Annotated in this window: 51 protein-coding genes (2 of these 51 only partly in view); 26 read left to right on the forward strand and 25 right to left on the reverse strand. The window is 62.5% G+C overall.

Translation table 11 applies throughout. From position 1 onward, the window contains the following. From B9A31_RS17785 to mreB, 6 genes are all read right to left on the reverse strand, one after another. A protein-coding gene (locus B9A31_RS17785) for a YhdP family protein (protein WP_084297183.1) crosses the window boundary here: on the reverse strand, positions 1 to 987 show its beginning. 2,835 nt of this gene lie to the left of the window's left edge; the window shows 987 of its 3,822 coding nt (coding positions 1–987); the start codon lies at positions 985 to 987; its stop codon lies beyond the left edge, outside the window. Positions 988 to 1,069: 82 nt separating this feature from the next. Next, positions 1,070 to 2,527, reverse strand: a complete 1,458-nt coding sequence (gene rng / locus B9A31_RS17790; protein WP_016713152.1) for a ribonuclease G — start codon at positions 2,525 to 2,527, stop codon at positions 1,070 to 1,072. A 54-nt stretch (positions 2,528 to 2,581) separates the two neighbouring features. Further along, on the reverse strand, positions 2,582 to 3,193 hold the full coding sequence (locus B9A31_RS17795; protein WP_025753790.1) for a Maf family protein: 612 nt from the start codon (positions 3,191 to 3,193) through the stop codon (positions 2,582 to 2,584). A gap of 33 nt (positions 3,194 to 3,226) precedes the next feature. Further along, positions 3,227 to 3,715 carry a rod shape-determining protein MreD gene (gene mreD / locus B9A31_RS17800; protein WP_016713154.1) on the reverse strand — a complete coding sequence of 163 codons (489 nt, stop codon included), beginning with the start codon at positions 3,713 to 3,715 and terminating at the stop codon, positions 3,227 to 3,229. Continuing rightward, the gene (mreC, locus tag B9A31_RS17805; RefSeq protein ID WP_371851093.1) at positions 3,715 to 4,719 is read right to left on the reverse strand and encodes a rod shape-determining protein MreC; all 1,005 of its coding nucleotides are present in this window, start codon (positions 4,717 to 4,719) and stop codon (positions 3,715 to 3,717) included. The genes mreD and mreC overlap by 1 nt, the downstream gene beginning before the upstream one ends. 226 nt (positions 4,720 to 4,945) lie before the next feature. Then, complete coding sequence (gene mreB, locus B9A31_RS17810) at positions 4,946 to 5,983, reverse strand: rod shape-determining protein MreB (protein WP_003255163.1); 1,038 nt, start codon at positions 5,981 to 5,983, stop codon at positions 4,946 to 4,948. A gap of 205 nt (positions 5,984 to 6,188) precedes the next feature. On the opposite strand from mreB, the gene gatC reads away from it, so the two are divergent. The 6 genes from gatC (at position 6,189) to B9A31_RS17840 (ending at position 11,406) form a co-directional block, all read left to right on the forward strand. Next, a complete protein-coding gene (gene gatC / locus B9A31_RS17815; protein ID WP_003255165.1) occupies positions 6,189 to 6,476 on the forward strand; it encodes an Asp-tRNA(Asn)/Glu-tRNA(Gln) amidotransferase subunit GatC in 288 nt (95 codons plus the stop codon). 15 nt (positions 6,477 to 6,491) lie between these two features. Next, complete coding sequence (gatA, locus tag B9A31_RS17820) at positions 6,492 to 7,943, forward strand: Asp-tRNA(Asn)/Glu-tRNA(Gln) amidotransferase subunit GatA (RefSeq protein ID WP_084297185.1); 1,452 nt, start codon at positions 6,492 to 6,494, stop codon at positions 7,941 to 7,943. A gap of 11 nt (positions 7,944 to 7,954) precedes the next feature. Beyond that, positions 7,955 to 9,400, forward strand: coding sequence for an Asp-tRNA(Asn)/Glu-tRNA(Gln) amidotransferase subunit GatB (gatB, locus tag B9A31_RS17825; protein WP_016713158.1), 1,446 nt, complete (start codon positions 7,955 to 7,957; stop codon positions 9,398 to 9,400). A gap of 145 nt (positions 9,401 to 9,545) precedes the next feature. Then, on the forward strand, positions 9,546 to 9,920 hold the full coding sequence (locus B9A31_RS17830) for a septal ring lytic transglycosylase RlpA family protein (protein WP_019098690.1): 375 nt from the start codon (positions 9,546 to 9,548) through the stop codon (positions 9,918 to 9,920). A gap of 60 nt (positions 9,921 to 9,980) precedes the next feature. Beyond that, positions 9,981 to 11,024 (forward strand): calcium/sodium antiporter, encoded by a 1,044-nt coding sequence (locus B9A31_RS17835; protein WP_025753793.1) that lies wholly within the window; start codon positions 9,981 to 9,983, stop codon positions 11,022 to 11,024. A 10-nt stretch (positions 11,025 to 11,034) separates the two neighbouring features. Continuing rightward, the gene (locus tag B9A31_RS17840) at positions 11,035 to 11,406 is read left to right on the forward strand and encodes a carboxymuconolactone decarboxylase family protein (RefSeq protein WP_025753794.1); all 372 of its coding nucleotides are present in this window, start codon (positions 11,035 to 11,037) and stop codon (positions 11,404 to 11,406) included. A gap of 52 nt (positions 11,407 to 11,458) precedes the next feature. Here the strand turns inward: B9A31_RS17840 and B9A31_RS17845 are convergent, their stop codons facing one another. The 4 genes from B9A31_RS17845 to B9A31_RS17860 all read right to left on the reverse strand — a co-directional run bounded on the left by B9A31_RS17845 (position 11,459) and on the right by B9A31_RS17860 (position 15,802). Next, positions 11,459 to 12,817 carry an amino acid permease gene (locus tag B9A31_RS17845; protein WP_084297186.1) on the reverse strand — a complete coding sequence of 453 codons (1,359 nt, stop codon included), beginning with the start codon at positions 12,815 to 12,817 and terminating at the stop codon, positions 11,459 to 11,461. Between the two features lie 55 nt (positions 12,818 to 12,872). After that, positions 12,873 to 13,814 carry an AEC family transporter gene (locus tag B9A31_RS17850; protein WP_025753795.1) on the reverse strand — a complete coding sequence of 314 codons (942 nt, stop codon included), beginning with the start codon at positions 13,812 to 13,814 and terminating at the stop codon, positions 12,873 to 12,875. Between the two features lie 171 nt (positions 13,815 to 13,985). Then, complete coding sequence (locus tag B9A31_RS17855) at positions 13,986 to 14,546, reverse strand: response regulator transcription factor (protein WP_003255244.1); 561 nt, start codon at positions 14,544 to 14,546, stop codon at positions 13,986 to 13,988. Continuing rightward, positions 14,546 to 15,802: an ATP-binding protein gene (locus B9A31_RS17860; protein WP_019098686.1), complete on the reverse strand. Its 1,257-nt coding sequence runs from the start codon at positions 15,800 to 15,802 to the stop codon at positions 14,546 to 14,548. The genes B9A31_RS17855 and B9A31_RS17860 overlap by 1 nt, the downstream gene beginning before the upstream one ends. Positions 15,803 to 16,004: 202 nt before the next feature. On the opposite strand from B9A31_RS17860, the gene B9A31_RS17865 reads away from it, so the two are divergent. The 9 genes from B9A31_RS17865 to B9A31_RS17905 all read left to right on the forward strand — a co-directional run bounded on the left by B9A31_RS17865 (position 16,005) and on the right by B9A31_RS17905 (position 27,607). Next, the gene (locus B9A31_RS17865) at positions 16,005 to 16,721 is read left to right on the forward strand and encodes an SIMPL domain-containing protein (RefSeq protein ID WP_016713165.1); all 717 of its coding nucleotides are present in this window, start codon (positions 16,005 to 16,007) and stop codon (positions 16,719 to 16,721) included. A gap of 338 nt (positions 16,722 to 17,059) precedes the next feature. Further along, the gene (locus tag B9A31_RS17870; protein ID WP_084297187.1) at positions 17,060 to 18,685 is read left to right on the forward strand and encodes an ABC transporter substrate-binding protein; all 1,626 of its coding nucleotides are present in this window, start codon (positions 17,060 to 17,062) and stop codon (positions 18,683 to 18,685) included. A gap of 143 nt (positions 18,686 to 18,828) precedes the next feature. Continuing rightward, positions 18,829 to 20,421, forward strand: a complete 1,593-nt coding sequence (locus B9A31_RS17875; RefSeq protein ID WP_019098684.1) for an ABC transporter substrate-binding protein — start codon at positions 18,829 to 18,831, stop codon at positions 20,419 to 20,421. Between the two features lie 131 nt (positions 20,422 to 20,552). After that, a complete protein-coding gene (locus B9A31_RS17880) occupies positions 20,553 to 21,932 on the forward strand; it encodes an OprD family porin (protein ID WP_025753798.1) in 1,380 nt (459 codons plus the stop codon). A gap of 78 nt (positions 21,933 to 22,010) precedes the next feature. Further along, on the forward strand, positions 22,011 to 23,621 hold the full coding sequence (locus B9A31_RS17885) for an ABC transporter substrate-binding protein (RefSeq protein ID WP_019098682.1): 1,611 nt from the start codon (positions 22,011 to 22,013) through the stop codon (positions 23,619 to 23,621). Between the two features lie 91 nt (positions 23,622 to 23,712). Next, complete coding sequence (locus tag B9A31_RS17890; protein ID WP_012316108.1) at positions 23,713 to 24,723, forward strand: ABC transporter permease subunit; 1,011 nt, start codon at positions 23,713 to 23,715, stop codon at positions 24,721 to 24,723. A gap of 10 nt (positions 24,724 to 24,733) precedes the next feature. After that, positions 24,734 to 25,660 carry an ABC transporter permease subunit gene (locus tag B9A31_RS17895; RefSeq protein WP_019098681.1) on the forward strand — a complete coding sequence of 309 codons (927 nt, stop codon included), beginning with the start codon at positions 24,734 to 24,736 and terminating at the stop codon, positions 25,658 to 25,660. Positions 25,661 to 25,670: 10 nt separating this feature from the next. Then, positions 25,671 to 26,639 carry an ABC transporter ATP-binding protein gene (locus B9A31_RS17900; protein WP_016713171.1) on the forward strand — a complete coding sequence of 323 codons (969 nt, stop codon included), beginning with the start codon at positions 25,671 to 25,673 and terminating at the stop codon, positions 26,637 to 26,639. Then, on the forward strand, positions 26,639 to 27,607 hold the full coding sequence (locus B9A31_RS17905; protein WP_084297188.1) for a peptide ABC transporter ATP-binding protein: 969 nt from the start codon (positions 26,639 to 26,641) through the stop codon (positions 27,605 to 27,607). The genes B9A31_RS17900 and B9A31_RS17905 overlap by 1 nt, the downstream gene beginning before the upstream one ends. 160 nt (positions 27,608 to 27,767) lie before the next feature. Here the strand turns inward: B9A31_RS17905 and B9A31_RS17910 are convergent, their stop codons facing one another. Continuing rightward, positions 27,768 to 28,667, reverse strand: a complete 900-nt coding sequence (locus tag B9A31_RS17910; protein WP_025753800.1) for a hypothetical protein — start codon at positions 28,665 to 28,667, stop codon at positions 27,768 to 27,770. A 214-nt stretch (positions 28,668 to 28,881) separates the two neighbouring features. On the opposite strand from B9A31_RS17910, the gene B9A31_RS17915 reads away from it, so the two are divergent. The 4 genes from B9A31_RS17915 (at position 28,882) to B9A31_RS17930 (ending at position 32,659) form a co-directional block, all read left to right on the forward strand. Further along, the gene (locus B9A31_RS17915; protein WP_084297189.1) at positions 28,882 to 29,682 is read left to right on the forward strand and encodes an AraC family transcriptional regulator; all 801 of its coding nucleotides are present in this window, start codon (positions 28,882 to 28,884) and stop codon (positions 29,680 to 29,682) included. Positions 29,683 to 29,746: 64 nt separating this feature from the next. Continuing rightward, entirely contained in the window at positions 29,747 to 31,153 is a 1,407-nt protein-coding gene (locus B9A31_RS17920) for an NAD(P)/FAD-dependent oxidoreductase (protein WP_084297190.1), read from the forward strand. 32 nt (positions 31,154 to 31,185) lie between these two features. Next, complete coding sequence (locus B9A31_RS17925; protein ID WP_016713177.1) at positions 31,186 to 31,527, forward strand: cupin domain-containing protein; 342 nt, start codon at positions 31,186 to 31,188, stop codon at positions 31,525 to 31,527. Positions 31,528 to 31,579: 52 nt separating this feature from the next. Further along, the gene (locus tag B9A31_RS17930) at positions 31,580 to 32,659 is read left to right on the forward strand and encodes a polyamine ABC transporter substrate-binding protein (protein ID WP_084297191.1); all 1,080 of its coding nucleotides are present in this window, start codon (positions 31,580 to 31,582) and stop codon (positions 32,657 to 32,659) included. A gap of 33 nt (positions 32,660 to 32,692) precedes the next feature. On the opposite strand, the gene B9A31_RS17935 is transcribed toward B9A31_RS17930, so the two are convergent. The 3 genes from B9A31_RS17935 to B9A31_RS17945 form a co-directional block, all read right to left on the reverse strand. Next, the gene (locus tag B9A31_RS17935; protein WP_016713179.1) at positions 32,693 to 34,276 is read right to left on the reverse strand and encodes a peptide chain release factor 3; all 1,584 of its coding nucleotides are present in this window, start codon (positions 34,274 to 34,276) and stop codon (positions 32,693 to 32,695) included. A gap of 90 nt (positions 34,277 to 34,366) precedes the next feature. After that, positions 34,367 to 34,693, reverse strand: coding sequence for an XRE family transcriptional regulator (locus tag B9A31_RS17940; RefSeq protein WP_019098676.1), 327 nt, complete (start codon positions 34,691 to 34,693; stop codon positions 34,367 to 34,369). Positions 34,694 to 34,696: 3 nt separating this feature from the next. After that, entirely contained in the window at positions 34,697 to 35,026 is a 330-nt protein-coding gene (locus B9A31_RS17945; protein WP_084297192.1) for a type II toxin-antitoxin system RelE/ParE family toxin, read from the reverse strand. 418 nt (positions 35,027 to 35,444) lie between these two features. Here B9A31_RS17945 and B9A31_RS17950 point away from each other — a divergent pair, with 418 nt between their 5' ends. From B9A31_RS17950 to B9A31_RS17965, 4 genes are read left to right on the forward strand one after another with little or no spacing between them, the layout of a single operon-like run. Beyond that, positions 35,445 to 36,158: an ABC transporter permease gene (locus B9A31_RS17950; protein WP_016713180.1), complete on the forward strand. Its 714-nt coding sequence runs from the start codon at positions 35,445 to 35,447 to the stop codon at positions 36,156 to 36,158. 13 nt (positions 36,159 to 36,171) lie between these two features. After that, the gene (locus B9A31_RS17955; protein ID WP_016713181.1) at positions 36,172 to 37,086 is read left to right on the forward strand and encodes a glycine betaine ABC transporter substrate-binding protein; all 915 of its coding nucleotides are present in this window, start codon (positions 36,172 to 36,174) and stop codon (positions 37,084 to 37,086) included. After that, positions 37,083 to 37,736, forward strand: a complete 654-nt coding sequence (locus tag B9A31_RS17960) for an ABC transporter permease (protein WP_016713182.1) — start codon at positions 37,083 to 37,085, stop codon at positions 37,734 to 37,736. The genes B9A31_RS17955 and B9A31_RS17960 overlap by 4 nt, the downstream gene beginning before the upstream one ends. Continuing rightward, positions 37,733 to 38,890: an osmoprotectant ABC transporter ATP-binding protein OsmV gene (locus B9A31_RS17965; protein ID WP_019098675.1), complete on the forward strand. Its 1,158-nt coding sequence runs from the start codon at positions 37,733 to 37,735 to the stop codon at positions 38,888 to 38,890. Before B9A31_RS17960 ends, B9A31_RS17965 begins: the two co-directional genes overlap by 4 nt. 35 nt (positions 38,891 to 38,925) lie before the next feature. Here B9A31_RS17965 and B9A31_RS17970 read toward each other — a convergent pair whose 3' ends face one another. The 3 genes from B9A31_RS17970 to B9A31_RS17980 form a co-directional block, all read right to left on the reverse strand. Next, the gene (locus tag B9A31_RS17970) at positions 38,926 to 41,355 is read right to left on the reverse strand and encodes a TonB-dependent siderophore receptor (RefSeq protein WP_084297193.1); all 2,430 of its coding nucleotides are present in this window, start codon (positions 41,353 to 41,355) and stop codon (positions 38,926 to 38,928) included. A 107-nt stretch (positions 41,356 to 41,462) separates the two neighbouring features. Next, positions 41,463 to 42,425 carry a FecR family protein gene (locus B9A31_RS17975; protein ID WP_084297194.1) on the reverse strand — a complete coding sequence of 321 codons (963 nt, stop codon included), beginning with the start codon at positions 42,423 to 42,425 and terminating at the stop codon, positions 41,463 to 41,465. A gap of 20 nt (positions 42,426 to 42,445) precedes the next feature. Next, entirely contained in the window at positions 42,446 to 42,931 is a 486-nt protein-coding gene (locus B9A31_RS17980; protein WP_019098673.1) for a sigma-70 family RNA polymerase sigma factor, read from the reverse strand. A gap of 507 nt (positions 42,932 to 43,438) precedes the next feature. On the opposite strand from B9A31_RS17980, the gene B9A31_RS17985 reads away from it, so the two are divergent. Further along, the gene (locus tag B9A31_RS17985; protein WP_016713187.1) at positions 43,439 to 44,602 is read left to right on the forward strand and encodes a type III PLP-dependent enzyme; all 1,164 of its coding nucleotides are present in this window, start codon (positions 43,439 to 43,441) and stop codon (positions 44,600 to 44,602) included. Positions 44,603 to 44,671: 69 nt separating this feature from the next. Here B9A31_RS17985 and B9A31_RS17990 read toward each other — a convergent pair whose 3' ends face one another. Both B9A31_RS17990 and B9A31_RS17995 read right to left on the reverse strand, forming a co-directional pair. After that, the gene (locus B9A31_RS17990) at positions 44,672 to 45,439 is read right to left on the reverse strand and encodes a tetratricopeptide repeat protein (RefSeq protein WP_016713188.1); all 768 of its coding nucleotides are present in this window, start codon (positions 45,437 to 45,439) and stop codon (positions 44,672 to 44,674) included. Between the two features lie 3 nt (positions 45,440 to 45,442). Further along, the gene (locus tag B9A31_RS17995; RefSeq protein ID WP_025753806.1) at positions 45,443 to 46,123 is read right to left on the reverse strand and encodes a Fe2+-dependent dioxygenase; all 681 of its coding nucleotides are present in this window, start codon (positions 46,121 to 46,123) and stop codon (positions 45,443 to 45,445) included. A gap of 222 nt (positions 46,124 to 46,345) precedes the next feature. Here B9A31_RS17995 and B9A31_RS18000 point away from each other — a divergent pair, with 222 nt between their 5' ends. Together B9A31_RS18000 and B9A31_RS18005 are read left to right on the forward strand one after the other, a co-directional pair. Continuing rightward, entirely contained in the window at positions 46,346 to 48,637 is a 2,292-nt protein-coding gene (locus B9A31_RS18000) for a TonB-dependent receptor (protein ID WP_019098671.1), read from the forward strand. 102 nt (positions 48,638 to 48,739) lie between these two features. Further along, complete coding sequence (locus tag B9A31_RS18005) at positions 48,740 to 51,295, forward strand: PepSY domain-containing protein (protein ID WP_084297195.1); 2,556 nt, start codon at positions 48,740 to 48,742, stop codon at positions 51,293 to 51,295. A 129-nt stretch (positions 51,296 to 51,424) separates the two neighbouring features. Here the strand turns inward: B9A31_RS18005 and B9A31_RS18010 are convergent, their stop codons facing one another. The 6 genes from B9A31_RS18010 to hisS form a co-directional block, all read right to left on the reverse strand. After that, entirely contained in the window at positions 51,425 to 52,216 is a 792-nt protein-coding gene (locus tag B9A31_RS18010; protein ID WP_019098669.1) for an amidohydrolase, read from the reverse strand. Continuing rightward, positions 52,204 to 53,352, reverse strand: a complete 1,149-nt coding sequence (locus B9A31_RS18015; protein WP_084297196.1) for a pyridoxal phosphate-dependent aminotransferase — start codon at positions 53,350 to 53,352, stop codon at positions 52,204 to 52,206. Before B9A31_RS18015 ends, B9A31_RS18010 begins: the two co-directional genes overlap by 13 nt. Positions 53,353 to 53,501: 149 nt before the next feature. Beyond that, positions 53,502 to 54,965: a ribosome biogenesis GTPase Der gene (der, locus tag B9A31_RS18020; RefSeq protein ID WP_016713195.1), complete on the reverse strand. Its 1,464-nt coding sequence runs from the start codon at positions 54,963 to 54,965 to the stop codon at positions 53,502 to 53,504. Between the two features lie 116 nt (positions 54,966 to 55,081). Then, entirely contained in the window at positions 55,082 to 56,224 is a 1,143-nt protein-coding gene (gene bamB, locus B9A31_RS18025; protein WP_016713196.1) for an outer membrane protein assembly factor BamB, read from the reverse strand. Beyond that, positions 56,225 to 56,866, reverse strand: a complete 642-nt coding sequence (locus B9A31_RS18030) for a tetratricopeptide repeat protein (protein ID WP_016713197.1) — start codon at positions 56,864 to 56,866, stop codon at positions 56,225 to 56,227. It lies immediately after the preceding gene. A gap of 38 nt (positions 56,867 to 56,904) precedes the next feature. Next, positions 56,905 to 57,671, reverse strand: partial view of a histidine--tRNA ligase gene (hisS, locus tag B9A31_RS18035; protein ID WP_016713198.1) — the 3' portion only. The gene runs 523 nt beyond the window's last position; 767 of the gene's 1,290 nt are visible here — the last part of the coding sequence; the start codon falls outside the window, past its right edge; the stop codon is at positions 56,905 to 56,907.

Consider the following 57,671-nt stretch of genomic DNA (forward strand, 5'->3'; position numbering starts at 1 on the left):
CAAGTGCGACTCCCAGCGGGCCTTGTCGATGTCCATGGCCAGGGAGTCGACCACCACATCGAAGCCTTGATCCCGGCGCTGGAACCAGGCGCCCAGGGCCAGGTTGCTCAGCGTGGCAGCTTTGCGCCCGGTATAGGCACCCCGCAGTTCAGGCGCATTAAGCCGCACCACAGCCTGCTGCAACTGCCCTTTTCGCCAATCGACCCAGAACTCCCCACCCGCCCGCAACACGTCAGCTTGCCACTCACCGAGCAGGCGTGGTGGCAACCAGCGCGCCCAGTCACTTTGCGGCAGGCTCAGGTAGGCCTCCACCTGGCCATCACGCCAGGCCTTGGCTGACACACGGCTTTGCAGGTTCAGCGACAGAGGCTGGCCATCAGGCAAGGTGGCGCGCAACTCCAGCACTTGCCGCGAAGCACCCGCCTGCAGGCCGGCGCTGACATAGGTAAGGGTGAGCGGGTCACGCTGCCAGGGGTGCAAGGTGACTTGGCTGTCGAACACATCGACGCGGCCCAATTGACGCAGGCGCTGCAGCAGGTCGGCGGGGTCGAGTGGTGCATCGTCTTTTTTCGGCAGGCCTTCGAGGTTCCAGGCGCCCTGCTCGTTCTCGCGCAAGATCAGTTGCAGGCCGCCCAGCTGAATACGCGCCAGGCGCACTTCACGGGCGGTAAGGCTGGCCCAGACATCAGGCACCACCTTCACGTCATCCAGGCGCAACGCCGTAGCGCCTTCGCCCAGTTGCAGGTCGCGCACCCGCAGCACCGGAGCCAGCCCGCTCCAGCGGCCCTCGAGGGCACCGACATGCACCGGCAGGCCCAGCGCCTGCTCGGCCTTGCTTTCCACATCGGCGCGGTACTCGGCCACCAGCGGCACCAGTTCGCGCCCGAGGCTGACATACAGCGCCACCAACACCGCCAACAGGGCGCATAAGCCCAGCCCCCAGCGGGTCAAGGCGACAAGAACGCGGGTCAGACGTCCCATGGCCATGGCCCTCCAAGTCGTTTATCCATGATGGCTGGTAGCGGCAGTTTTGCCAGCCCGACCATCCTGCGGCGTGTTCTGGAAAGCCTCAGAGCAGCACCACGTCGTATTGTTCCTGCGAATACATCGACTCAACCTGGAAGCGAATGGTTCGACCGATGAAAGCCTCCAGCTCAGCGACGTTGCCAGACTCTTCATCCAGCAGGCGGTCGACCACCTTCTGGTTGGCCAGTACACGGTAGCCCTCAGCCTGATAGGCTCGGGCCTCACGCAGGATCTCTCGGAAGATCTCGTAACAAATGGTCTCGGGGGTTTTCAGCTTGCCGCGCCCCTGGCAGGCCAGGCACGGCTCACACAGCACCTGCTCCAGGCTTTCACGGGTGCGCTTGCGGGTCATCTGCACCAGGCCCAGCTCGGTAATACCGATGATGTTGGTCTTGGCGTGATCGCGCTCCAGCTGTTTTTCCAGGGTGCGCAGCACCTGGCGCTGGTGCTCTTCATCTTCCATGTCGATGAAGTCGATGATGATAATGCCGCCTATATTGCGCAGGCGCAGTTGCCGGGCAATGGCAGTGGCGGCTTCCAGGTTGGTCTTGAAGATGGTCTCTTCCAGGTTGCGATGGCCGACGAACGCGCCGGTGTTCACATCGATGGTGGTCATCGCTTCGGCCGGGTCGACCACCAGGTAGCCACCCGACTTGAGCGGCACCTTGCGCTCCAGCGCACGCTGGATCTCGTCTTCAACGCCGTACAGGTCGAAGATGGGGCGCTCGCCCGGATAGTGCTCGAGGCGGTCGGCGATTTCCGGCATCAGCTCGCCAACGAACTGCGTGGTTTTCTGGAAGGTTTCCCGCGAGTCGATACGGATCTTCTCGATCTTCGGGTTGACCAGGTCGCGCAGCGTGCGCAGGGCCAGGCCCAGGTCTTCGTAGATAACCGTGGGCGCGCCGCAGGTCTTGATCTGGGTGCCAATCTGCTCCCACAGGCGACGCAGGTAGCGGATGTCCTGCAGAATTTCTTCAGCGCGTGCGCCTTCAGCGGCGGTGCGCAGGATAAAGCCACCGGCATCTTTGATGTTTTCGCTTTCCATGCAGCCGCTGACCACCTGCTTGAGGCGATCACGCTCGGCTTCGTCTTCGATCTTCAGCGATATGCCAACATGGCTGCTGCGGGGCATGTACACCAGGTAGCGCGAAGGGATCGACAACTGGGTGGTCAGGCGCGCACCCTTGGTGCCGATCGGGTCCTTGGTCACCTGCACTACCAAGGCCTGGCCTTCGTGGACCAGGGCGGTGATGTTCTCTACCGCCGAGCCTTCGCGCTGGGAAATTTCCGAGGCATGGATGAACGCTGCGCGCTCCAGGCCGATGTCGACGAAGGCCGCCTGCATGCCTGGCAGCACGCGCACCACCTTGCCCTTGTAGATATTGCCAACAATGCCACGGCGCTGGGTGCGCTCGACGTGCACCTCCTGCAGTACCCCGTTTTCCACCACCGCCACGCGTGACTCCATCGGGGTGATGTTGATCAGGATCTCTTCACTCATGGCCGGCTCTCGTCAAAGGTCTTTTGTAATGATGGATGGCGTATGCATTGCTGGCTACCGCAGGTTTGTTACCTCTGGCGTATGCGCCGGCGATTGCCAGCAGGCAACGCCGAACTGGCCAAGCAAATCGGCCGTTTCGCTGAGGGGCAGGCCGACCACCGCCGAGTAGCTGCCGGACAGGCCAGTGACGAACACCGCGCCCAGGCCCTGGATGGCGTAGCCACCCGCCTTGTCCGCCGGTTCGCCGCTGGCCCAGTAGCGCTGCGCTTCATCGTCGCTGATCGCACGGAAGCGCACCTGGCTGGTGACGCACAGGCTTTGAACGCGCTGGCCATCGGTGAGGGCGACGGCGGTCAGTACCTGATGCTCGCGGCCTGACAGGTCGGCCAGCATGGCCAAGGCATCTTCGCGGCTTTCCGGCTTGCCGAGAATACGACCATCGAGCACCACGGCGGTGTCTGCGCCCAGGACGACAGCCGTTCCCTCGACACTGGCCAGGCCGGCGGCAGCCTTGGCCCGGGCCAGGCGTTCGACGTAGGCCGGGGCGCTTTCGTCGGGCAGCGGGGTTTCATCGATGGGGGCACTGACGACGCTGAACGGCACACCGATCTGGGTCAGCAGTTCACGACGACGGGGCGAGCCGGAGGCCAGGTATAGCGGGTTCATGCAGACATCTCCCTGTCAGTGTCGACGTCGCCGTCAGTTGATATGCAAGCGTCGGCGCAGGTCGCGCAGGGCAAAGCTGATCCAAGGCCAGAGCAAGGCACTGATGACCGCCGACCAGACCAGCGCCAGGGTAGGCAGGCGATTACCGGTCAGTGCGCTGAGCCACAGTTGGATCAACTGGGCGATGCCGAAGATCACCAGGATGACCAGGCTCTGCTGCCACATGGGGAACATGCGCAAGCGCTGTTGCAGCGACAGCACCAGGAAGGTGATGAGGGTCAGGATAAGTGCGTTCTGCCCCAGCAAGGTGCCATACAGCACATCTTCGGCCAAGCCCAGCACGAACGCCGTGGTCATGCCAACCTTGTTCGGCACGGCCAGGGTCCAGAACGACACCAGCAAGGCCAGCCACATGGGCCGGAACACTTCCATGAACTGCGGCATGGGCGAGACGCTGAGCAGCAGGCCGATAGCAAAAGTCAGCCAGATGACCCAGCCGTTGTTGCGGCGCGATGCAGGCATCATTGCCTCCGGGTGTGAGCGGGTGCGGCAGGCGCGGCAGCCGGCGTGGCAGGGGCAGCAGCCGGAGCTGTTGGCTGAGCGGCCGGCGCAGCGGGTACGGCCGTCGTGGCCGGTACAACGGGCGCGGTGCTGGCTGGCACGCCCTGCTCGCCCGGGCTTACCGGCTGGCCAGGGGCCGAGGCGCCCTTACGGTCAGCTTCTTCCTGGGCGATAGCTGCATCGGTAGCACGCTGTTCCGGGGTACGCCGGTCACTGAACACCAGCAGCATGTAGCGGCTGCGATTGAGCGCGGCGGTGGGGATGGCGCGCACGATGGCGAACGGCTGGCCGGAATCGTGAATCACTTCGTTGACCGTGGCCACCGGGTAACCTGCCGGGAAACGCTGACCCATGCCGGAGCTGACCAGCAGGTCGCCTTCCTTGATGTCGGCGGTATCGGCCACATGGCGCAGTTCCAGGCGCTCCGGGTTGCCCGTGCCGCTGGCAATGGCGCGCAGGCCGTTACGGTTGACCTGCACCGGAATGCTGTGGGTAGTGTCGGTCAGCAGCAGCACCCGCGAGGTGTAAGGCATCAGTTCGACCACCTGGCCCATCAGGCCCCGGGCATCAAGCACCGGCTGGCCGAGGAACACGCCGTCACGCTCGCCCTTGTTGATCAGGATGCGGTGGGTGAACGGGTTGGGGTCGACACCGATCAGCTCGGCCACTTCGACCTTTTCGTTGACCAGCGCCGAAGAGTTCAGCAACTCGCGCAGGCGCACGTTCTGCTCGGTCAGGGCCGCCAGCTTCTGCAGGCGCCCCTGCAGCAGCAGGGCCTCGGTCTTGAGCTTTTCGTTTTCGGCGATCAGTTCGTTGCGGCTGCCGAACTGGCCGGCCACACCTTGCCACGCACGCTGCGGCAGGTCGGTGATCCAGTACGACTCCATCAGTACCACGCCCATCTGGCTGCGCACGGGTTTGAGCACGTCAAAACGCGCGTCGACAACCATCAACGCGACCGACATCACCACCAGAACGAGCAGGCGAACGCCCAGCGAAGGGCCCTTGGAGAAAAGCGGTTTAATGGGCCGTTCCTCGTGGACGACTCAGGAGGTCATTGGACATGGGACAACGCACCAGCCTGGTTGCGGGTTGACGGATACGGCGCCCTGAACGGGCGCCAGCCCAGCACATACAGGTAGCACTGTGCGTACTACCTGTAAACCGGGCGCTCGCGAACAGCAAGTGGGATCACTCGCTGGAGAGCAGGTCCATCGCGTGCTTGTCCATCATCTCCAGAGCGCGACCGCCACCACGGGCGACACAGGTCAGCGGGTCTTCGGCGACGATCACCGGCAGGCCGGTTTCCTGGGCCAGCAGCTTGTCGAGGTCACGCAGCAGCGCGCCACCACCGGTCAGCACCAGGCCACGCTCGGCGATGTCCGAAGCCAGCTCGGGCGGCGACTGCTCCAGGGCGCTCTTGACCGCCTGGACGATGGTCGCCAGCGATTCCTGCAGCGCTTCGAGCACTTCGTTGGAGTTCAGGGTGAAGGCACGCGGTACGCCCTCGGCCAGGTTACGGCCACGCACGTCGACTTCGCGCACTTCGCCGCCCGGATAGGCAGTACCGATTTCCTGCTTGATGCGCTCCGCGGTGGACTCACCGATCAGGCTGCCGTAGTTGCGGCGCACGTAGGTGACGATGGCTTCATCGAAGCGGTCGCCGCCAACGCGGACGGATTCGGCATAAACCACGCCGTTCAGCGAGATGAGGGCGATTTCAGTGGTACCACCACCGATATCGACGACCATCGAACCGCGGGCTTCCTCAACCGGCAGGCCGGCACCGATGGCGGCAGCCATGGGTTCTTCGATCAGGAACACTTCACGGGCACCGGCCCCCAGGGCCGACTCGCGAATGGCGCGGCGCTCTACCTGGGTCGACTTGCACGGCACGCAGATCAGCACACGCGGGCTTGGCTGCAGGAAGCTGTTCTCGTGAACCTTGTTGATAAAATATTGCAACATTTTTTCGCACACGCTGAAGTCGGCGATGACGCCGTCCTTCATCGGACGAATGGCAGCAATATTGCCAGGCGTACGGCCCAGCATGCGTTTGGCTTCGGTACCGACGGCGACAACGCTTTTCTGGTTGCCATGGGTACGGATGGCAACAACCGAGGGCTCATTCAGGACGATACCGCGCTCACGCACGTAAATAAGGGTGTTGGCAGTACCCAGGTCGATGGAAAGATCGCTGGAAAACATGCCACGCAGTTTCTTGAACATGGGAAAGTGACCCTGGGGAAAGCGTGGGTAAAAAAGTGCGGCAAACTCTAACAATGGCAGGGATTTTGGGCAAGGAGCCAATATGTTAAATTGACTGTTTTTCCGAGCACGCCAGCAGAAATTCGCGGCCGTTAGACCGTCAGAAAGCTGACATGTTCCTCACTGCGGACCCAAATTCCGTTCTTTGTTTCCCCTGGAGATCCCCATGGCGCTTGAACGCTGCGACGTGGAAAAGATCGCCCATTTGGCCCGCCTGGGCCTGAATGATGGCGAACTGCCACGCATTACTGACGCCCTGAACAGCATTCTCGGGCTGGTTGACCAGATGCAAGCGGTCGATACCACTGGCATCGAACCCCTGGCCCACCCCCTGGAGGCCAGCCAGCGCCTGCGCCCCGACCAGGTCACCGAAAGCAACCAGCGTGATGCCTACCAGGCAATCGCGCCATCGACCGAAAGCGGTCTGTACCTGGTTCCCAAAGTCATCGAGTAAGGGATAGAGCCTGCCATGCATCAATTGACCCTGGCCGAGATCGCCCGCGGACTCGCCGACAAGTCGTTTTCTTCCGAAGAGCTGACCGGCGCCCTGCTGGCGCGCATCAAGCAGCTCGACCCTCAGATCAACAGCTTCATCAGCGTCACCGAAGACCTGGCCCTGGGCCAGGCGCGTGCCGCCGACGCCCGTCGCGCCGCTGGCGAAACCGGCGCGCTGCTGGGTGCCCCCATCGCCCACAAGGACCTGTTCTGCACCAACGGCGTGCGCACCAGCTGCGGCTCGAAGATGCTCGACAACTTCAAGGCGCCGTATGACGCCACCGTGGTCGCCAAGCTGGCCGAAGCCGGTATGGTCACCCTGGGCAAGACCAACATGGACGAATTCGCCATGGGGTCGGCCAACGAATCCAGCCACTACGGCGCGGTGAAGAACCCGTGGAACCTCGAACACGTTCCGGGCGGCTCGTCGGGTGGTTCGGCCGCTGCCGTGGCTGCACGCCTGCTGCCGGCCACCACCGGCACCGACACCGGCGGCTCGATCCGCCAGCCGGCAGCACTGACCAACCTCACCGGTCTCAAGCCGACGTACGGTCGCGTTTCGCGCTGGGGCATGATCGCCTACGCCTCCAGCCTCGACCAGGGTGGCCCGCTGGCCCGCACTGCCGAGGACTGCGCCCTGCTGCTGCAAGGCATGGCCGGTTTCGACGCCAAGGACTCCACCAGCATCGAAGAGCCGGTGCCGGACTACAGCGCCAACCTCAACGGCTCGCTGCAGGGCCTGCGCATCGGCCTGCCGAAGGAATACTTCGGCGCCGGCCTCGACCCGCGCATCGCCGACCTGGTCCAGGCCAGCGTCAAGGAGCTGGAAAAGCTCGGCGCCGTGGTCAAGGAAATCAGCCTGCCGAACATGCAGCACGCCATCCCGGCCTACTACGTGATCGCTCCGGCTGAAGCCTCCTCCAACCTGTCGCGCTTCGACGGCGTGCGCTTCGGCTACCGCTGCGAAGCACCGAAGGACCTCACCGACCTGTACAAGCGCTCCCGTGGCGAAGGCTTCGGCGTTGAAGTACAGCGCCGTATCATGGTTGGTACCTACGCCCTGTCGGCCGGCTACTACGACGCCTACTACGTGAAGGCGCAGCAAATCCGCCGCCTGATCAAGAACGACTTCATGGCCGCCTTCAACGACGTCGACCTGATCCTCGGCCCGACCACGCCAAACCCGGCCTGGAAGCTTGGCGCCAAGAGCAGCGACCCGGTAGCCGCCTACCTGGAAGACGTCTACACCATCACCGCCAACCTGGCGGGCCTGCCGGGCCTGTCGATGCCGGCCGGCTTCGTCGACGGCCTGCCGGTCGGCGTGCAGTTGCTGGCGCCGTACTTCCAGGAAGGTCGCCTGCTCAACGTCGCGCACCGCTACCAGCAAGTGACCGACTGGCACACCCGCGCCCCCAACGGCTTCTGAGGAATTCACACATGCAATGGGAAGTTGTGATCGGGCTGGAAATCCACACTCAGCTCGCCACCCAGTCGAAGATCTTCTCCGGCAGCGCCACCACCTTTGGCTCCGAGCCGAACACCCAGGCCAGCCTGGTTGACTTAGGGATGCCTGGCGTACTGCCGGTGCTGAACCAGGAAGCCGTGCGCATGGCGTGCATGTTCGGCCTGGCCATCGATGCCGAAATCGGCAAGCGCAACGTGTTCGCGCGCAAGAACTACTTTTACCCGGACCTGCCCAAGGGTTACCAGATCAGCCAGATGGACCTGCCGATCGTCGGCAAGGGCCACCTGGACATCGCCTTGGAGGACGGCACCATCAAGCGCATCGGGGTCACCCGCGCGCACCTTGAGGAAGACGCCGGCAAGAGCCTGCACGAAGACTTCAGCGGCTCCACCGGCATTGACCTGAACCGTGCCGGCACACCACTGTTGGAAATCGTCTCCGAGCCGGACATGCGCAGCGCCAAGGAAGCCGTGGCCTACGTCAAGGCCATCCACGCACTGGTGCGCTACCTGGGCATCTGCGACGGCAACATGGCCGAAGGCTCGCTGCGTTGCGACTGCAACGTGTCGATCCGCCCGAAAGGCCAGGCCGAATTCGGCACCCGCTGCGAGATCAAGAACGTCAACTCGTTCCGCTTCATCGAGCGCGCGATCAACAGCGAAATCCAGCGCCAGATCGACCTGATCGAAGACGGCGGCAAGGTGGTGCAAGAAACCCGCCTGTACGACCCGAACAAGGACGAAACCCGCTCCATGCGCAGCAAGGAGGAAGCCAACGACTACCGTTACTTCCCCGACCCGGACCTGCTGCCGGTGGTCATCGAGGACAGCTTCCTCGAAACCGTCCGCGCCGGCCTGCCGGAACTGCCCCCGCAGAAGGTCGAGCGCTTCCAGAGCCAGTACGGCCTGTCGGCCTACGACGCCAACGTGCTGGCGTCCAGCCGCGAACAGGCCGACTACTTCGAAGAAGTGGTCAAGATCGGTGGCGATGCCAAGCTGGCCGCCAACTGGGTCATGGTCGAACTGGGCAGCCTGCTGAACAAGCTGGGTGTCGAAATCGACCAGGCGCCCGTCAGCGCCGCACAACTGGGTGGCATGCTGCTGCGCATCCGCGACAACACCATCAGCGGCAAAATTGCCAAGACCGTGTTCGAGGCCATGGCTGCCGGTGAAGGCGACGCCGACAGCATCATCGAGAGCAAAGGCCTGAAGCAGGTCACCGACACCGGTGCGATCGACAAGATGCTCGACGAGATGCTGGCAGCCAATGCCGAGCAGGTCGAACAGTACCGCGCGGCCGATGAAGCCAAGCGTGGCAAGATGTTCGGCTTCTTCGTTGGCCAGGCAATGAAAGCGTCCAAAGGCAAAGCCAACCCGGGGCAGGTGAACCAATTGCTCAAGGCCAAGCTCGAAGGGTGATTGTTTTACCCCTTTAATGCTGCGAGGGCTTCGCCCTCGTTCGCGGCTAAAGCCGCTCCTACAGGTACGGCGCCGCTCTCAAGGGCTGCGCCGTACCTGTAGGAGCGGCTTTAGCCGCGAATGGCCGCACTGGAGAGCACCTGACTTGCTAAAACGATCCCTCGGCACCCTGGCCCTCTTCGCTTTCCTGGCCGGCTGCGCCAGCCACGACATCGACCCACGCGGTTATGACAAAACCGGAACCGCCTCCTATTACGGTTCACGCCACCACGGCAAACGCACCGCCAGCGGCGAACCCTTCAACCAGCATGGCCTTACCGCCGCCCACCGCAGCCTGCCTTTCGGCACCCGCGTGCTGGTGACCAACCTGGCCAACCAGCGCAGTGTGGTGGTACGCATCAACGACCGTGGCCCACATACCCGCGGCCGGCTGATCGACCTGTCACGCGCCGCCGCAGAAAAAATCGGCATGCTCCGTAGCGGAACAGCGCGCGTGCGAGTACAAGGGCTTAGCGACTGACGCGACAGGAGTCCGACCATTTTCGACCTGGCTACCCTACCCACCTTCAGCCTCCTGCAACTGGGCATCGCCCTGGTGTTGCTGGTGGGCGGCGCCGAGTTGCTGGTGCGCGCCGCGCTGCGCCTGGCCCAGCGTCTTCACGTACGCCCGCTGATCATCGGCCTGAGCCTGGTGGCCTTCGGCAGTACCGCGCCACAACTTACCGTAAGCTTGCAGGCTGCCTACCAGGGCGCGCCGGATGTGGCGGTGGGCAGCGTAATCGGCAGTAATATCTTCAACGTGCTGGTCATTCTTGGCCTGGCCGCGCTGATCATTCCCCTGCGCGTGTCGCGCCAACTGGTGCGCCTGGACATTCCGCTGATGATCATCGCCAGCGGCCTGGTCTATGCGCTGTCTGCCAACGGCCACTTGGGCCGGGTTGAAGGAGGGCTGTTGCTGCTGGGTCTGGGCGGCTACCTGGCGATGCTCTGGCACCAGTCACGCCACTATGCCCGTACCTACCCTGCCCCGGACAGCGCAAAAACCGGTGCCGGGCGTTTCTGGTCCGGCACGCTGCTGCAGGTGCTGGCCGGCCTTGGCTTGCTGAGCCTGGCGGGCCACCTGCTGCTGGAGGCCGCTGTGGAGGTTGCCACCGACCTGGGCCTGTCCGAGCGCATCATTGGCCTTACCGTTGTCGCCATCTGCACCTCCCTGCCTGAACTGGCCGCCGCACTGATTGCCGCCCTGCGCGGCGAACGGGAAATTGCCGTGGGTACAGTGATCGGCAGCAACCTGTTGAACCTGCTGGCTGTATTGGGCCTGACCGCACTCGTCACGCCCGAGCCCCTGTCGATCTCACCCAACGCGCTGTCTTTCGACCTGCCGGTGATGCTTGGCGTTGCGGCACTGAGCCTGCCGGTGTTTTATTCCGGCTATCGCGTCACCCGTGCCGAAGGCCTGGTATTCCTTTGCCTGTACCTGGCTTATGGCCTGCACGTAGCGGCCTTTACCATGGGCATGCCGCTGGCTGGTCGTCTTGAGCATTTGATGCTGTTCTATGTACTGCCGGTACTCGCCATGGTGTTGCTGTTCACCACCGTGCGCGCCTGGCGCCGCCAACACTAAGGAAAACAACATGGCTGATAGCAACAAGACCGGCGAACAGATTCGCCGCCAGGTAATGGGCGATGCATTCGTCGACCGCGCACTGGGCAATGCCACCGACTTTACCCAGCCGCTACAGGACTTTGTCAATGAACATGCCTGGGGCAGCGTATGGGCCCGCGCGGGGCTACCACTGAAGACCCGCAGCCTGATTACCCTGGCCACGCTGACGGCACTCAAGTGCCCGCAAGAGCTCAAGGGGCATGTGCGCGGGGCATTGAACAATGGCTGTACGGTGGAGGAGATTCGCGAGGCATTGCTGCATTGCGCAGTGTATGCGGGAGTGCCGGCGGCAATTGATGCCTTCAGGGCGGCACAGGAAGTGATCGACAGCTATCAGTAGTTGCCTGTACCGGCCTCTTCGCGGGCAAACCCGCCAAGAGGCCGGCACTGTCTTACCTGGCTTGGCGAGCCTTCTTCATCTTGAAGGCCACCCACAGCACCAGGATCCACCCCGGGATCAGCATCACCGAGATGCGGATCGGCGGCGTCAGGTACATCACCACCAGAATCAGCACGATGAACGCCAGGCACAGGTAGTTGGTCAACGGGTGCCCCCAGCTCTTGTAGAATGGGGTAATGCCGGCGGACAGCTTGGCCTTTCGGAATTTCAGGTGGGTAATACTGATGCTCGCCCAGTTGATGACCAATGCCGACACCGCCAGGGCCATCAGCAAGCCAAAGGCCTCACCCGGCATCAGGTAGTTGATCACCACGCACAGGCCGGTCGCAAAGGCCGAAACACCCAATGCAGTCAGCGGCACACCGCTGCGGCTCACTTTCAGCAATTGACGCGGCGCGTCACCCTGGCTGGCCAGGCCGAACAGCATGCGGCTGTTGGCATACACACAGCTGTTGTAGACCGACAGCGCGGCCGTCAGCACCACGATGTTGAGGATGGTCGCTACCAGGTCGCTGTCCAGCTCGTGGAAGATCATCACGAACGGGCTGCCGCCCTGCACCACCTTCTGCCACGGGTACAGCGACAGCAGCACCGCCAGGGCACCGATGTAGAAGATCAGGATGCGGTAAACCACCTGGTTGGTGGCCTTGGGAATGCTCTGGCGAGGGTTGTCAGCCTCGGCAGCGGTGATACCCACCAGCTCCAGGCCACCGAACGAGAACATGATCACCGCCAGCGCCATCACCAGGCCAGTGACACCGTTAGGAAAGAAGCCGCCGTATTGCCACAGGTTGGCCACGCTGGCATCCGGGCCGCCATGGCCGCTGCTCAACAGCCAGGCGCCAAAGCCGATCATGCTGACGATGGCGACCACCTTGACCAGGGCGAACCAGAACTCCATCTCGCCGTAGACTTTTACCTGGGTCAGGTTGATGAGGTTGATCACCACGAAGAAGATCGCTGCCGTGGCCCAGGTCGGGAACTCTGGCCACCAGTACTGCACGTAGATGCCCACCGCAGTCAGCTCGGCCATGCCGACCAGCACGTACACCACCCAGTAGTTCCAGCCCGACACGAAGCCGGCGAACTCGCTCCAGTACTGGTGGGCGAAGTGACTGAAGCTGCCGGCGACCGGCTCTTCCACCACCATTTCGCCCAACTGGCGCATGATCAGGAAAGCCATCAGGCCGGCGATGGCATAGCCCAGCAGGACGGAAGGGCCTGCCAGCTGGATGGTCTGGGCGATGCCCAGGAACAAACCGGTGCCGATGGCCCCGCCCAGCGCGATCAGCTGGATATGGCGATTCTTCAGCCCGCGCTGTAACCGCTCGGGCGTGCTCTGGTCTTGCATGAAGTGTCCTTTAGCTCAGTGAGGCTGTGTTTTTGTGTTGTTTGCAGTCAAGGATCTAGATCCATCCGCCCCACTGCAAGATGAAAATGCCGATATTGGTGGTGATCGCCGCCATTAGCGTGGTAATCACGATGATCGACGCTGCCAGCTCATGGTTACCATTGGCCGCTCGCGCCATCACATAGCTGGCGGCTGCGGTCGGGCTGCCGATGTACAGGAACAGGATACCCAGCTCCGCCCCCCGGAAACCGCACAACCATGCACCGAGGGTACCGAGCAGTGGCAGCCAGACCATCTTCACCAGGCTGGCATCGATGGCCAGCCTGCCACTGTCGCGCAACGCCGCCAGCGACAGTGTGCCGCCAATGCAGATGAGCGCCAGCGGCAGGGTCATCTGCGCCAGGTAATCGCCCGAGGTCAGCAGCCAGTTGGGCAGCGGCACCTGGCCGTAGGCCATGGGCGTGGCGACCAAAACGCTGATGATCAACGGGTTGCTGAAAATGCTCTTGCAGATGCTCCACGGGTCGGACTTGAGGTCCGGGCTGTACACCGCCAGTACCACTGCCGACAGCGAGTTGTACATGAGGATGACCAGGCCGGCGAGCACCGCCCCCAAGGAGATACCATAGTCACCGTACAGGCTGGCGGCCAAGGCCAAGCCGATCACGCCGTTGTTGCCGCGAAACGCGCCCTGGGTATAGATGCCTCGCTCTGCCAGCGGGCTGCGCCAGATGGCCAGGCCCCAGGCGATGGCGAAACCGACCAGAGTGGCGACGATGAAGTAGAGGATGACACCCGGTTTTACCGCTGAGGCCAGGTCGGCGTGGTAGATGCCGAGGAACAGCAGCGCCGGCATGCAGACGTTGAACACCAGTTGCGAGGCGACGCGGTTGAAGTTGTCATCGATCAGATGGATGCGTTTGAGCAGTACGCCCATGAACAGCATGGCGAAGACCGGTGCCGTGATGTTCAGCGTCTGGATAAGAAGGGCGAGCATGCGCAAGCGATCCTGGAGGGGGGTTGCCGTTAGGGGGCTAATGATACGCCAACGGCTGGGATTTGCGGGGATCGAGCGCGATAAAAGGAATTGTCTTTGAGATTATCCAATGCCTGTACCGGCGTCTTCGCGGGCGTGCCCGCCAAGAGGCCGGTACAGGCCCTGCAAGAATCAGCGCCGAACCGGCCGCTTCTGCAATTTGCGCTGCAAGGTACGCCGGTGCATGCCCAGCGCCCGTGCAGTGGCCGAGATGTTGCCCTCGTGCTCATTCAATACGCGCTGGATATGCTCCCACTGCAGGCGGTCGACCGACATCGGGTTTTCTGGCACCAGGGTATCCAGGTCGGTGTGCTCCGACAACAGCGCCGCCAACACGTCATCGGCGTCGGCCGGTTTGCACAGGTAGTTGCAGGCGCCCCGCTTCACCGCCTCCACCGCCGTGGCAATACTCGAGTAACCGGTCAGGATCACCACGCGCATTTCCGGGTCCAGCTCCAGCAGCTTGGGCAGCAGCACCAGGCCCGAGTCGCCGTCCATCTTCAGGTCCAGCGTGGCGTAGTCCGGCAGGTCCTGCTGGGCCAGGATCAAGCCCTCCTCGGCAGAACTGGCAGTGCTCACGCGGAAACCGCGGCGGCTCATGGCTCGGGCCATGACCCGGGTGAAGGTGGCATCGTCGTCCACCAGCAGCAGGTGCGGCAGCTCTTCGCTTTCGACCTGGTTTTCTTCGCTCATCATTCATCTCCTCGCTTGCCATAGGGCAGGCGCAGTTCGGTCAGGGTGCCACCCTGTTCATGACTATAGAGTTTCACCGAACCGCCCGCACGGGTCACGCTGGCCTTGCTCAAGAACAGGCCAAGGCCGAAGCCTTTGCCCTTGGTGGTAATGAAGGGTTTGCCGATGGCTTCGGCAATGGCCGGCGGCACGCCCGGGCCGTGGTCGCGGATGCTGATGACGATGTCGTGGGCATCCCAGTCCAGGCGCACTTCCAGGTCATCGGGGCAGGCATCGGCGGCATTGTTCAACAGGTTCAGCAACGCCTGGGTCAGGTCCGGTGGCGGCGTCAGGCGCGGCACTTTGCCGTCGCGCAGGCGCTGGAAGCGGTAACTGGCTTCCGGGCGCATCAGGTGCCAGCGGTTCAGCGCCTCGTCCAGCCAGGCAGTCACGTCCTGCTCCACGATCGCCAGGCGGCGGTTGGCTTCGGCGGCGCGCACCAGCTGCTGCAAAGTCTCTTTACACAGTTTTACCTGGTCCTGAAGGATCTGCAGGTCTTCTTGCAGCAACGGGTCAGCGTGGTCTTGGCGCATTTCATTCAGTAGCACGCTCATGGTCGCCAACGGCGTGCCCAGTTCATGGGCGGCGCCAGCGGCCTGGGTGGCCACGGCCAGTAGCTGCTCGTCTCGCAGGCTTTCTTCCCTGCGCTCGGAACGCAGTTGCTCCTGGCGGCGCAGCTCTTCGGCCATGCGCGCAGCAAAGAAGGTGATCACCGCCGCGGCCAGGGCAATACTGAGCCACATGCCGTACACCTGCATCTTGTCCCGCGCCATCGGCAGGCCTTCGAGCGGGTAGAACTGTACCAGCAGCAGGCTGTAGGCCGTCAGGGCAATGCCCGAAAGAATCAGCGAATACAGCCACGGCAAAGTCACCGCAGCAATCGCCAGCGGTACCAGGTAATACGACACGAACGGGTTGGTCGAGCCACCGGAGTAATACAGCAAGGCACTGTGGATCAGCAGGTCGCAGGCCAGCTGCAGGGCATATTCCATTTCGGTGACCGGCAGCGACAGGCGCAGGCGCAGGGCCGTGAAGGCGCACAGCAGCGAGGACAAGGCCAAGGTGCCAGCCAGCGACAGCCAAGGTAAAGGCAGCAGTTCGGTCCAGTAGGCAACGCCCACGGAGCCTGCCTGGGCAGCCAGGACCAGGACCCGAATGACGGTCAGGCGCCAGAGGTTCTGGCGGGTAGCAGACAGCGGTTGTTCGGCGGCGAGCATGAGCTCTCCTGATGAGTGCTCCAGAAAAATCGGCTGGAGTATACCGAAGCCGGGCGCCTCGCTGCAGCGATGCGGCAAAGCGCCACACTTTGTCACAGGTTCATGATGGCACTTTTGAACCCACTACACTGTTGCCGGTCACATGGGCCATGCGTGGAATGGATGACCAGACCCCACGCCTTTTATTGCCAAGGAGTACCACATGCAAATCCCTCGTCGCGGCGCCGCCCTTGTCCTGTCTTGCGGCCTGCTCGCCAGCCTGCCGGTGCTGGCTGCCGATGAACCGCGTTACAACCAGGTATCGCTGCGTGCCGAAGTCAGCAAGGAAGTGGCGCGTGACCTGATGGTCGTGACCCTGTACAGCGAAGCGCAGAACACCGACCCGGGCAAGCTCGCCAAGCAGATCACCGAAACCATGAACAAGGCCGTGCAGCAGTCGCGCCAGGTCAAGGACGTGAAGATCAGCCAGGGCAGCCGCAACAGCTACCCGGTCTATGACAGCAAGGGCCAGAAGATCACCGGCTGGCGCGAGCGCGCCGAGCTGCGCCTTGAAAGCGCCAACTTCCCGGCCCTGTCCCAGCTTACCGCCGACCTGCTGCAAGAACTGAAAATGGGCGGCATGGACTTCTCCATTGCCCCGGCCACACGCAAGGCCAGCGAGGATGCACTGCTCAAGGACGCAGTCGATGCCTTCAAGGCGCGTGCGCAACTGGCCACCGAGGCGCTGGGCGGCAAGGGCTACAAAGTGGTCAGCCTGAACCTCAACAGCAGCGGCTACCCGCGCCCGTACCTGCGTAGCGCACCGATGGCAATGAAGGCCATGGGGGCTGACGAGGCGGCGCCAGCGCCGGATATCGAGGCGGGTACCAGCGAAGTGAGCATGAATGCCGATGGCTTGATCGAAGTGCAGATGCCGTAAAAGCTACGAACTCGCTGTGGGAGCGGCCTTGCCGGGGCGCTCCCACAAAGACCGCGCCCACCTTCAATTTTGCGATTTCAGACATTTCCTACGCACCACTAAGGTGCTTCCTACATTTAATCCCGCCTCGAAACATCCTGCAAAATGCCATCATTTTGCCTGCGCAAACGTTTAACTTCGTCGAAAGTTATACCGATGCGACATCCATGTACGAACGTACCACCTTTCTGGCGCCAACTATCCTTCTACCTGTTGCATTGGGAACATCCCCTGCATAAGTATCCGCAGGTCGGCTCACGAGGCCACCTCATCCGAAAAATGACAACAATGAGGCCACCATGCTCAAACACGCAGTCATTCCGTTCCTGCTGGGTGCAGGCTTGCTCACCGTCGCACCGTCGGCGCTTGCCGCGTCCAACCTGGTGTTCTGCTCCGAAGGCAGCCCGGCCGGTTTCGACCCGGGGCAATACACCACCGGGACCGACTTCGACGCCTCGGCCGAGACCGTGTTCAACCGCCTGACCCAGTTCGAACGCGGCGGTACAGCAGTCATCCCGGGCCTGGCGACCAAATGGGAAGTGTCCGACGACGGCAAGACCTACACCTTCCACCTGCGTGAAGGCGTCAAGTTCCACACCACCGACTACTTCAAGCCCTCCCGCCCCTTCAACGCCGACGACGTGCTGTTCACCTTCAACCGCATGCTCGACAAGGACCACCCGTTCCGCAAGGCCTACCCCACCGAGTTCCCGTACTTCACCGACATGGGCATGGACAAGAACATCGCCAAGGTTGAGAAACTCGACGAGCACACGGTGAAGTTCACCCTCAACGAAGTCGACGCCGCGTTCATCCAGAACCTGGCCATGAGTTTCGCCTCCATCCAGTCCGCCGAATACGCTGACCAGTTGCTGAACAACGGCAAGGCGGCCGACATCAACCAGAAGCCGATCGGCACCGGCCCGTTCGTGTTCAGCAAGTATCAGAAAGACGCGCAGATCCGCTTCAAGGGCAACAAGGACTACTGGCAACCCGATGACGTGAAGATCGACAACCTGATCTTCGCCATCACCACCGACGCCTCGGTGCGCATGCAGAAGCTGAAGAAGAACGAGTGCCAGGTCACCCTGTTCCCCCGCCCGGCCGACATCGAGCCGCTAAAGGCCGACAAGAACCTGCAAATGCCACAGCAGGCCGGCTTCAACCTCGGCTACATCGCCTACAACGTGATGGACAAGATCAAGGGCAGCAATGAGGCCAACCCGATGGCGCAGCTGAAAGTGCGCCAGGCGCTGGACATGGCGGTGGACAAGAAGAAGATCATCGAGTCGGTCTATCAGGGCGCCGGCCAGTTGGCCGTCAACGCCATGCCGCCGACCCAGTGGTCGTATGACGACAGCATCAAGGATGCGCCATACGACCCCGAAAAGGCCAAGCAACTGCTCAAGGAAGCCGGCATCAAGGAAGGTACTGAAATCACCCTGTGGGCCATGCCCGTGCAACGCCCTTACAACCCCAATGCCAAGCTGATGGCCGAGATGTTGCAATCGGACTGGGCCAAGATCGGCATCAAGGCAAAAATCGTCAGCTACGAATGGGGCGAGTACATCAAACGCTCCAAAGGCGGCGAACAGGGCGCGATGCTGATTGGCTGGAGCGGCGACAACGGCGACCCGGACAACTGGCTGGGCACCCTTTACGGCTGCGATGCGGTCGATGGCAACAACTTCTCCAAATGGTGCTTCAAGCCCTACGACGACCTGATCAAGCAGGCCAAGGCCACCTCCGACCAGGCCAAGCGCACCGAGCTGTACCAGAAAGCACAGCACATACTCAAGGAGCAGGTACCGATCACCCCGATCGCCCACTCCACCGTGTACCAGCCAATGAGCGCCAAGGTGAAGGACTTCAAGATCAGCCCGTTTGCGCTGAACTCCTTCTATGGCGTCAGCGTGGAAAAATAGGGTAACTGCGGCACCCGCACAATAGCGGGTGCCTTCCCCCATCACCTCTTCATGTCGTCCTGCGGCTACCCGCCGCGGGGTAGGCGAACTGTTGCCGTCATTCGTACCCCGAGGCGGTGCAAACAGATGAAAAAGGACTCGCCATGCGCCACGCTACTTGCCTATCGACCCTGCTAGCCCTCGGACTGCTCAGCCAATCCCCGGCCCTGCTGGCCAACAACCTGGTGTTCTGCTCCGAAGGCAGCCCTGCCGGCTTCGACACCGCCCAGTACACAACCGCCACCGACAACGACGCCGCCGAACCGATCTACAACCGCCTGGTGGAGTTCGAGCGCGGCGGCACCGCCGTACACCCTGCCCTGGCGACGCACTGGGAGGTATCGGACGATGGCCTGCAGTACACCTTCCACCTGCGCGAAGGGGTGAAGTTCCACAGCAACAAGGCCTTTAGCCCGAGCCGTGACTTCAACGCCGACGACGTGCTGTTCACGTTCAATCGCATGCTCGACAAGGGCCATCCGTTCCGCAAGGCCTACCCCACCGAATTTCCCTATTTCATCAGCATGGGCCTGGACAAGAACATCGCCAAGGTGGAGAAACTCGACGAGCACACGGTGAAGTTCACCCTCAACGAAGTCGACGCCGCGTTCATCCAGAACCTGGCCATGAGTTTCGCCTCCATCCTCTCTGCCGAATACGCCAACCAACTGATGGCCAGCGGTCGCCCCAGCGACATCAACCAGCAGCCCATCGGCACCGGGCCGTTCGTGTTCCAGCGTTACCAGAAGGATTCGCAGATCCGCTACAAGGGCAACAAGGATTACTGGGCACCGAATGAAGTGAAGATCGACAACCTGGTGTTCTCGATCAACATCGACCCCTCAGTGCGTATCCAGAAGCTGCGCCGCAACGAATGCCAGGTCACCCTGCACCCACGCCCGGCCGACCTGCCGGCACTCAAGGCCGACAACAAGCTGCAGGTGCTGCAGCAGCCGGGCTTCAACCTCGGCTACATCGCCTACAACACCCAGCACCCGCCATTCGACCGCCTGGAAGTACGCCAGGCGATGGACATGGCGGTGAATAAGACAGCCATCATCCAGGCGGTGTATCAGGACTCCGGCCAACAGGCGGTCAACGCCATGCCGCCCACCCAGTGGTCCTATGACGAAAGCCTCAAGGACGCACCCTACGACCCGGAAAAGGCCAAACAGCTGCTCCAGCAGGCAGGGGTCAAGCCTGGCACCGAGGTAACCCTGTGGGCCATGCCCGTACAGCGCCCGTACAACCCTAACGCCAAGCTGATGGCTGAAATGCTCCAGGCCGACTGGAGCAAGCTCGGCTTCAAGGTGCGCATCGTCAGCTATGAATGGGGCGAGTACATCAAGCGCATGAAAAGCGGCGAGCACGACATCGCCCTGATCGGCTGGACCGGTGACAACGGCGACCCGGACAACTGGCTGGGCACCCTCTACAGCTGCGATGCCATCGGCAGCAACAACTACTCGCTGTGGTGCGACCCGCAGTACGACAGCCTGGTCAAGCAAGCCAAGCAGGTTACCGACCGCACCCAGCGCACCGCCCTGTACCAGCAGGCCCAGCAGCGGTTGAAGCAACAGGTGCCGATTACCCCGGTTGCGCATTCCACGATTAACCAACCGCTCAGCGTCAAGGTTTCCCAGTTCAAGGTCAGCCCGTTTGGGCGCAATGATTTTTCCGGTGTGAGTGTTGATTAAGCGTTAGCCAGTACCGGCCAACACAACGCCCCCGATTTAGCCCGGTGATCCCGCGGCAACCCTGGCAACACCGCAACAACCATCCGGCCCACAAGGCCGGCAATAACTAGAAAAGAATGGGAGCTTCAACCTTGAGAGTATTCACCTTGACCGCACTGGCTTTATCCATCAGTGCCTTATCCACCGTGGCGCAGGCCGACCCGCAAAGCCAGGAATACATTCCACTCACCCTCAAAGCCAGCAGCGAGCAGGCACAAGCCAGCGGCTTCATCGACGGCCAGAGCCTGTCCGGCACCACGCGCAACTGGTACGCCCGCGAGCGCGCCGCCCGCGCCCCGCTGTGGCGCTACTACAAAAGCGACGGCACCCGCCACGCCACCCACAGCCGCGAAAACTGGCTGCAGGGCACCATCCTCAACTACAGCTCCGGCTTCACCCAAGGCACCGTAGGCTTTGCCGTCGAGGCCGCCGGCTATAACGCCATCGCCCTGCAACAGAGCCGCCAGGCCGTCGCCGGCCCCAACAACCGCACGCTCACCCACAGCGATGGCGACCCCATCGGCCAGTGGAGCAAGCTGGGCTTGGGCAATATCAAGGCGCGCGTGTCCAACACCACCCTTACCCTCGGCCGTCAGTCGGTGGACACGCCGATGATCGCCTACATCGGCAACCGCGCCCTGCCGTCGAGTTTCCAGGGTGCGTTCCTGCACAGCGCCGAGTTCGAAAATCTCAGCTTCGACGCGGGCACCTTCGACCGCGTCTCGCCGCGTACCGAGCAAAGCCTCAGCAAATTCCGCAGCGAATACAGCGCCACCGGCGTAGAAACCGACCGCGCCAGTACCGCCGGCATCAACTACCAGCCGTTCAAGAGCCTGAGCACCAGCCTGTACGCCACCAAGGTCGACGACTTCTGGAACCAGTACTACTTCGGCGCCAACCACATGCTGGGCGACAGCGCGGTACTCAGCCTGAGCACCGGCCTGAACTACTACAAGACCGTAGACGCCGGCAGCCAGAAAATGGGCAAGATCGACAACGACGTCTACAGCCTGTCGCTCGACCTGACCCATCAGGCCCACACCCTCGGTGCCTCCTGGCAGCAGGTCAACGGCAACGAGTACTTCGACTACCTGCACGAGACCAACGGCATCTACCTGGCCAACTCGCTGCTGTCGGACTTCAACGGCCCCAACGAAAAATCGCTGAAGATCTCCTACGTACTGAACATGGCGCCCTATGGCGTGCCGGGCCTGAAGTTCAACCTGTACAACGCCCGTGGCTGGGGTATCGACGGCACCCATTACCGTGGCACGGCCTACGACGTGAATGGCCTGGACGGCGAAAACCACTACGAGTGGGGCATCGGCACCAGCTATGCGGTGCAAAGCGGGCCGCTGAAAGACACCAGCATCCGCGCCACCTATACCGCGCACCGCGCCAGCAAGGCACAAGGTGACGGCAGCCTCGACGAGTTCCGGGTGGTGACCACCATTCCATTCAACATTCTCTGACCGCTGGCGCCACGGCCCGTTTCGCTGCGGGCCGTGGCAGCTACGCTGGAATCAATGCAAGCCGGGAGTCCGTGACCCATGCAGAGCGCTTTCATCAAATCGATACCGTTACGCCTTGCCCTGGCCGCGCTGGTGCTGAGCAGCGCCACGCAGCTAGCGGCCAAACCGCTGGTGGTGTGTACCGAGGCCAGCCCGGAAGGGTTCGACGTTGTGCAGTACACCACCGGCGTCACGTTCGATGCCACCGCCGAAACGCTGTTCAATCGCCTGGTGGACTTCAAGCCAGGTACAACCGACATCGAGCCAGCGCTGGCCGAACGCTGGGACATTTCCCCAGACGGCCTGACCTACACCTTCCATTTGCGTCAGGGCGTCAAATTCCACAGCACCGACTACTTCACCCCCACGCGCACGTTCAACGCCGACGATGTGCTATGGAGCCTGCGCCGTCAGCTCGACCCTGCGCACCCTTGGCATGACAAGACCAGTGTCGGTTACCCGTATTTCGAAAGCATGGCCTTCAAGAGCCTGCTCAAGTCGGTGGACAAGACTGACGACCACACCGTGGTGATCACCCTCACCCGGGCCGAAGCACCGTTCCTGCGCGACATGGCCATGGGCTTCACGTCGATCTATTCCGCCGAATACGGCGACCAGTTGCTCAAGGCCGGTAAAACCGCCGAGCTGAACAGCAAGCCGATCGGCACCGGCCCGTTCATCTTCCAGCGCTACAACAAGGACGCCCAGGTCCGCTTCAAGCCCAACCCGGACTACTTCCGGGGCAAACCGCCGGCCGATGCCCTGGTGTTCGCCATCGCGACCGACAGCAACGTGCGCCTGCAGAAGTTGCGCGCCAACGAGTGCCAGATCGCGCTGTACCCCAAGCCGGAAGACGTACCGGCGATCAAGGCCGCCCCCAGGCTCAAGGTGGCCGAGACCGAAGCGCTGGTCACCGGCTACATCGCCATGAATACCGAGCACAAATACCTCAGCGATGTGCGCGTGCGCAAAGCCATCGACATGGCCTTCGACCGCCAGGCCCACGTTGACCAGCTTTTTGGCAAAGGCAATGCGCTGGTCGGCGTGAACCCTTATCCACCGACCATGATCGGTTACAACACCCGTAACCAGAACCCGCCACGCGACCTCGACAAGGCGCGCGCGCTGCTCAAGGAAGCTGGCGTGCCGCAGGGCACGGTGATCACGCTGTTCACCCGCAACGGCGGCGGCATGACCAATCCTAACCCGCGGCTCTCCGCCGAAATGCTGCAGGCTGACCTGAAGCAGATCGGCCTGAAGCTGGATATCCGCGTGATGGAGTGGGCCGAAATGCTGCGCCGCGCCAAAAAGGGCGAAGCCGACCTGGTGTCTACCGGCTGGGCCGGCGACAACGGCGACCCCGATAACTTCCTCACCCCGCTGCTGAGCTGCGAAGCGGCGAAGAACGGCGAAAACTACGCCCGCTGGTGCAACCCGAAATTCCAGGAGCTGATCACCCGCGCCCGCGAAGTGATCAACGACGACGAACGTGCAAGGCTCTATAGCGAGGCATTGAAGGTGTACGATGACGACCAACCCTGGATCAGCATGGCCCACCCCAAGGTGTTCGTGGCCATGCGTGACAACGTGGAGGGCTACGTGATCAGCCCTCTGACCAAAAATAACTTCGCCACCACCAAGGTGAAGTAGAACAACTACGACCGCCGGCACCCCACACGGGGACCGGCGGCACTGCCGTGGCGTGCTACTGGCCGCACGGTCTGAAGAGGTAACCCCGACAATGTTGAGCTTTATTGCCCGGCGCCTGGGCCTGCTGATACCGACCTTTTTCGGCATCACCTTGCTGACCTTCGCGCTCATACGCCTGATCCCCGGCGACCCGGTGGAAGTCATGATGGGCGAGCGCAGGGTCGACCCCGAAATGCATGCCCAGGCCATGGAACGCCTGGGCCTGAACAAACCACTGCCGGTCCAGTACCTGGACTACGTGGGCAAGCTCGCCCAAGGTGACCTGGGTGAATCGCTGCGTACCCGCGAAAGCGTGTGGAGCGAGTTTCTCACCTTATTCCCGGCCACCCTGGAACTGGCCTTCGCCGCCCTGCTGTTCGCCGGCATCGTCGGCCTGCTGGCCGGGGTGATCGCCGCGCTCAAGCGCGGTTCGCTGTTCGACCATGGGGTGATGGGTATTTCCCTGGCCGGCTACTCGATGCCGATCTTCTGGTGGGGCCTGATCCTGATCATGTTCTTCTCGGTGAGCCTGGGCTGGACCCCGGTGTCCGGGCGCATCGACCTGCTCTACGACATCGAGCCCAAAACCGGCTTCATGCTGATCGACACGCTGCTCAGTGATGAGGAAGGCGCGTTCAAGGACGCGGTGATGCACCTGATATTGCCGGCCATCGTGCTCGGCACCATCCCGTTGGCGGTCATCGCCCGTATGACCCGCTCGTCGATGCTCGAAGTATTGCGCGAAGACTACATCCGCACCGCCCGCGCCAAAGGCCTGTCGCCAGCGCGCGTGGTGTTCGTGCATGGCCTGCGCAATGCCTTGATCCCGGTGCTGACCGTGTTCGGCCTGCAGGTTGGCACATTGCTGGCCGGTGCGGTGCTGACCGAAACAATCTTTTCCTGGCCGGGCATCGGCAAATGGCTGATCGAAGCCATCGGCGCCCGTGACTACCCCGTGGTCCAGAACGGCATCCTGTTGATCGCCTGCCTGGTGATCCTGGTCAACTTCGTCGTGGACATTCTCTACGGCCTGGCCAACCCACGCATCCGTCATCAGCGCTGAGGCCCTTGCCATGACTAGCCCGATTCCCAAACCCGTGTCGCCGGCCAGCCCGGTGGACCAGAGCCTGCTCTACCCCTCGCCCTACAAAGAGTTCTGGCAAGCCTTCGCGCGCAACAAAGGCGCTGTAATGGGCCTGGCCTTCATGTGCCTGGTGGTGTTCTGTGCGCTGTTTGCACCGTGGGTCGCCCCGCATGACCCCAGCGAGCAGTACCGCGACTTCCTGCTGACACCGCCCGTGTGGCTGGAGGGCGGCACCTGGCAATTCATCCTCGGCACTGACGAGCTGGGCCGCGACCTGCTTTCACGCTTGATCCAGGGCGCGCGGCTGTCGCTGCTGATCGGCCTGTCGTCAGTGGTGATATCGCTGATCCCGGGCATCCTGCTGGGCCTGCTGGCCGGCTTTTTCCCGCAATTGCTCGGCCCATCGATCATGCGTCTGATGGACGTGATGCTGGCCCTGCCCTCGCTGCTGCTGGCGGTGGCCATCGTTGCCATCCTCGGCCCAGGCCTGATCAACACCGTCATTGCCATTGCCATCGTTTCCCTGCCCTCCTACGTGCGCCTGACCCGTGCCGCCGTGATGGGCGAGCTGAACCGCGACTACGTGACCGCAGCACGCCTGGCCGGTGCCGGGCTACCACGGCTGATGTTCGTCACCGTGCTGCCCAACTGCATGGCACCGCTGATCGTGCAGGCAACCCTCAGCTTCTCCTCGGCGATCCTCGACGCCGCTGCCCTGGGTTTCCTCGGCCTCGGTGTACAGCCGCCAACCCCGGAGTGGGGCACCATGCTGGCTTCGGCCCGTGACTACATTGAGCGCGCCTGGTGGGTGGTGAGCCTGCCTGGCCTGACCATTCTGCTCAGTGTGCTGGCAATCAACCTGATGGGCGACGGCCTGCGCGATGCGCTGGACCCGAAACTCAAGAATGCCGCCTGAGGAGAACGCCATGTCACTGTTGCAGATCAACAACCTGAACGTGCGCTTCGGCGACGCCACGGCGGTACCGGTGGTCGACGGCCTGGACCTGACGGTAGAAGCGGGCGAAATCCTGGCCATCGTCGGCGAATCCGGCTCGGGCAAATCGGTCACCATGATGGCCTTGATGGGCCTGATCGACGCCCCCGGGCGCATCACCGCCGACGCCCTCACCTTCGATGGCACCGACATGCTCAAGCTCAGCGGCCGCCAGCGGCGCAAGGTGGTGGGCAAGGACATCGCCATGGTCTTCCAGGACCCGATGACCGCGCTCAACCCCAGCTACACCGTGGGTTACCAGATCGAGGAAGTGCTGCGCCAGCACCTGGGCCTGAAGGGCAAGGCCGCGCGCCAGCGTGCCCTGGAGCTGCTGAAAAAAGTCGAGATCCCGGCAGCGGAAAGCCGCCTGGATGCCTACCCGCACCAGCTGTCCGGCGGCATGAGCCAGCGTGTGGCGATTGCCATGGCCATTGCCGGCGAGCCCAAGCTGCTGATCGCCGACGAACCGACCACGGCACTGGACGTGACCATCCAGGCGCAGATCATGGAGCTGCTGGTCAACCTGCAGAAGGAGCGCAACATGGCGCTCATTCTGATCACCCACGACCTCGCCGTGGTCGCCGAAACCGCCAGGCGCGTGTGCGTGATGTACGCCGGCCAGGCGGTGGAAGTAGGCCAGGTGCCTGAGTTGTTCGACGTGCCTGCCCACCCCTACAGCGAAGCCTTGCTGGCAGCGATCCCCGAGCACAGCATCGGCGCCGAACGCCTGGCCACCCTGCCCGGCATCGTCCCCGGCCGTTACGACCGCCCTGTCGGCTGCCTGTTGTCGCCGCGCTGCCCCTATGTGCAGGACAACTGCCGCCACCAACGGCCGCCCCTTGATCCCCAGGCGTACAGCCTGGTGCGCTGCTTCTACCCGCTGAACCAGGAGGTGGCGTAATGACCGTCGTTCTATCCGCCCGGGAGCTGACCCGGCATTACGAAGTCTCCCGCGGGCTGTTCAAAGGCCATGCGTTGGTCCGTGCGCTGAATGGTGTGTCGTTCGAACTGGAAGCCGGCAAGACCCTGGCCGTGGTTGGCGAGTCCGGCTGTGGCAAATCGACCCTGGCCCGCGCACTGACCCTGATCGAAGAGCCGTCCTCCGGCTCGCTGCAAATCGCCGGCACCGAGGTGAAAGGCGCCAGCAAGGCTGAGCGCAAGCAACTGCGCCGCGACGTGCAGATGGTGTTCCAGAGCCCCTACGCCTCGCTCAATCCCCGACAGAAGATTGGTGACCAATTGGCCGAGCCACTGCTGATAAACACCTCGCTGAGCAAGGCCGAGCGGCGTGAAAAAGTGCAGAAGATGATGGAACAGGTCGGCCTGCGCCCCGAGCACTATCAGCGTTACCCACACATGTTCTCCGGGGGCCAGCGCCAACGTATCGCCTTGGCCCGAGCGATGATGCTGCAACCGAAGGTGCTGGTAGCGGACGAGCCGACCTCGGCGCTGGACGTGTCGATCCAGGCGCAGGTACTGAACCTGTTCATGGACTTGCAGAAGGAATTCAACACCTCCTACGTGTTCATCTCGCACAACCTGGCGGTGGTGCGACATGTGGCCGATCAGGTGCTGGTGATGTACCTCGGGCGACCGGCGGAAATGGGGCCGAAAGAGGATATCTACGAGAGGCCGTTGCACCCGTATACCCAGGCGTTGCTGTCGGCAACTCCCACTATTCACCCGGACCCGCTGAAGCCGAAGATCCGCATTGCCGGGGAATTGCCCAACCCGCTCAACCCGCCGGATGGGTGTGCGTTTCACAAGCGGTGCCCGTATGCGACCGAGCGCTGTGCCAAGGAGGTGCCGGCGTTGCGGCAGGTGAGTACGCGGCAGGTGGCTTGCCATTATGCGGAGCAGTTTCTGTAGATGACCGGGGGCGCTTTGCGCCCCATTCGCCGCCTTATGCTGCGAGAGGGCCGCAAAGCGGCTCTTTCGGTCAATGCATGAAAATGGCGATCAGGATGATGACCGGAATCGGTACCCCAAGCATCCAGAGCAGTATCGAGCGCATGTCGGTTCTCCTTGCTTAACGTTGAATGGTGCGATGGGCGACGTATTCGCCTTCCAGCCACTGCACCTGGTCACGACGGCGACCACCATAAAGCGCTGCAAGGCTGGCGAAGAAGGCGCCACACAGCAGTGCTACAAAGGTCCACAGCGCGGTCCATGCAGCAGCCTTCGCGGCAGCCTCAGCCGCTTGCTTGGCCTGCAGCTTGAGCTGTTGCACCTGGGCCATCACCTGGTCGACGCGGGCCTCTGCTTCGGGTTGGGTCAAGCGGGTGCGTTGCGCCACCAACTGCGCCAGGTAAGCGCGGTCTTCAGGCGCAAGTGCACCGTCACCTGCCAGGCCCTTGGCCAGAATGCGCGCCGCTACCCCATTGGCGGCGTCCTCGCTCACCGGCGCAGGGCCGTCACCACGGAACAGGCTGTCGACGAAATACCCCATCGAATCCTTATCGGCATTGGCAGCCGCCGCGCCACCGGCAGCAGCACTCATGCCAACCACTTGCGTCGCCGCGCTGGCTCCAGCACCTACCAGGTTGCCCGCCGTACCCAGGACCAGCATCGCAGCTACCAAGGTGGCGACTGCCCAGGACAGGAACCCATGGGCGGTGTCGCGGAAGTACACTTCATCGCCATGCAAGTTGGCCCACTTCACACGCAGCCTGCCGGCGATATACCCGCCCAGGCCAGAAGCGATGATCTGCGTCAGCAACAGCCAGATGATGGTGGAAACCGCCAGCGTTTTCGCGCTCGCGCCCTCGTTGGCCCAAGGTGAAGTGGCGGCAAAGCCCAAGCCCGCACCCAGCACCACCAATATCAGGGATAAAGCGGCCGCCGCAGCAGCACCCGCGAAGATGGCCGCCCAGGAAACACCTGAGCGGCCTTGAGTATCGAAAACGGAGGAGTCGGCAGAGGGGATCATGATATGTGCGCCTATGTATGTTGTTAGCGAGAAGTCCATTCGCGCAGTAACCGTTGCAGAGGCTGTGCCATTCATTACAAAAAATTACTTACATAAAAATCAGATAGTTAGTGAATTCTTCGATTTAAGAATCGTGCAAAAAGCGCGAGTGGCGCTCCGGCATCAGGTGTTCTGCAATATTGTGGCCTTTACGCCGGCGAGGCATGATCTGGCAATGACGCTCCCTGACGACTCCGCCCAGACCCCGCTCACCGCTGACACCGTGCTGCGCTACCACCTGTGCTGGAAGCATCGAGACCTGGACGGGGTCATAGCGCTGTACCACCCCGACATCCAGTACCACGACTTTTTCCAGAACCGGGTGCTTGGCTACGTTGAGATGCGCGACTACGTACGCGCCTGCCTGCCCCATGAAGCCGGCGAAGACATCATTCACAGTGACCGCATCCGCGTCGATGGCTGCACCGCGTTCATCCAGTACCAGGTCACGGTCCAGGGTGGCGATGGCCTGGTGGCGTTCCAGTCCAGCGAGGCGATCACCGTCAAGGACGGCCTGATCTGGCGGGTCAACGAATACGCCACGCTGGTTCGCCAGAACAGCAGCGGGCGCACCAGTACCGGCCCGCGCCCTGCCACCAGCCGCCTGGGGTTGTCACCACGGCAACTGTCGACCATGGCCCAGGACCTGGAACACTACTTCCAGCGCCAGCGCCCCTACCTGGACCCGGAGCTGGACCTGCAGCAGGTCGCCGACGCCAGTGGTTACAGCCGCAACCAGATTTCCTACCTGCTCAACCAGGTGCTTGGGCAAAGCTTCTACCGCTACGTCAACCAGGCTCGCTTGCAACACCTGATGGCCAGCCTGGACGACGACAGCGTCGAGGCAACGATTGACGAGTTGGCGTTCAGCGCCGGCTTCAACTCACTGTCAGCGTTCTACAAGTGCTTCCGGGAACACACCGGCCTCACGCCCAAGGCGTACCTGAAGCAAATTTCCCTGCGTGCACGCACGTAAGACAGCCGCCCGCACAGCCCACTAGGATCGCCCACAAACCTTGACGGATGTGGAGCCCAACCCGATGCAACCCCTGCGCACGCTCAGCCTGTGGATGGACCAGCTCGACGAGCCACTGTGCGCTCGCCCGGCCCTGCGTGAAGACCTGGTTGCGGACGTGTGCATCATCGGTGCCGGCTACACCGGCCTGTGGACTGCCTACTACCTCAAGCGCCAGACCCCGCAGCTGAACGTCGCGGTGATCGACGCCAACATCGCCGGTTTCGGCGCCTCCGGGCGCAACGGCGGCTGGCTGATGGGCAACCTGCTGGGCGAAGACCGCCTGCTGGCCACCCTGTCGCCACAACAGCGCCGCGCCAGCATCGACCTGCTGCACGGCATTCCCGATGAAGTACAGCGTGTGCTGCAACGCGAAGGTATCGACTGCGACTACCGCAAAGGCGGCGTGCTGTACTGCGCCGCACGCTACCCGGAGCAGGAACGCAGCCTGCGCGCCTACCTGGACGATCTGTATCGCCAAGGCATGACCGAAGACGACTACCGCTGGCTGCGCCCCGAGCAACTGGACGCCCAACTGCGGGTCAGCAATGCCTTTGGCGCCATCTACAGCCCGCACACCGCGACCATCCAGCCGGCCAGACTCGTGCGCGGCTTGGCTCGGACAGTGGAGGCGATGGGCGTACCGATCTATGAAAACACGCCGGCCATCGATTGGCAGCCCGGCGAGGTGCGCACGCCGCTGGCACGGATTCGCTGCCAGTGGGTAGTGCCCGCCGTGGAAGGTTACGCTGCCAGCCTGCCGCCACTGGGCAAACATCAGTTGCCCGTACAGAGCCTGCTGGTCGCTACCGAACCACTGCCGGACTCGACCTGGGAGCAGATCGGCCTGAGCCAAGGCCAGGCCTTCAGCGAAAGCAGCCGCCAGGTCACCTATGGCCAGCGCACCGCCGACAACCGCCTGGTATTCGGTGCCCGCGGAGGCTATCGCTTCGGCGGCCGACTGCGCGAAAACTTCAACCTCGACGCGCAAGAAATCGAACTGCGTCGTTACCTGTTCAGCGAGCTTTTCCCGCAACTGAAACACGTACGCATCACCCACTCATGGGGGGGCAACCTGGGCATGGCCCGACGCTTCCGCCCGCACATGCTGTGCGACCGCCAGCGCGGCATCGCCCTGGCTGGCGGCTACGGCGGCGAAGGTGTCGGCGCCACCAACCTGGGCGGGCGCACACTTGCAGCGCTGATCCTCAACCAGCACAACGAACTGACCGCGCAGCCCTGGGTGCTCGACAACCGCCCGGTTTCCAGCCTGGCCAGCTGGCCACCCGAACCCTGCCGCTGGCTGGGCTACAACGCCATCATCCAAAGCTTCGTCCACGAGGACCGGACCCTCGCCAACCCCACCAGCGCGCCCTGGAGGCGGCGCCTTGCCAGCTCGCTTGCGGACTTCATGGAAGGCTTCATGCACTGACTTCCCTTTCCCATACACAGGATCCACCGGTCATGAGCATCACCCAGTTCAAGAACACTGACAGCGCCGTGCTCGACAGCAGCAACCCGGTCGCGGTACCGCTCGGCGAACCCGTAGCCGTGACGTCGGTCACCTGCGTGGAGCGCAGCGACGGCGTGGAAACCGGCATCTGGGAATGCACCCCCGGGCGCTGGCGCCGGCAGATCGTGCAACAGGAGTTCTGCCACTTCATCAAGGGCCGCTGTACCTTCACCCCCGACGGTGGCGAGCCCCTGGTCATAGAAGCCGGAGACGCATTGATGCTACCGGCCAACAGCACTGGCACCTGGGACATCCAGGATACCGTGCGCAAGACCTACGTCCTTATCTTCTGATCGGCTGATCGCCTGCCTTCGATAACAACAGACAAAGCAAGGTAACCCCGACATGCGCACGCTCCTTCTCGCTCCCCTGATGCTGGCCGCCAGCGTGGCCGGCGCCGCCGGAACGGTAAAGATCTACAACTGGTCCAGCTACGTCGCCCCCGACACGCTGAAAAACTTCCAGCAGGCCAGTGGCATCGTGCCCACCTACGACGTGTACGACAGCAACGAAACCCTCGACGGCAAGCTGATGACCGGCAACTCCGGCTACGACGTGGTGTTCCCCTCCAACCATTTCATGGCCCGGCAAATCCAGGGCAAGGCCCTGAAGCGCCTGGACAAGTCGCAGTTGCCCAACTGGCAAAACCTCAACCCGGTGCTGCTCAAGGCACTGGAGGTAAACGATCCGGGCAACCAGTACGGCTTCCCTTACCTGTGGGGCAGTACCGGCATCGGCTACAACATCGACAAGGTCAAGGCGGTGCTCGGCGACAATGCACCGGTTGATTCGTGGGACCTCATCTTCAAGCCCGAGTACATGAGCAAGCTGAAAAGCTGTGGCGTTGCCGTGCTGGACAACGGTCCTGAACTGCTGCCAATTGCCTTGCACTACCTGGGCCTGCCACACCATAGCCAGAACCCGGCAGACTACGACAAGGCCAAGGCGCTGCTGATGCAGGTACGCCCGTACATCAGCTACTTCCACTCATCGAAGTACACCGGCGACCTGGCCAACGGCGACATTTGCGTGGTGGTAGGTTTCTCGGGGGATGTGCTGCAGGCGAAGAACCGTGCCGAAGAGGCGAAGAACGGGGTGAAGGTGGGCTACTCGATCCCCAAGGAAGGCGCGCCCATGTGGTTCGACATGGTGGCCATGCCGGCGGATGCTCCGGATGAAAAAGCCGGGTATGCCTACATGAACTACCTGCTGCAGCCGGACGTGATGGCCAACATCAGCAACCATGTGCAGTACGCCAACGGCAACCTGAAGGCGGACGGGCTGGTGGATCCCGCGATGAAGGGTAATACGATGATTTACCCAAGCGAGGATGTGATGGGCAAGCTGTATGCGCTGGAGGCGATGCCGGCGAAGATCGACCGCATTCGCACGCGGATCTGGACCAGTATCAAAGCCGGGAATTGAAAAGGGGCCGCTTGGCGGCCCCATTCTCAATTATCAGTGATGCTCGCGGGTAGCGCGGAATTTGATGTCCGGCCAGCGCTCTTCCATCAGCGACAGGTTGACCCGGGTAGGCGCCAGGTAGGTCAGGTGACCACCACCGTCGATGGCCAGGTTTTCCATGGCCTTGGTCTGGAATTCCTCAAGCTTCTTCTTGTCGTCGCAGCTGATCCAGCGGGCCGACCACACGGTGATCGGCTCGTAGGCGCACTCGACCTTGTACTCTTCCTTCAGGCGGCTGGCGACCACGTCGAACTGCAGCACACCGACCGCGCCGAGGATGATGTCGTTGCTACGCTCCGGGAAGAACACCTGGGTAGCACCTTCTTCAGCCAGCTGCTGCAAGCCCTGGCGCAGCTGCTTGGACTTCAGCGGGTCCTTGAGGCGCACGCGACGGAACAGCTCCGGGGCGAAGTGCGGGATACCGGTGAAGCCCAGCGCTTCGCCTTCGGTGAAGGTGTCACCGATCTGGATGGTGCCATGGTTGTGCAGGCCAATGATGTCACCGGCAAAGGCCTCTTCCAGCTGTTCACGCTCGGAGGAGAAGAAGGTCAGCGCATCGCCGATACGCAGGTCCTTGTTCAGGCGCACGTGGCGCATCTTCATGCCCTTCTCGTACTTGCCCGAGCAGATGCGCATGAAGGCGATACGGTCGCGGTGTTTCGGGTCCATGTTCGCCTGGATCTTGAACACGAAGCCGGTGAACTTCTCTTCCACAGGCTCGACGGTACGCTCGTGGGCAACGCGGCCCAGCGGGCGCGGCGCCCAGTCGACCACGGCGTCGAGCACGTGATCCACACCGAAGTTGCCCAGTGCAGTACCGAAGAACACCGGGGTCAGCTGCCCGTTGATGAACTCTTCCTGGTTGAACTCATGGCAGGCGCCCTGCACCAGCTCCAGCTGCTCGACAAACGAGTCGTACTGGTCACCCAGGTGTGCGCGGGCTTCGTCCGAGTCCAGCTTCTGGATGATCTTGGCTTCGGTGCGCTCATGGCCGTGGCCAGGGGTGTACACCACGATGTAGTCGCCGGTGAGGTGGTACACGCCTTTGAAGTCGCGGTAGCAACCAATCGGCCAGGTGATCGGCGCGGCCTTGATCTTCAGTACGGCTTCGATCTCGTCCAGCAGTTCGATCGGGTCGCGGATGTCACGGTCGAGTTTGTTGATGAAGCTGACGATCGGCGTATCGCGCAGGCGGCACACGTCCATCAGGGCGATGGTACGCGGCTCAACCCCTTTACCGCCGTCGAGCACCATCAGCGCCGAGTCCACTGCGGTCAGGGTGCGGTAGGTGTCTTCCGAGAAGTCTTCGTGGCCGGGGGTGTCGAGCAGGTTGATCATGTGCTCGCGGTACGGGAACTGCATCACCGAGGTGGTGATGGAGATGCCGCGCTGCTTCTCCATTTCCATCCAGTCGGAGGTGGCGTGGCGGTCGGACTTGCGCGACTTCACGGTACCGGCGACGGCAATGGCCTTGCCCATCAGCAGCAGCTTCTCGGTGATGGTGGTCTTACCGGCGTCGGGGTGGGAAATGATTGCGAAAGTGCGGCGCTTCGCGACTTCGGCGGCCTGGTTGGTCATGGGAAATCGCCTGACTGGGGGATTTAAAAGGGGCGATATCATACCTGAAGTTGGGCGGGGACGAAAATCTGATCCCCGCCCGCTGGTCAATCACGCGCGTTTTGCCTGATCCTCACAAAAACCGTCAAGCGTGACAGGAGGCCGGCCGGGCATATGTACAACGAGTTCCAATGTCCCACCCAAGGCCTCCACATAGCTGCGCAGGGTGGATATCAACATGTCACTCCTCTTCTCCACTTTCGAAACATTGCCCTGACGAATATCGAGACGCTCCGCCAACTCTTCCTGCGTGATATCCAACTGCCTGCGCAATGCTTGCATGGTCATTTCTTCACGGATCAGTTCCCGACCGCGTGCTTCCACCCTCGCCCTGCGCTCAGGTGAAAGTTCGTTCATGACGTCATCGAGTGTTTTCATCGTTCAACCTCTGGACAGGTGCCGCTCGAAACGTGCGTCGGCACGGTCGATCAGGCTCCGGTAAAACCTACGCTCATTGATGCCTGCCTTGTCTCCCGCGACCAACAGCAACGCGCATCGAGATGGGTCAAAAGCGAACGCTACGCGCCACACACCATCGCCGACGCTGAACCGCAACTCTTTCATGTTCGCGTGCCTTGAACCCTTCAGGGTATCCACACGAGGTCGCCCTAAAGCCGGGCCGCGGCATGCAAGCAGGTGGAGGTGAGCCAACAGTTCATCCTGAACCTCCATTGCCAACCTCCCGAACTCGACTGTGAATTCTGGGCACATCCCTATAGACCACACAACAAAAATACCTCCGAGAGAATATTCCCTCAAGGAAATTATCGAGAAACTTCAAAGGGAATATTGCTTGGCGAGACAAGTGGCTTGATAGCAGGTAATTCAACGCCTTGATGTAAGAATTGCGCTTATTTTTCGCGTGAATTTTCTATTGCTCCAGTGATTAACGCTGGCCAAATGCCGCCTCAGATGGGAACCTTTACACCCACGGAGACGTCCACTCCCCTGCAACCCGCTTCGGTTGGGGATCGGTTTCATCAGCATTTTCGGGCCCGACGGGGTTCGGCTCATGGCCTGATCGCAGCCTTCGGCGTGTATCAAGCTGCTACTCGCGAACACACCATCCGCCGCCAGGCCTGGCCGGCAAAAAAGAAGTGTGCTCGCCGACTACACAAGGAGTCCGCCTGTGGCAAAACGCTACGGAAAAGGGCTGTTGGGATGCGCCATCGTGCTCGTCATCCTGGCCCTGCTGATCCACTGGATCGGCATCGACACGATCACGCGTTATCGCGACGATCTTGGGTTCTACCTGCAAGCGCACCTGGTACTGGTGCTGGCTTCGATGGCGGCGGCGTTGGCCGTGGGCATCCCCGCTGGCATTGCGCTCAGTCGACCGCACCGGGTCGACAAAGCCGAGCGCTTCATGCAGTTCTTCAACGTTGGCAACACCATCCCTCCCCTGGCCGTTCTGGCCATCGCCCTGAGTATTCTGGGCATCGGCGCCGGGCCTGCGATCTTCGCACTGTTCCTCGCCTCTCTCTTGCCCATCGTGCGCAACACCTACGAGGGCCTGAAAAACGTCCCCGCCTCGCTCAAGGAAGCCGCCACCGGCATCGGCATGACCCCGCGCCAGCAACTCTGGCAGGTGGAATTGCCCAACGCCGTGCCGATCATTGTCGGCGGTGTTCGCGTGGCCCTGGCGTTGAACGTGGGCACCGCGCCCCTGGCTTTCCTGATCGGTGCCAACAGCCTGGGCAGCCTGATCTTCCCCGGCATCGCCCTGAACAACCAGCCACAGCTGCTGCTGGGCGCCGCGTGCACCGCGCTGCTGGCCCTGGTGCTGGACGCAGCGGTGAGTTTCTCCAGCAAGCGCTGGCTGGAACGTGGCCTGGCCCAATAAGGATAGGGAACGTATGAAGAAAAGAATCGCCTTGCTGCTGGGCGCGGCCCTGCTGTTCGCAGGATTTGCCCAAGCAGCTGAAAAACCGCTGGTGCGCATCGGCGCGCGGGTATTCACCGAACAGACCGTGCTCGCCGAAATCACCGCGCAATACCTGCGTGCCAATGGCTTCGACGTGCGTGTCACCACCGGCCTTGGCAGCAACATCGCACGCCAGGCCCAGGAGACCGGCCAGCTCGACCTGATGTGGGAATACACGGGCGTGTCGCTGGTGTCGTATAACCACATCGACGAGCGCATGCCCAACGCCGAAGCCACTTTCGCCAGGGTAAAGGCACTGGATGCCAAGAAGGACCTGATCTGGCTGACCCCGTCGAAGTTCAGCAACACCTACGCACTGGGCCTGCCCCGCCAAGTGGCCGAAGCCTACCCGCAGGTGAACACCATCAGCGACCTCAGCCAGGTGCTGCATGACGAAAGCCAGCGCACCCACCTGGTGGCGCTGGACACCGAGTTCGCCAACCGCCCCGACGGCCTGGTCGGCCTGCGCGAGATGTACGGCCTGCCGCTGGACCGTCGCAACATCCGCCAGATGGACGGCGGCCTCGTCTACACGGCCATGCGCAACAACCAGGTGTTCGCTGGCTTGGTGTATACCACCGATGGCCGCCTGAACGCCTTCGACCTCAAGCTGCTGAAAGACGACAAACACTACTTCCCGGACTACACCGCCGCCCCGGTGGTGCGCAAGGCGGTGCTCGACGCCAACCCGCAACTGGCCGGCCTGCTCAAGCCGCTGGCCGAGCAGCTGGATGACGAAACCATGCGCCAGCTCAACGCCAAGGTCGACGTCGAGCACCAGAACCCGACCGCCGTCGCCGCCGCCTTCCTGCGTGAACACCCACTGAACAGCGAGGGCCAGCCATGAACCTGATCGATACCTTCAGCCACCTGGACTGGGCCCAGGTGCTGCAACTGACCTGGCAGCACATCATGCTGGTGGGCATAGCAGTAGGCCTGGCGATCCTCGTCGGGGTGCCGCTGGGCATTCTGATGACGCGCTTCCCGGCCCTCGCTGGCCCATTGCAGGCCAGCGCCACGGTGCTGCTCACCATCCCCTCCATTGCCCTGTTCGGCCTTCTGCTGCCGTTCTACTCCAAATTTGGCCAAGGCCTTGGACCACTCCCGGCGATCACTGCCGTGTTCCTCTATTCGCTGCTGCCAATCATGCGCAACACCTACCTGGCCCTGACCAACGTCGAGCCCGGCATCCGTGAAGCCGCACGCGGCATCGGCATGACCTTCGGCCAGCGCCTGCGCATGGTCGAGCTGCCCATCGCAGTGCCGGTGATCCTCGCCGGTGTGCGCACCGCCGTGGTCATGAACATCGGCGTCATGACCATCGCCGCCACCATCGGCGCCGGCGGCCTGGGTGTGCTCATCCTCACCTCCATCAGCCGCAGCGACATGTCGATGCTGCTGGTCGGCGCCGTGCTGGTCAGCCTGCTGGCGATCATTGCCGACCTGCTCCTGCAAACCCTGCAACGTGCCCTGACTCCAGAAGGACTGCGCTCATGATCGAACTGAAGAACCTCAGCAAAACCTTCAACGTCAACGGCAAGGACGTGAAAGCCGTCGACGCGGTAAACCTCACCGTCAACGAAGGGGAAATCTGCGTGTTCCTCGGCCCCTCGGGCTGCGGCAAAAGCACCACGCTGAAAATGATCAACCGCCTGATCACCCCCACCTCCGGCCAGGTGTTCATCAACGGCGAAGACACCAGCGGCCTGGACGAAGTGACCCTGCGTCGCCGCATCGGCTACGTGATCCAGCAGATCGGCCTGTTCCCCAACATGACCATCGAGGAGAACATCACCGTGGTCCCGCGCCTGCTCGGCTGGGACAAGCAAAAATGCCACGAGCGTGCGCGCGAGCTGATGCACATGATCAAGCTGGAGCCCAAGCAGTACCTGCAGCGCTACCCGCGTGAACTGTCCGGTGGCCAGCAACAGCGCATCGGCGTGATCCGCGCGCTGGCAGCCGAGGCCCCGGTGCTGCTTATGGACGAACCCTTCGGCGCGGTCGACCCGATCAACCGCGAGATGATCCAGAACGAGTTCTTCGAGATGCAGCGGGCGCTGAACAAGACGGTGATCATGGTCAGCCACGACATCGACGAAGCCATCAAGCTGGGCGACAAGATCGCCATTTTCCGCGCCGGCAAGCTGCTGCAGCTGGACCACCCGGACACCCTGCTGGCGCATCCGGTGGATGACTTCGTGAGCAACTTCGTAGGCCAGGACAGCACGCTGAAACGCTTGCTGCTGGTGCGTGCCGAGGATGCCGCAGACAACGCGCCGTCGGTGAGCCCGGAGACGCCGGTGAGCGATGCGCTGGAGCTGCTGGACGAGCACGACCGCCGCTACGTAGTGGTGACCGATGCACAGAACAAGGCGCTGGGTTATGTGCGCCGACGCGACATGCACCGCCAGCAAGGCACGTGCGGGGACTTCCTGCGCCAGTTCAATGCCACGGCTTCGCATGATGAGCATTTGCGCATCCTGCTGTCGCGGATGTACGAATTTAATAGGGCGTGGTTGCCGGTGCTGGATGCCGAGCAGGTGTTCTTGGGCGAGGTGACGCAGGAGTCGATTGCGGCTTATCTGAGTTCGGGTAGGTCGCGGGGGGCGAAGACCAGTATCGTTTCGCCGGCTGAGGCGGTGGCTTCGTAATCGCCGGGGGCGCGTTGCGCCCCGGCAATTTCAGATCAGAACCCTACACTGGCCTGCACATAGAAGGTGCGCGGCTCACCCACATAAATGCCGGCATTGTTGTCGCTGGAACGGGTGAAGTACTGCTTGTCGAACAGGTTCTTCACCCCCGCCGCCAACTTCAGATTGGACATCTCTGGCCCGAACTCATACCCGCCACGGGCATGCCAGGTCACATAACCCGGAATATCGCCATACTGCCCATCGGCACTCGGCTCGGTGATGTAGTCACCATTGAAGCTGCCGTCGGCGTTGATCCCGGTGCCCGGCGCACGCTGCTTGGATTGGGCGTAGGCATCCAGGTTCCAGGTCCAGCGGTTGACCTCGTAACGCACGCCGGCAGTGGCCACCTGGCGTGAGTAGAACGGCAGGTCACGGCCCTTGAAGCCGGGAATCTCGCCTTCATAGGTGGCGCGGGTGTAGGTGTAGCCGCCGTTCACCGACAGGCCTTCGAAGCGCGGGTCCAGCCCGGCCAGGTCATAACGAACCGACGCTTCGATACCCTGGTGCTTGGTGGCGCCCAGGTTGGTCCAACCCACATCGTTGCTGATGTACTGCAACTCGTCATCGAAGTCGATGTAGAACGCCGTCAGCTCACCGGCGAAACCACCATTGTCATACCGCGTACCGATCTCGTAGGTCTTGGCCTTTTCCGGCTCCAGGCCATTGGCCGTGCTGTTGCCGGTGCCGCCCTGGCCCAGCTGGAAGTACTGCAGGCTGCCGAACGAGGTCTCGTAGTTGGCGAACACCTTCCAGGCATCGGAGATGTGGTACATCACGCTCAACGCTGGCAGCGGCTCGTTGCTGGTAATGCTGCGCTTCTTCTCGGCCACCGGGCGGTTGTTGGCGCCCAGCACCGGGCGGTCGCGCCAGTCGGTGTTGATGTGCTCGAAGCGGATGCCTGGGGTGATGGTCCAGTTGCCGACATCGATCTTGTCGTCGATGTAGTAGGCGCTGGCCTCGGTGCCGCCACTGCGGTCCTGGAACACGTGGCCGTCCGAAGTCGGGGTCTGGGTCGGCACATTGTCGATCAGCGCCAGACGGGTCGACTGCTCGCGCATGGCTTCTTTCAGGTAGCGGTAGCCGACGCTGACTTCCTGGGTGGTCGGGCCGGCGAAGAAGATCCGCGACACACGTGGCTCGATGGCGAAGGTGTGGTAGTTGCGCGGGTACGATGACAGGGTCTTCATGTCACGCGAGGCGATGGCGCTGCCGCGGTAGCTGTCGGTGTAGTAGGTCAGCACTTCGAACTGGGTGGCATCGTCAAGCTGGCGCTGCCACTTGAACGACACGTCCTTGCGGCGACCGGCGAAGTAGTCGTAATCGCGCAGCGACTGGTACGGGTTGCTGTCGTACTGGGCCTGGGTCAGGCCACCGGGCATGTCGGCGCGGCCATCGTAGTAGTGGAAGTTGAGCCAGAACTCGTCGACATCGGTCGGCGCCCAGTGGGTCTTGAGGATAACGTCGTCGATGTCGTTGCCGTTGTTGCTTTCACGGTAACCGTTGCCGTTGACGCCGGTATACAGCAGTGCCACCCCCATGCCGTTGTCTGCCGTGCCGCCGACGAAGGCCGACTCGGTGTGCTTCCAGCCGCCGTGCTGGGAGGTTTCCAGGGTGGTGGACAGCTCTGCCGAGGCCTTTTCCGGAATTGCCCGGGTGACGAAGTTGATCACCCCTCCCACGTTCTGCGGGCCATAACGCACCGAGCCTGCGCCACGTACCACGTCGATGCTGTCGAGGTTGCCCGAGGAAATCGGCGCCATCGACAGCTGAGGCTGGCCATACGGCGCGAACGCGGCCGGGATGCCGTCGATCAACACGGTGGAGCGCGGCGACAGGCGCGAGGTCAGGCCGCGCACGCCCACGTTCAGCGACAGATCGCTGCCGCCAGTGCCGTTGGAATCCTGCACCTGCACACCCGGGATGCCACGCAGCACATCGCGAACGTTCATGGCGCCCTTTTCCACCATCGCCTCGCGGCGCACCACGGTGCGGGCGCCGGGGTGGTTCTGCACCACGCTCTGCTGCGCATCGCCCAGCCAGTCACCGACTACCTTGATGTCGGTGGGCGCCAGCTCCAGGCTGCCACTGCCCAGGTCAAGGGTAGTCGGCAGCGGCTTTACCACAACGGTGTCCTGGGACACCTCGAAGGTCAGCCCGCTGCCTTGCAGCAACTCTTTCAGCGCTTGCACCGGCGCCAGGTTGCCAGACACCGCCGGGGCCTGCTTGCCAGCCACCAACTCGGGGCTGAAGAACAGTTGCAGGTTGGTCTGCTGGCCAAGCTGGCTCAGCGCCGATCCCAGTGGCTGGGCCTGGATCTGGATGGTGTTGCCGGCCTGTGCAGCCTGGCTGTTGACGGCCACGGCACTGACCGCCAGGGCCAGCGCCAGGGCGGGCAAACGTGGGAAAGGTTTGTTGTTGTTCACGTCGTCGAAACATCCTGAATGCGGAATAAACGCCAACTGCGTGCAAATGGAAATGCTTGGCAGTTGCAGCTGGCGAGGAAGACGAACGAGTGGAAAAAAACCTGAATCTATTTCGCAATTATTTCGCGGGAGCCGTCTTCATGGGCCTTGATGGCCACCGGCAGGATGCTCGGCAAGGCCCGCAGCAGCGCGTCGGTGTCGTCGGTGCTGAAAGTGCTGGAAAGACGCATCTGGGCGACTTTGCCCGGGGCAACCCGCAACGGTTGGCTGCGGTAGCGCGAGGCTTCAGCCACTACCTCGGCCAAGGTCGCGTTATCGAACACCAGCTTGCCCTGGCGCCAGGCGGTCACAGCGGCAGCATTGACTGCGTAAGGTGCGGTGACCGCGCCTTGAGCGTCTATTTGCGAACCCTGCCCGGCCGTAAGCTGCGCAAGTGACGCTCCCTTGCCCTGCACACGCACCGAACCCTGCTCCACCGCTACCCGCGTGCTGGCCGGGTCCAGGCGAACGTCAAAGCGGGTACCGGTTACCGTCACACGGCCCTGGGCGGTGTCGACCACGAACGGCCTGGCGCTGTCGTGGGCGACGCTGAACATCACCTCCCCGGCGCTCAGGCGGATATGCCGCTGTCCGGCGCTGAAATCGACCTGCACCTGTGTGTTGCCATTAAGTTCCAGGTGCGTGCCATCCGGCAACTCAACCTGGCGGCGCTCGTTAAAGGCAGTCTGCAGGCTGTCCTGATGGTTCAGTTGCTGGTAGTGCCAGCCGGCCCAGCCCAGCCCCAACGCCAACACCGCAACACTGGCGGCCAAGGCCTGACGCACAAAGCGCCGACGAGGCAGCTGCTGCACCGGTTCCGGCTGGCACAGCGCTTCAAGGCGCTGGCGTGGAATGACGCTGGCGGCCTGCCAAACGCGACTGAGGTGTTCGTACTCTTCCCGGTGGCGCTCGTCGCTCGCCAACCAGGCACGCAACTGTTTCTGCAGCCCGGCATCCCGAGGCGCATCCTGCTCGCGGGCGAACCATGCGGCCGCCTGCTCGCGGACGGTATCGGTACCGTGCTGTTTCATCGAAAAGGTCTCCTGACGCTTCATGCCGACACATCCACATGTTCACGCAAGTGCCGGAGCGTGCGGATCATATACTTTTCGACCATGTTCTTGCTCAACCCCATGCGCTCGGCGATTTCGGCTTGGGTAAGGCCTTCGAGCTTCTGCCAGATGAACACCTGCCGGCAGTTGAGCGGCAGCTCGGCCAGTGCCCGCTCGACGCTGTCGGCCAGCTCCAGGGCTTGCACGTAGGCCTCCGGGTCGCCACTGCCGCTACCGCCATCGTCGAAAGCTTCCAGTTCCAGGGCCTGGCGGCGGTCTTCGCGGCGCAAGCCATCCACGACAATGTTGCGTGCGGTCTGGTGCAAGTAGGCACGCGGCTGCTCAACCTGTTCGCGCGGGTTCTCCAGTACCCGGACAAAGGCATCGTGGGTGAGGTCCTCGGCCTGCTGACGACTGCGCAGTTTGCGCGTCCAGGTGCCGATCAGCTCATGGTAATGGTCGAGGAAGCCTTTGTGTCCGGACACGGTCGGGGGTCATCAGGAAGGCAGACAAGGGTGCGAATAGTAATGTTTCTCATCAAAACCAGCAAATCCGCCAGTCGGTAACAAAAAATTTATCAGCCATTTCCTGTACGTGGGTACCAGGAAAATGTGGCCATAAATATGAACACCCCTGGCCCTTTCGCGGGTAAACCCGCTCCCACAGGAATGGCGAAAACCCTGTAGGAGCGGGTTTACCGGCGAAGGCCCCAATGCGGTCTATTCCACAATTTTTTACGCTTGAAACATCGTGGGGAACATCAGCCGGTCACATGGGTCGTCTATTCAAATGGCTGGTCGTCGATCCACGCCGATCACGCCCGGATTACCTGTTGATTCTGCATTCTTCACGCCCTAAAGTGCGCGCCGAACGTCCATGCTGGAAACGATCCATCCGGCTCAAGTACTGAGTAGGCGAACCAAAGTGGGGATACGGAGGACGTTCAGTTTGCAGCCACTTATTCTTTCAGTTTGCCCATGGAGTCCCTGAGCATGTCGATCCAGGTCGAAGACTATTTCGCGCGTGACACCTTCCAGAAAATGAAGGCGTTCGCCGACAAGCAGGAAACCCCGTTCGTACTCATCGATACCCAGATGATCAGCCAGGCCTATGACGACCTGCGCGCCGGTTTCGAATTCGCCAAGGTGTACTACGCGGTCAAGGCCAACCCGGCCGTCGAAATCATCGACCTTCTCAAAGAGAAAGGTTCGAGCTTCGACATCGCCTCGATCTACGAGCTGGACAAAGTGCTGGGCCGTGGCGTCAGCGCCGACCGTATCAGCTACGGCAACACCATCAAGAAGTCCAAGGACATCCGCTACTTCTACGAGAAGGGCGTGCGCCTGTACGCCACCGACTCGGAAGCCGACCTGCGCAACATCGCCAAGGCCGCACCGGGCTCGAAAGTGTACGTGCGTATCCTGACTGAAGGCTCGACCACGGCTGACTGGCCGCTGTCCCGCAAGTTCGGCTGCCAGACCGACATGGCCATGGACCTGCTGATCCTCGCCCGCGACCTGGGCCTGGTGCCTTACGGCATCTCCTTCCACGTGGGCTCGCAGCAGCGCGACATCAGCGTGTGGGATGCTGCCATTGCCAAGGTCAAGGTGATCTTCGAGCGCCTGAAGGAAGAAGATGGCATCGAGCTCAAGCTGATCAACATGGGTGGCGGCTTCCCGGCCAACTACATCACCCGTACCAACAGCCTGGAAACCTACGCTGAAGAAATCATCCGCTTCCTGAAGGAAGACTTCGGTGACGAGCTGCCGGAAATCATCCTGGAGCCAGGCCGCTCGCTGATTGCCAACGCCGGTATCCTGGTCAGCGAAGTGGTGCTGGTGGCGCGCAAGTCGCGTACCGCAGTCGAGCGCTGGATCTACACCGATGTGGGCAAGTTCTCCGGCCTGATCGAAACCATGGACGAAGCCATCAAGTTCCCGATCTGGACCGAGAAGAAAGGCGAAGCCGAAGAAGTGGTCATCGCCGGCCCGACCTGCGACAGCGCCGACATCATGTACGAAAACTACAAGTACGGCCTGCCGCTGAACCTGGCCATCGGTGACCGCCTGTACTGGCTGTCGACCGGCGCCTACACCACCAGCTACAGCGCGGTGGAATTCAACGGCTTCCCGCCGCTGAAGGCTTACTACCTGTAATGCAGAACGGGGCCGCAAGGCCCCGTTTTTGTTTGCGTGCCCCCAAGGCCGCTCCTACACCTGACCGCGTCAACCGGTCGGATTGGAACGGTCTTCGCGCCGTTCGATCTCCTCGGCATACCGCCCCGCAAAGGCCATCAACACCGGCCCAGCGCCCTGCAAGGTCACCAACGCAGCGCGCAGGAAATTCATGTTCCCCTCAACCCGCGCCCGCTCCAACCACTGCCCGGCCTCCGCCATCTGCCCGCGCTCTACCAGTACCAGCGCCAGGCTGAACATCCCTCGAAAATCCCCAGCCTCAGCCGAACGCCGATACCAGCGCACCGCTCGCGCCGGGCTTGGCGCCGTTGCAATGCCCTGCTCCAGGTAACGCCCGTACAGGTTCATCGACTTGGCATGCCCCATCTGCGCAGCCTTCTCGTAGCACATCAGTGCCTGCGCCTGATTGGCCGGCACCCCGCGACCAGTGGCCAGCAGGTTGCCCAGATTGTAAAGGCCCCAATCCAAACCGGCATCAGCCGCGCGCGCATAGTGGATGGCCGCCTGCGTCAGGCTCGGCTCGCCGCCCCAACCATGCTCCAGGCAACGCCCGAGCATGTTGTGCGCCATGGCACTGCCGCCCTGTGCGGCGATGCCAAACCAACGCCGGGCCACGGTGGCATCCTCCTGGATTCCACGGCCATCCAGCAGGATCTGCCCCAACAGCAACTGCGCCTCGACCGCGCCCTGCCCCGCTGCCGCCAGAATCGCCTGAGCGGCCTTGCCGGGGCTTTCCTCCAGCATGGCCTGCAAACCGGCCACATCCACCACTTCCTCACGTCGCAACTGGTAGGACACGGCTCATACCTCAGCCCAGCGGCGCAGCAGGTTGTGGTACGTGCCGGTCAGTTGCAGCAGCGACGGATGGTCCGGCACATCGGCAGTCAATTGCTGGATAGCGTTATCCATCTCGAACAACAGCGTCCGCTGGCTGTCCTCACGCACCAGGCTCTGGGTCCAGAAAAATGCGGCGTAACGCTGGCCACGGGTTACCGGGTTTACCTTGTGCAGGCTGGTGCCGGGGTACAGCACCAGGTCACCGGCGGCCAACTTGACCTGCTGCACGCCGTAAGTGTCCTGAATCACCAACTCGCCACCGTCGTAGCTGTCAGGGTCGCTGAGGAACAGCGTGGAAGACAGGTCGGTACGCACCCGCTCCGGGCTGCCCTTGGGCTGGCGCAGGGCGTTGTCGATGTGAAAACCGAAGTTGCCGCCTTCGCGGTAGCAGTTGATCAGCGGCGGGAACACCTTGTGTGGCAAGGCCGCCGACATGAAGCGCGGGGTTTTCCACAGCCGGTCGATCAGCGCGCTGCCAATCTCCTTGGCCAGCGGGTGCCCTTCCGGCAACTGCAGGTTGTGCTTGGCCTTGGCCGACTGGTAGCCAGCCGTAGCCTTGCCATCAGCCCAGTCGGCCTGCTCCAGCGCCTCGCGAATACGGGCCAGCTCATCAGCGTCGAACAGGCCTGGGATGTGAAGCAGCATGGCAGCAGCACCGTTAGGAAGTGTAAAGGCGCCAATGATATTGATTCCCTTTTGCGCTGCACAAGCCCCATTCGCCGCTTAAGACGTTTCAGCTGGATGAAACCGTAAAGGCAAATTGTAAAGATTGTAAATTCTTCACGAATGGTAACGACTCTCAATTGTGAGTCACAATTGCTTACATTAAGATCCGCCGCCTCAACACCTTGGGGAAGGTCCTTAGCAATGCGCCAGTCCGTACCATCTGCTGTGAGTTCGCCACGCCTGATCGTGTCTGCCATCGGTGTCGCCCTTAGCGCCACGTCGGTCTACGCCGCCGACCCGGCCGCCACCAGCGCTATCACCCTCGACGCCACCAGCGTCAATGGCAAGGCTGAACAAGCCAGCACCGATTACAAGGTTGAAAAGGCCTCCTCGCAGAAGTACACCGCGCCGCTGTTAGACACCCCGCGCTCGGTTACCGTGATCCCGCAGCAAGTGATCAAGGACACCAATGCCTTGACCCTGCAGGACGCACTGCGCACTGTGCCGGGCATTACCTTCGGTGCTGGCGAAGGCGGCAACCCGCAAGGCGACCGCCCGTTCATTCGTGGCTTCGATGCCCAGGGTGATACCTACCTGGACGGCGTGCGAGACACTGGCGCGCAAACCCGCGAAATTTTCGCCATCGAGTCGGTGGAAGTGGCCAAGGGCCCTAACTCGGCCATCGGTGGCCGTGGCGCTGCCGGCGGCACCATCAACCTGGTGAGCAAGCGCGCGCACCTTGGCAACTCGCTCGACGGCGCCTGGACTTGGGGCAGCGACCAGACCCAGCGCTACACCTTCGATGGCAACTACCAGTTCAGCGATACCGTTGCCGGCCGCCTGAACCTGATGACCCACGAAAGCAACGTCGCCGGCCGCGACAAGGTCAACTACGACCGCTGGGGTATCGCCCCGTCGCTGGCCTTCGGCCTGGGCACGCCAACCCGCGTCAACCTTGACTACTACCACCTGGAAAGCGACGATCTGCCGGATTCGGGCATCCCATACACCATCCCGACCAACGGCAGCGCCGGGCGCACCTCGGCGCACCCGAGCAAACCGAATGACGGCGGCGACAGCGATAACTTCTACGGCCTGACCGGTCGCGACTTCCGCAAGACCCGTGTGGACATCGCCACCTTCGCCATCGAGCACGACCTGACCGACGCGCTGACCATCAAGAACACCCTGCGTCACGGCAACAGCATGCAGGACTACATCCTGACCCAGCCTGACGACAGCAAGGGCAACGTCAACAACGGCAGCGTGTGGCGTCGTGCCAACACCCGGGTGGGTAATACCGCCACCACCACCAACCAGACCGACCTGTTCGGCGAGTTCTACGTCGGTGGTTTGAAAAACAGCTTCTCCACCGGTATCGAGCTGAGCCGTGAAGAAAGCGAGCGCTCCAGCTACACCGTTGACACCGACACCGTCCCAGGCGGCAGCGCCAATACCAACTGCACCCCGGGCATGATCGGCTCCACCAGCGGGTACAACTGCACCTCGCTGAGCAACCCGAACCCGGATGATCCGTGGAACGGCACCATCTCGCGCAACTACGCTGGCACCACCACCAACAGCAAGACCCGCGCGATCTATGTATTCGACACCCTGGAGCTGACCCCCGAGTGGCTGGTCAACATGGGCCTGCGATACGACCACTTCGACACCGACTACAAAACCTACAACGCCGCTGGCACCACCACTGCCAAAGGCAACGACGTCAGCGAGTTCGTGACCGGCCAACTGGGTCTGGTGTGGAAGCCGGCCGAAAACGGCAGCATCTACGTGTCCTACGCCACCTCCGCAACGCCACCAGGCGCCATGCTCGGCGAAGGTACCGAAGGCAACCCGCTGGGTGGAACACCTGACCGCAACGGGAATCTGCTGGCCAGCGATATGGAGCCGGAAGAAACCACCAACTACGAGATCGGCACCAAGTGGAACCTGCTTGACGAGCGCCTGTCTCTGGCTGCGGCGCTGTTCCGCACCGAGAAGGAAAACGCCCGGGTACAGGTCAACACCAACACCTACGAGAACGTCGGTGAAACCCGCGTGCAAGGTATTGAACTGTCTGCCAGCGGCAAGCTGACCGATAAATGGCAGGTGTTCGCCGGCTACACCTACATGCAGGCACGCCAGATCGACGGCGGCCCGCTGGGCAAAGCCAACGACGGCAACCAACTGCCGAACACGCCAAACAACAGCGCCAGCTTGTGGACCACTTACGCGATCACGCCGAAGCTGACCATCGGTGGCGGTGCGTTCTACGTGGATGACGTGTACGGCAGCGTAGCCAACACCACCATGGTCGACAGCTACGTTCGCTACGACGCCATGGCGGCCTACAAGCTGACCAAGAACGTCGACCTGCAGCTGAACGTGCAGAACCTGACGAACGAGGTGTACTACGACAAGGCCTTCTCCACCCACTTCGCCAACCAGGCGGCCGGGCGGACTGCACTGTTGACCACCAGCGTTCACTTCTAACGCAGCAACCCAAAGCCCCGTTCATACCAGTGAGCGGGGCTTTTGCGTATCAAGGCATAATGCACGCCGCGCAGGTAGCGGCAGCAACACAAGGTGAGAGACGTGGTGAAGAAGACGCTGTTCCAATTGCACTGGTTCTTTGGCATCACCGCTGGCCTGGTGCTGGCCTTGATGGGCATCACCGGGGCCTTGTATTCGTTCCAGGAAGAACTGCTGCGCGCATTCAATGCCGATGTGCTCAAGGTAGAGGTGCGCGCCGAAGGCGTGCTGCCGCCAGCCGAGCTGGTCCAGCGAGTCGAGGCCCAGCAACACGACAAGGTGTCGATGCTGTGGGTCGACGTGCGTGAAGGCAACGCCGCACGGATCTTCTTCATGCCGCCACCCGGCGAACGCCGTGGCGAGCTGCGCTATGCCGACCCCTACACCGGCGAACTCAAGGGCAAAGTGGCCGGGCAAGGCTTCTTCAACCTCATGCTCAACCTGCACCGCTTCCTGGCCATGGGCGACACCGGCCGGCAGATTACCGGTGCCTGCACCCTGATGCTGGTGTTCTTCTGCCTCTCCGGCCTGTACCTGCGCTGGCCGCGCAAGGCACTGGACTGGCGCACCTGGCTGACCTTCGACTGGGCCAAGAAAGGTCGAGCCTTCAACTGGGACCTGCACGCCGTGGCCGGTACCTGGTGCCTGCTGTTCTATCTGCTGTTCGCCCTTACCGGGCTGTTCTGGTCCTATGAATGGTACCGCGAAGGCCTGAACAAGCTGCTGGCCGACAAGCCGGCCGCGGGCCAGCAACAAAAACGCGGCGAAGGCCGTGGCCGCCACGGGCCGCAGAAAGTCGACAAGAACGCCCCGCCGCTGGTGGTCGACTACGACGCAATCTGGGCCAACCTCAAAAGCGCTGCCGGCCCAGGCCTGGCCATGTATAACCTGCGCCTGCCGCCGGTGGGTGGCCAGCCTGCCAACCTGTTCTACTTGCTGGACAACGCCGATCACCCGCGCGCGTTCAACACCTTGGTGCTGGACCCGGCCACCGGCCAGGTGAAAAACCACGACCGCTACACCGACAAGTCCTTCAAGGCCCAGCTGCTGCAAAGCGTCTACGCCCTGCACGTTGGCGAATACTTCGGCCTGCCGGGCCGCATCATCGTCACTATCGCCAGCCTGACCATGCCGCTGTTCTTCGTCACCGGCTGGCTGCTGTACCTCGACCGCCGCCGCAAGAAGCGCCAGGTGCGCGAAGCCCGTGGCAGCGTTGCCAGCAACAATGGCAGCGGCGAAAGCTGGCTGATCAGTTTTGCCAGCCAAAGCGGCTTTGCCGAGCAACTGGCCTGGCAGAGCGCCGGGCAGCTGCAAGCAGCGGGCATGCCGGTACAGGTGCGCGCCCTGGCCGAACTGGGTGAAAACGACCTTCGACAAGCCCGCCGCGCGCTGTTCGTGGTCAGCACCTTCGGCGACGGCGAAGCCCCCGACAGCGCCCGCGCCTTCGAGCGCAAGGTACTTGGCCAACCTTGGGCGCTGAACAACCTCAGCTACGCTGTACTCGCCCTCGGCGACCGCCAGTATCCGCACTTCTGCGGCTTCGCCCGCCGCTTGCAGGCATGGCTGGGTGAGCGCGGTGCCAGCAGCGCGTTCAGCCCGGTGGAAGTGGACAATGCCGACCAGGCAGCGCTGCAGCAGTGGCAGCAAGAACTGGCGCAGCTGACCGGCGCCCAGCCGGTGGCCGCCTGGCAGCCGCCGAGCTTTGCCAATTGGTCACTGGTGCGCCGCGAACTGTTGAACCCTGGCAGCCAGGGGCAGCCGGTGTACCTGCTTGGCTTGCAACCGGAAGCGCCTGCCAGCTGGGAGGCCGGCGACCTGGTGGAGATCCTGCCGCTCAATGGCCAGCCCCGTGTCGACGCCTTCCTCAATGGCCTGGCTCTGGACGCCAGCGCCAAGGTGCAGGTGAATGGCCTGAGCGAAACCCTGGCCCAGGCGCTCGCTGGCCGCCAGTTGCCGGCACGTCGTGATCACTTGATCGGCTTGCAGCCGCAGGCGTTGATCGACGCACTGGTGCCGATCGGCAGCCGCGAATACTCCATCGCCTCGATCGCCAGCGATGGCGTGCTGGAGCTGATCGTGCGCCAGGAACGCCACGCCGATGGCCATCTGGGCCTGGGCTCGGGCTGGCTGACCGAGTACCTGCCGCTGAACGGCACCTTGAGCCTGCGCCTGCGGCGTAACAGCGGCTTCCACCTGCCGGAAAGTGCCGCACCGATGATTCTGATCGGTAACGGCACCGGCCTGGCCGGCCTGCGTAGCCTGATCCGGGCGCGGGTGAATGCTGGCGAGCAGCGTAACTGGCTGCTGTTCGGCGAGCGTAACCGGGCGCATGACCTGCTATGTGGCGATGAGCTGCAAGGCTGGCTGGACAGCAGCGACCTGGCACGGCTGGACCTGGCGTTTTCACGCGATCAGGCTGAGAAGGTGTATGTGCAGGATGTGTTGCTGCAGCAGGCTGATGAGTTCAAGCGCTGGGTCGCTGAGGGCGCCTGTGTGTATGTCTGCGGCAGTCTGCGAGGCATGGCTGCTGGCGTGGATGCAGCGCTCAACGGCATGCTTGGGGAGGCCGCTGTGCAGCAATTGATCGAAGATGGACGGTATCGCCGGGATGTGTATTGATCGAAAATTAATGTAACCAGCGCCGGCCTCTTCGCGGGCAAGCCCGCTCCCACAGGGTCCTCACAGATTTCGAATACTGTGCAGTACCTGTGGGAGCTGGCTTGCCGGCGATAGGGCCAGTTCAGGCCGTCAGTGAAGCTCGAAGGTATCGGCATCCAGGTTGGCCGGGAACTTGGCCCGGTAAGCCGCCAGCTCCGCCGCGCTCAACACTGCAGTGAACACCCCGTCCGCTTCCCCGGCACTGAGCAGGCTCTCACCCTGGAAGTCCAGCACCTGGCTATCGCCCGAATACGCAAAGCCTTTGCCATCCGTCCCCACCCGGTTAACCGCTGCCACATAGCACAGGTTCTCGATCCCCCGCGCCGGCAGCAGCCGGTTCCAGTGTTGGCGCCGCGCAGCCGGCCAGTTAGCGGTGTACAGCAGCAGGTCGGTGTCCTGGGCATCGCGGCTCCACACCGGGAAGCGCAGGTCGTAGCAGATCAGTGGGCGAATTCGCCAGCCCTTGAGCTCGAACTGGACCTGGCGCTCGCCCGGGGTGTAGTGCTTGTGCTCACCGGCCATGCGGAACAGGTGGCGCTTGTCGTAATGCAGAATTTCGCCATCCGGCCGCGCCCACAGCAGGCGGTTGCGGTGGCTGCCGTCAGCGGCCTGGATGATCACGCTACCGGTAATCACCGCGTTGCATTTCTTCGCCTGGGCCTTCAGCCACTTGTAGGTCGGGCCGTTCTCCGGCTCGCACAGGCTTTCCGATTGCATCGAGAAACCGGTGGTGAACATTTCCGGCAGGATTACCAGGTCCACCTCGCCCACCTGCTCCAGCAGCACCTCGAAGTGCGCATAGTTGGCCTCGCGGTCGTGCCAGGCCAGGGTGGTTTGCACCAGGGCGACTCTCAGGTTCGGCAGTGTGCTCAAATCGCGCATAGTCGTTCCGCTGCCTGACGCAGCGTCTCCTCTCGTTTGGCAAAGCACAGGCGGACCAGGCGTTGCTCGGGGATGGGTTGCTGGTAGAACACCGACACCGGAATGGTCGCCACACCGTGCTCGCGGGTGAGCCACAGCGACATGTCGACATCGTTCAGGTCCGGGCGGATCTGCGAATAGTCCACCAGCTGGAAATAGGTACCCGCCGTGCGGGTGAAGCTGAACCGCGAACCGTCCAGCAAACCGCAGAACAGGTCACGCTTGGCCTGGTAGAAGGCCGGCAGTTCATCGATGTGCTCGGGGTGCTCGGCCATGAAGTCGGCCAGCGCACATTGCAAAGGCGTCACGCCGCAGAAGTTGACGTACTGGTGAACCTTGCGCAGCTCCGCGCTCAGCGCCGGGGGCGCGATCACGTAGCCAGTCTTCCAGCCGGTCACGTGGTAGGTCTTGCCGAACGAGCTGACCACGAAGGCGCGTTGATACAACTGCTCATGGGCCAGCACGCTGGCGTGGCGTACGCCGTCGTACACCAGGTGCTCGTAGACCTCGTCGCTGACCAGGTAGATATCACGGTCGGCAATGAGTGCCGCCAACTGGTCGAGGTCTTCGCGGGTAATCAACGCGCCACTGGGATTATGCGGCGAGTTGAGAATGACCATGCGCGTGCGCGGGCTCAAGGCATCGCTGAACTTCTGCCAGTCGATGCGGAAGTCGCCGTCGCTGAGTTGCACATGCACGCAGCGGCCACCGGCCAGCTCCACGGACGGCTCGTAACTGTCGTAGCAAGGGTCGAAGACGATGACCTCGTCACCCGCATGGACCACAGCCTGAATGGCACAGAAGATCGCCTCGGTGGCACCGGGGGTGATGGTCACTTCCTGGTCCGCATCCACCTTGGCGCCATACAGGCGCTCGACCTTGGCTGCCACCTGCTGGCGCAGGGCCGGCAGGCCGGTCATGGGCGAATACTGGTTGTGCCCGGCAGCCACATGCTGGCCCACTGCATCGAGCAGGGCCTGCGGGCCGTTGAAATCAGGGAAACCCTGGGACAGGTTGAGCGCACCGGTCTGCACGGCGAGCTGGGACATGGTGGTGAAGATGGTCGTGCCGACGTTCGGCAGTTTGCTGCGGATCATGGAGCCCTCTTTCCTGGGGTGTATCCGGCACGGGGTGGAGTCCGAGCATAGCGGATCGGGCGGTCAGGAAAAAGGTTGAAACATTAGGGGCATTGCTTTGGATCAAACGGCCTCTTCGCGAGCAAGCCCGCGAAGAGGCTGAGGCGGAATCAGCGCTTGTCGCGGCGCTTCTTCTCGGCCTTCTTGTGGTGCGACATCAGGCGGCGCTTCTTGTTGACCTGGCGGTCGGTGAGGGTGTTCTTCTTGCCCTCGTACGGGTTCTCACCGCCCTTGTACTCGATGCGGATCGGCGTACCGACCAGCTTCAGCACACGGCGGTAGGTGTTCTCCAGGTAACGCGAGTACGACTTCGGAATTTTCTCGGTCTGGTTACCGTGAATCACAATCAGCGGCGGGTTGGCCCCCCCCAGGTGGGCATAGCGCAGCTTGATGCGGCGACCGTTCACCAGCGGTGGCTGGTGCTCGCTCACGGCGTCTTCCAGGATCTGCGTCAGCCGGCTGGTAGGCCAACGGGTTACCGCCGACTTGAACGCGGCCTGCACCGACTTGTACAGGTTACCCACGCCAGTGCCATGCAAGGCGGAGATGAAGTGGATGTCGGCGAAGTCAACGAAGAACAGCCGGCGCTCCAGCTCGGTCTTCACGTAGTCGCGTTCGCCGGGCTGCATGCCATCCCACTTGTTCAGGGCGATGACGATGGCGCGGCCCGCTTCCAGGGCAAAGCCCAGCAGGTTCAGGTCGTGGTCCACCACACCTTCGCGGGCGTCCATGACGAAGATCACCACGTTGGCGTCCTTGATCGCCTGCAGCGTCTTCACCACCGAGAACTTCTCGACTTCCTCGTGGATCTTGCCGCGTTTGCGCACACCGGCGGTGTCGATGAAGGTGTACTTCTCGCCATCGCGTTCGAACGGGATGTAGATACTGTCACGGGTGGTACCCGGCTGGTCATAGACCACCACGCGCTCTTCACCGAGCATGCGGTTGACCAGGGTGGATTTACCCACGTTCGGGCGGCCGATAATGGCGATCTTGATGCCATCTTTCTCGCTCGGGCCAGGGATGCGCACAGCTTCTTCGCCTTCGGCGACTTCGGCGTCCAGGGCTTCTTCGACCTGGTCGCGCGGCAGGTGGCCAAGCACGGCCTCCATCAGCGCGTTGATGCCACGGCCCTGGGAGCCCGCCACCGGAATGGCGTTGCCCATGCCCAGCGGCGAGAACTCGGCGCGAGCGACGTCGGCGTCGATGTTGTCGATCTTGTTAGCGACCAGAATCGCCTCTTTGTTGCGCTTGCGCAGGTGCTCGGCAATCATCTGGTCGGCGGCGGTCATGCCGGCGCGGGCATCGACCAGGAACAGCACGTAGTCGGCTTCTTCGATGGCCATGAGCGACTGCTCGGCCATTTTCTCGTCCATGCCCACTTCGTCACCGGTAATACCACCGGTGTCGATCAGGATGAAGGAACGACCCTGCCAGCTGGCATCGCCATACTGGCGGTCACGGGTCAGGCCCGACAAGTCACCGACGATGGCATCGCGGGTTTTGGTCAGGCGGTTGAACATGGTGGATTTGCCGACGTTCGGGCGGCCCACCAGGGCAATTACGGGAACCATCGGCTCTCCACTCTCGAATTCTTGAAAATGCAAAGGCCGCTGCAAGGCAGCGGCCGGAGTACGGGCGGCGTGTCCTACGCCGCAGCTTGAAGCCCGCCAAGGCTTCAAGCATAGCTTCAGCGGATGGTCAGTGCCTCGAGCTTGCCGCTGTTGCCGAAGACGTAGATGGTGTCGCCGACCACAAGTGGGCGGGCGCGCAGGCCATCGCTGTCGATACGCTCACGGCCGACGAAGCGGCCATCGACCTGGCTCAGCAGGTGCAGGTAACCTTCAAAGTCGCCTACCGCTACGTAGCTGGAAAACACTTCCGGCGCCGACAGCTGGCGGCGCGCCATGGTGTCGTTGGTCCACAGGGCGCTGGAAGTGCGCTCGTCGACGCTTTCCACGGTACCCGACGCTTCGCTGACGTAGACATTGCCGAAACCTTGGGCAACGCCCACGTAGCTGGACGCATCACGCTGCCACAGCACACGGCCGCTTTCCAGGTCCAGGCCCGCTACACGGCCCTGATAGGTGCTGACGTAGAGGGTTTCACCGGACAGCAGCAAGCCGCCATCGATGTCGACCACACGGTCCAGCTCGGAACGGCCTTGTGGAATGGCCACACGGCTTTCCCACACTGGCACGCCGTTATTGATGTCCACCGCCACCACCTTGCCAGTGGACAGGCCGGCAATGGCCAGGCGGTTGGTGGCAATCGGGGCACCGGTGCCACGCAGGGTCAGTACGGCCGGGGTGTTTTCGTAGATCCAGCGGCGGTCGCCAGTAGCGGCATCCAGGCCAATCAGGCGGTCGTCCTGGGTTTGCACCACCACCACATCACCGTTGTTGGCAGGCGGGGCCAGCACTTCGCTGGTCACGCGGGAGCGCCAACGCTCTTCACCGGTGCTGGAATCCAGGGCAATCACTTCACCCTTGAGGGTGCCGAGCATGACCAGGCCATAGCCCACGCCAACTGCGCCGGAAACCTGCAGCTCCAGGTCCTTCTTCCACACGACATCGCCAGTGATGCGGTCCAGGGCGAACACTTCGCCGTTGACGTCGGAGGCGTAGATACGGTCGTTCTCGATGGCCGGCACCAGGGTGTTGTAGGTTTCACCCTGGCCGTCACCGATCGAACGGCTCCACTGCTTCTTCAGCACCACTTCCTCGGTGAACTTGGTCAGCTCGGCCGGAGGCAGTTCCTTCTTGCTGTTGCTGCTGCAACCTGCGGCCAGCACGGCCAGGGTCAGCACTGCTGCATGTTTCCAACCGATCACTTACGCGTCCCCTTTAGCCAGGTCATCCAGCTTCAATTGCAGGCCACCGACTGCCGCGTCATCGGACAGCGCAGCCTTGGCTTTTTCGTAAGCGCTGTGTGCGTCGGCGGCACGGCCCAGTTGCACCAGCAGGTCACCTTTCAACTCTTCACGGCTGGCCAGGAAGGCTTTGTCGGCATCACCGTCAAGCAGCTTGAGCGCGTCTTCGGCCTTGTTCTGGGCGGCAAGCACGCGAGCCAGACGCTGGCGCGAAATCTCGCCCAAGGTCACGTCGGCCGGCTTGTCCAGCACGCTTTTCAGCTCGGCAGCGGCGTCGTCGAGCTTACCGCTCTCGACTGCCACCTTGGCCACGAACAGGCTGCCGTACTGGGCGTAAGCAGTACCGCCAAACTCGCTCTTGAGCTTGCCGGCCAGTTCCGCGACCTTGGTGGCGTCTGGCTGGCCAGTCGGCGTCAGGCTGGTCTCAAGCAACGCCTGATACAGCTGCGAGGCACCTTGCGACTGGTTGTTCTGGTACTTGTGCCAGGTATTCCAGCCCAATACCACCACGCCGGCCAGCAATGCGCCGGTCAGCAGCGGCTTGCCGTTGCGATTCCACCAGTCCTTGACCCCTGCCAGATCATCATCATCGGTACTCGACACCCCAATACTCCTTTTCGCCTATTCGTTGTTGAACCGCGTTACGCCTGCGCGATCGCGGTTTCCAGGTGCTCTGCCAGAGCATCCCAGGCAATGTTCTGTTGTTCGCCCTGGCCACGCAGGGGCTTCAAGCCGATTTCTTGCTTGGCCAGCTCGTCGTCGCCCAGGATCAGGGCGAACAGCGCGCCACTCTTGTCGGCTTTCTTGAACTGGCTCTTGAAGCTGCCACCACCGGCGTTTACCGCCAGGCGCAGGCCCGGCAGGCGGTCACGCAGGCCTTCGGACAGGCGCAGACCTGCCAGTTCGGCCTGCTCACCAAAGGCGCACAGGTAGACGTCGATCTGGCGGCTGATGGACTCCGGTACCTTGCCAAGGGTTTCCAGCAGCAGGATCAGGCGCTCGATACCCATGGCGAAACCAACGCCGGTGGTCGGCTTGCCGCCCATCTGCTCGACCAGCCCGTCGTAGCGGCCGCCGGCACACACGGTGCCCTGGGCGCCCAACTTGTCGGTGACCCACTCGAACACGGTCTTGCTGTAGTAGTCCAGGCCACGTACCAGCTTGGTGTTGATCACGAACGGAATGCCGGCTGCGTCCAGGCGGGCCTTCAGGCCTTCGAAGTGCACGCGGGACGCTTCGTCCAGGTAGTCTTCCAGCTTCGGCGCACCCACCAGTACCGCCTGGGTGTTCTGGTCCTTGCTGTCGAGAATGCGCAGCGGGTTGCTCTTCAGGCGGCGCTGACTGTCTTCGTCCAGCTGCTCCAGGCGTGCCGAGAGGAACTCGACCAGCGCGTCACGGTAGCGTGCAC

Origin of the sequence: Pseudomonas sp. URIL14HWK12:I5 (genome assembly GCF_900176445.1) — a bacterium.
Classification (GTDB): domain Bacteria; phylum Pseudomonadota; class Gammaproteobacteria; order Pseudomonadales; family Pseudomonadaceae; genus Aquipseudomonas; species Aquipseudomonas monteilii.

Excerpts from the sequence above, each read along its gene's own strand:
- rng (WP_016713152.1), bottom strand. The coding sequence starts at position 2,527 with ATGAGTGAAGAGATCCTGATCAACATCACCCCGATGGAGTCACGCGTG.
- B9A31_RS17795 (WP_025753790.1), bottom strand. The coding sequence starts at position 3,193 with ATGAACCCGCTATACCTGGCCTCCGGCTCGCCCCGTCGTCGTGAACTG.
- mreD (WP_016713154.1), bottom strand. The coding sequence starts at position 3,715 with ATGCCTGCATCGCGCCGCAACAACGGCTGGGTCATCTGGCTGACTTTT.
- mreC (WP_371851093.1), bottom strand. The coding sequence starts at position 4,719 with ATGTCGGTCGCGTTGATGGTTGTCGACGCGCGTTTTGACGTGCTCAAA.
- mreB (WP_003255163.1), bottom strand. The coding sequence starts at position 5,983 with ATGTTCAAGAAACTGCGTGGCATGTTTTCCAGCGATCTTTCCATCGAC.
- gatC (WP_003255165.1), top strand. The coding sequence starts at position 6,189 with ATGGCGCTTGAACGCTGCGACGTGGAAAAGATCGCCCATTTGGCCCGC.
- gatA (WP_084297185.1), top strand. The coding sequence starts at position 6,492 with ATGCATCAATTGACCCTGGCCGAGATCGCCCGCGGACTCGCCGACAAG.
- gatB (WP_016713158.1), top strand. The coding sequence starts at position 7,955 with ATGCAATGGGAAGTTGTGATCGGGCTGGAAATCCACACTCAGCTCGCC.
- B9A31_RS17840 (WP_025753794.1), top strand. The coding sequence starts at position 11,035 with ATGGCTGATAGCAACAAGACCGGCGAACAGATTCGCCGCCAGGTAATG.
- B9A31_RS17845 (WP_084297186.1), bottom strand. The coding sequence starts at position 12,817 with ATGCAAGACCAGAGCACGCCCGAGCGGTTACAGCGCGGGCTGAAGAAT.
- B9A31_RS17850 (WP_025753795.1), bottom strand. The coding sequence starts at position 13,814 with ATGCTCGCCCTTCTTATCCAGACGCTGAACATCACGGCACCGGTCTTC.
- B9A31_RS17855 (WP_003255244.1), bottom strand. The coding sequence starts at position 14,546 with ATGAGCGAAGAAAACCAGGTCGAAAGCGAAGAGCTGCCGCACCTGCTG.
- B9A31_RS17860 (WP_019098686.1), bottom strand. The coding sequence starts at position 15,802 with ATGCTCGCCGCCGAACAACCGCTGTCTGCTACCCGCCAGAACCTCTGG.
- B9A31_RS17865 (WP_016713165.1), top strand. The coding sequence starts at position 16,005 with ATGCAAATCCCTCGTCGCGGCGCCGCCCTTGTCCTGTCTTGCGGCCTG.
- B9A31_RS17870 (WP_084297187.1), top strand. The coding sequence starts at position 17,060 with ATGCTCAAACACGCAGTCATTCCGTTCCTGCTGGGTGCAGGCTTGCTC.
- B9A31_RS17875 (WP_019098684.1), top strand. The coding sequence starts at position 18,829 with ATGCGCCACGCTACTTGCCTATCGACCCTGCTAGCCCTCGGACTGCTC.
- B9A31_RS17885 (WP_019098682.1), top strand. The coding sequence starts at position 22,011 with ATGCAGAGCGCTTTCATCAAATCGATACCGTTACGCCTTGCCCTGGCC.
- B9A31_RS17890 (WP_012316108.1), top strand. The coding sequence starts at position 23,713 with ATGTTGAGCTTTATTGCCCGGCGCCTGGGCCTGCTGATACCGACCTTT.
- B9A31_RS17895 (WP_019098681.1), top strand. The coding sequence starts at position 24,734 with ATGACTAGCCCGATTCCCAAACCCGTGTCGCCGGCCAGCCCGGTGGAC.
- B9A31_RS17900 (WP_016713171.1), top strand. The coding sequence starts at position 25,671 with ATGTCACTGTTGCAGATCAACAACCTGAACGTGCGCTTCGGCGACGCC.
- B9A31_RS17905 (WP_084297188.1), top strand. The coding sequence starts at position 26,639 with ATGACCGTCGTTCTATCCGCCCGGGAGCTGACCCGGCATTACGAAGTC.
- B9A31_RS17910 (WP_025753800.1), bottom strand. The coding sequence starts at position 28,667 with ATGATCCCCTCTGCCGACTCCTCCGTTTTCGATACTCAAGGCCGCTCA.
- B9A31_RS17915 (WP_084297189.1), top strand. The coding sequence starts at position 28,882 with ATGACGCTCCCTGACGACTCCGCCCAGACCCCGCTCACCGCTGACACC.
- B9A31_RS17920 (WP_084297190.1), top strand. The coding sequence starts at position 29,747 with ATGCAACCCCTGCGCACGCTCAGCCTGTGGATGGACCAGCTCGACGAG.
- B9A31_RS17925 (WP_016713177.1), top strand. The coding sequence starts at position 31,186 with ATGAGCATCACCCAGTTCAAGAACACTGACAGCGCCGTGCTCGACAGC.
- B9A31_RS17930 (WP_084297191.1), top strand. The coding sequence starts at position 31,580 with ATGCGCACGCTCCTTCTCGCTCCCCTGATGCTGGCCGCCAGCGTGGCC.
- B9A31_RS17935 (WP_016713179.1), bottom strand. The coding sequence starts at position 34,276 with ATGACCAACCAGGCCGCCGAAGTCGCGAAGCGCCGCACTTTCGCAATC.
- B9A31_RS17940 (WP_019098676.1), bottom strand. The coding sequence starts at position 34,693 with ATGAAAACACTCGATGACGTCATGAACGAACTTTCACCTGAGCGCAGG.
- B9A31_RS17945 (WP_084297192.1), bottom strand. The coding sequence starts at position 35,026 with ATGTGCCCAGAATTCACAGTCGAGTTCGGGAGGTTGGCAATGGAGGTT.
- B9A31_RS17955 (WP_016713181.1), top strand. The coding sequence starts at position 36,172 with ATGAAGAAAAGAATCGCCTTGCTGCTGGGCGCGGCCCTGCTGTTCGCA.
- B9A31_RS17960 (WP_016713182.1), top strand. The coding sequence starts at position 37,083 with ATGAACCTGATCGATACCTTCAGCCACCTGGACTGGGCCCAGGTGCTG.
- B9A31_RS17965 (WP_019098675.1), top strand. The coding sequence starts at position 37,733 with ATGATCGAACTGAAGAACCTCAGCAAAACCTTCAACGTCAACGGCAAG.
- B9A31_RS17975 (WP_084297194.1), bottom strand. The coding sequence starts at position 42,425 with ATGAAACAGCACGGTACCGATACCGTCCGCGAGCAGGCGGCCGCATGG.
- B9A31_RS17985 (WP_016713187.1), top strand. The coding sequence starts at position 43,439 with ATGTCGATCCAGGTCGAAGACTATTTCGCGCGTGACACCTTCCAGAAA.
- B9A31_RS17995 (WP_025753806.1), bottom strand. The coding sequence starts at position 46,123 with ATGCTGCTTCACATCCCAGGCCTGTTCGACGCTGATGAGCTGGCCCGT.
- B9A31_RS18000 (WP_019098671.1), top strand. The coding sequence starts at position 46,346 with ATGCGCCAGTCCGTACCATCTGCTGTGAGTTCGCCACGCCTGATCGTG.
- B9A31_RS18010 (WP_019098669.1), bottom strand. The coding sequence starts at position 52,216 with ATGCGCGATTTGAGCACACTGCCGAACCTGAGAGTCGCCCTGGTGCAA.
- B9A31_RS18015 (WP_084297196.1), bottom strand. The coding sequence starts at position 53,352 with ATGATCCGCAGCAAACTGCCGAACGTCGGCACGACCATCTTCACCACC.
- der (WP_016713195.1), bottom strand. The coding sequence starts at position 54,965 with ATGGTTCCCGTAATTGCCCTGGTGGGCCGCCCGAACGTCGGCAAATCC.